Genomic DNA, 53,107 nt, shown 5'->3' on the forward strand with positions numbered 1-53,107 from the left:
TTACGAGTCAGCGTTGCCCGGCCTGCGGGCAGGTGGCGCCCGGGAACCGCGAGAGCCAAGCGGTATTCCGGTGCGCAACCTGCGGCCACACGGCCAACGCTGATGTGAACGCAGCGGTGAATATCGCGGCCGGACGGGCCGTGACTGCGCGGGAAGGCGCGGCGTTGGCCGTGCCCGTGAACCGCGAACCTCAACACTGCGCACCTCCCTTGGTGGGCGTGTAGGAGTTGGAATCCCCCGCCTTCAGGCGGGGGAGGACGTCAACCTGCCTTTGCTGGAGTCGGTCCGCCGCCGTCTGCGCGGGCTCATCCGACTGATCGACAAGAGCCGGCGCAAGGTTGTCTACACCGACTTCGAGGATGAGCTCGGCGAGATCAGCGAAGGTGGAATCGCCTGGCAGCCGCTTGGGACCGACTTCGAAAAGAAGATCCGAACCTACCTGCGTAGCCATGAGAACCAGCTTGCCGTGGTGAAGCTGCGCCGCAACCGACAGATCACCTCGGCCGACCTTGACGAGCTCACGCAGATCTTTCTCGACGCCGGGCTTGGAACCAGGGAAGACGTCGAACAGGCCGACGTGAGCCATGCGGGGCTCGGCCTGTTCCTGACGGATCGGCAGGCAGAAGACGTCCGCCTCGTGCTGGAGGGGAGATGCGGGCCTTCCGGCCCGGGAAACAGGCGTGATCCGCCACTCGATCTCATTGATCGGGTGAGGGCTGGCCTGGCGGATTCGCCAGCAAGATAATCCACGGTGTTGACAATCCGCCAGAGTTAATGATCATGGCTGGCGAACGGGACACCGCGCACCCGGGCGTGACACCTCCGGACCGCCCGATCGGGCGACCCGCGACGATGTCCGGGCGGCGGGGCCGATCGGATGACATGGTCGGGTCCGCGGGTGTGCGACCTGCCTGGACGGGGGAGTACAGGGTGACGGTCGACGGGTGGGGGAGACGGGGAGTGGCGCTCGGGGCCCGTCTGGACCGGACGCAGCGGCGCCACCGCGGCCTTGGGTTCGTCATCGCGGTGCTGTACAAGTTCGCGGACGATCAGGGTGGCTACCTGGCCGCGCTGATCACGTTCTACGCGTTTCTCTCGCTCTTCCCGCTGTTGCTGCTGCTCACGACCGGGCTGGGGTTCGTCCTGCACGGCCATCACCATCTTCAGGAACAGCTGGTCAGTTCCGCGCTCGGGCAGTTTCCGATCATCGGTGACCAGTTGCGTGACGACGTGCAGGCCCTCAAGGGCAGCGGGACGGCCGTGGCCGTCGGCGTCGTCGGCGCGATCTTCGGCAGCCTCGGCGTGGCCCGTGCGATCGGCAACGCGCTGGACACGGTCTGGGCGGTGCCGCGGCGATCCCGGCCGAACCCGTTCTTCGCCCGGCTGCGCAGCCTGAGCCTCATCGGCCTGCTCGGCCTCGGCCTGATCATGACCACGGTGCTGTCCACCGTGACCACCGGGGCGTCCGCGTTCGGCCGGCTCGCGGCCGGACTCCAGGTGCTCGCGGTAGTGATCGCGATTCTGGGCAACACGGGCCTCATCCTCGTCGCGTTCACGGTGCTGACCGCACGGTCCGTTCGGGTGATGGAGGTCCTGCCCGGGGCGGTGTTCGCCGCCGCCGGCTGGCAGGCGGTGCAGATCCTGGGCGGCTACTACATCGCCCACCAGTTGCGGGGTTCCACTCAGGTGTATGGCCTGTTCGGCCTGGTCCTGGGCCTGATGACCTGGCTGTACTTCCTCGCGGTCATGATCGTGATTGCCATGGAGATCAACGCGGTCTGGGTCGGCCGGCTGTTTCCCCGAGCGCTGCTGACCCCGTTTCTGGACCAGGTCGACCTGACCGATTCGGATCGCCGGGCCTACACCTCCTATGCGCAGGCGGAGCAGTTCAAGAGCTACCAGCGGGTGGACGTCACGTTCACCGACCAGCCGGGCGGCGGACGGCGGCCACAGGACGCCAGCACCCCCCAGGATGGGATCGTCCGCCCGGATGTGGGCCGTCCCGGGGATGCGGACGGCACCTGACAGCATGATCGTCTGTCAGGTGCCGGCGTGTTGCTCGGCGAGCCGGATGGGCGAGAGCAGCAGGACCGACGGCTCGGGCGGATCACCGATCAGAATGGGCCACAGGCCGTCGGCGGGGCCCGTTCGGGCCGTGTACGGGTCGGCTGGACAGGGCGCGCCCTCGGGCACGAATCTGCCATCGTCGAGGCCGAGGACGATGTGAGCTCCGATCAGGGCATGCCGCAGGGCCCGCTCGTGCCAGGCCCGTGCCACCACCGGATGGTCACCGGGCGGCCGGGCGCCCGACGCGGACCAGGCGGTGGGCCCGTCCAGTCGGGGGTGCCAGCCCGAGGTGTTGACCAGTTCGATGCGCAGCCGCACCAGGGGATCGGGACCGTCCGTCAACCCGGCGCTCAGCCGCAGTTCGCCCTGCTGGGACCAGGTGTCCCAGGCGACCCTGGTCGGCGGAGCACCTACCCGAAGCACCGGGCGTACGTGCCGGCCAGCCGGTGCGGTCAGCCGGACGATGTGGGCCCTTCCCGCCTGGGGCCGCCGACCGGCCACCGTGAGCGCGCCTGCTTCCCAGGGCTGTGGCCGTGGGGCGCTCGGATGCGGAAGCCAGCCGCGCGACCAGCGGTTGAGCGGCGCCCGCGGCGGGGTCGGGCGTGCGGCGAGCAGCACCCACAGCGGTACTCGTTCCTCGACGTCATGGGGAATGAACGCGTCGCGTCGATCCTGCGCCCGGCCGCGGGTACCGGCTCCACCCGCAACGTCCGCCAACCACGGCGGGTGCCCGGCGGTGCCCGGCGGCTGGTCGTCCTCCTCGGCCCTCGTGGTCAGCTGCAACCAGCGTGCCCTGACCCGCAGTACGGCGTCCGGGGCGGCGTCCAGCTGGCACTCGGTCCGGGCGAGGGCACGTACTCGCGGGTGGCCCATCGCCTGGGCCGGCGGGGCCAGGACACCCGGCGGCCCGTCGACCGGATCGGCCACGAGCTGGTCGGCCTGGCCCACCCCGGCCTGGTAGATGGCTGCGTCGGCGATCGCCACTGTGCGGTCAAACGCCAGCACAGGGTCCGACGATGGCGGTGACGTCCTCATCACCCTCCTCCTTCCGGACGGGGTCACACCGGACGTGTGCACAGCGACCGTACGACCGGCGACGCGTCCCCACCACCCGGGACACCCGGGACACCCGCCACCACCCGGGACACCCGCCACCGGGGACGTCGAGAACCGGGGGGAGCGCCGGGGATGACGAGCACCCGGCTGGTCGCCCCGTGCTGCCTCGTCCGGTGGTGAGTTACTTCGGGGTGCGCTTGGGCGGGACGGACCTGGTCCGATCGGGCAGCATGGTGGGCGTGACGGGACGGAGCGACGACGATGCGGCGTTCGACCGGCTCTGCGCCCTGGTCACCGCGGGGGGTGTGGTCGTGCTGAGCGGCGCGGGGATCTCCACCGAGTCCGGCATTCCGGACTACCGTGGCCCGAACGGGGCACTGCGCCGGCATACGCCCATGACCTACCAGGATTTCATCGCCGCGCCGGGGGCGCGGCACCGCTACTGGGCACGCAGCCACGTCGGCTGGCGACAGGTCGCCAGCGCCGAACCCAACACGGGCCATCACGCTCTCGCCCGGCTGGAGCAGGCAGGCGTCGTCACCGGGGTCATCACCCAGAACGTCGACGGCCTGCACCAGCGGGCCGACTCTCGCACCGTGATCGACCTGCACGGGAATCTGGCATGGGTGCTCTGTCCCGACTGCGGGCAGCGCAGCGCCCGCCGCGACCTCGATGCCCGGCTGCGCGCCGCGAACCCGAACCTCGAGATCGCGGGTGCCCCCACCAATCCGGACGGGGACGTCACGCTGTCCGAGCAGGACGTCGCCCGGTTCGTCATGGTCGGCTGCCCGGCCTGCGGCGGCGACCGGATCGAACCCGACGTGGTCTTCTTCGGCGCGACGGTGCCCCGGCCCCGGCTGGCCCGAGCGGTCGCCCTCGTGACGAACGCCCGGGCCCTGCTGATCCTCGGATCCTCGTTGGAGGTGATGTCGGGCTACCGGTTCGTGCTACGGGCAGCCGAGATCGGCATCCCCGTCGCGATCGTCAACCAGGGACCCACCCGGGGAGACCGCCGGGCTTCGGTACGGGTCGACGCACCGCTGGGAGAGGTGCTGCCCCGCCTGGCCATGGCGGTCACCGGCCGGCCCGACACCAGCACTGACGCGGGGGGCGGCATCGACCCACGCGGACTTCGCCGCCCAGGCCGCCCACGCCGCGCGACCGGTGCCGTTCAGTAGCCGATCGTGAAACGGCGCTGGACGAAACGTGGCAGCTCCGCCTCGTCGACCAGGGCGATGGCGGCGTCCTCCATGGAGATGCGGCTGCGTCCCTCGGCGTCAACGACGAACTGGTCGCCACCGAGGCGGAACCGTCCCGTGCGTTGCCCGGGAAAGATGTCACCGGCCGGGCTGAAGTAGGTCCACAGCCGGTTCGAGGTCCGTAGCACGTTCAGGGCGTCGCGCGCCCCCCGCACGGCGGCGGCGTACTCCCGAGGTAGCCCGAGTGCCTCCAGTCCCTCGTGCAGGCGTTCGCCGGCATCGGCGAGGGTCTGACCGGGTTCGAGCTCCAGGCTGCCGGCGCCACCGACCACGATCAGGCGGGTCTGCGGATGACTGTTCAGCGCGGTCAGCAGGGCGTGCACGGCGCTCGTGTGGACGGTGGGATCCGCGATCGAACGTCGGATGGTGTCGGCGATGTCCCGGGACGCGTTGCCCGGCTGGTAGGCGCTGATCAGGACGTCGAGCCCCGGTAGGGCGGCGGCGATGCCGGGCGCGTCGAAGACGTCGAGGCCGGCCCAGGAGATGTTCGGCCGCTCCTCGCGGATCGCGGCGGGGTCGCGGGTGAAGGCCGAGACGCGGTGTCCCCGGCCGAGGGCCTCGGTGACGACGCGACTACCGATGTTCCCTGTGGCTCCGATGATTCCGATGTGCATGGCTCTCCCGATCTCCCTTGGCCCGAGTGGCAGCGTGATGAAACTATACGGCGTATATTAACCTCATGGTGTGAGGTGATGTGGGGGTCGTAGAGTGCCTGGGGTGGGAGTGACCGGAGGGCGCCGAGAGCGGCTGCGGGCCGAGACGACGGCGGAGATCAAGCAGGTGGCGCTGGCGCTGATGGCCGCCGGCGGCCCCGACGCGATCACGCTGCGGGCCATCGCCCGCGAGATGGGGATGACCGCCAACGCCATCTACGGCTACTTCGCGACGCGCGACGACCTGGTCAGCACCCTGATCCACGACGTCAACACCGAGCTTGCCGACACGATCGAGACCGCCATGCGCGGCGCGGCGAACGGCGACGATCCGGGCGGTCCGGTCCGGGCCTGGGCGGGCGCGTTCCGGGGATGGGCGCTGGCAAACCCGCAGGGCTTCCGGCTGGTCTACGGCGATCCGGTGCCTGGCTACCGGGCGCCCGAAGGCGGTGCCGCTCCGGATGCCGCGCTTCGGCTCTGTCTCGCCCTCATGGCCGTCGCGGCCGCTGCCTGGCCGTATGCCGCGCCGCTCGACGAGGGCGACTTCGACTGGTCCGACTTCGACGCCGGGCTACGGGAGAAGATCCGGCCGGCCTTCCCCGAGCTCCCGCCGGCGGGAGTGGCCCTGGGGCTGCGGATCTGGGGGCATCTGCACGGCCTGGTGGTCTTGGAGATCTACGGGCATCTGCGTGCCCAGACGAGCAGTCCGAACAAACTCTTCCAGTCGGAGCTGGCCGGCCTGCTGCGCTCGCTTGGACTCCCGCCGGCCGGGCCCGCTGAACGACTGATCTGACCCGCCTCTGACCCGCGTCAGACTCCCGTCTGGTCCGCAGGGGTGAGTAACAGTGCTGCCCGCCGGGCGGGGCGCCGGTGGGCGAGGCTGTGAGGATGGAGGGTATGCGCCCCGTCTCTCCGCCGCCACCTGGCCATCTGACGTTTCGCGCCGCTCTGGAGACGGACGGGGAGGTCGAGGCGATCGTCGCCCTCGTGCAATCCGCCTATCGCGGGCAGTCCAGCCGGGCGGGATGGACCACCGAGGCGGACCTGCTTGGTGGGCAGCGCACCGACGAGTCAGAGGTCCGCGATGCGGTGTCGGACCGGTACGGCGTGGTCCTGCTCGCCACGGACCCGGCTGGTGGACTGGTGGGCTGCTGTCATGTCCAACGTCGGATCGAACCACCGACGTCGGCATCGGCGTCGGCCCACCCGGAGGCGGAGGTATCCGCGGGTGCGGTCGGTGCCTACTTCGGGATGTTCGCGGTGCGCCCCGACCTGCAGGGTGGAGGCGTGGGCCGCGAGCTGCTGGCTCGCGCGGAACAGCATGCGGTCGGCGCCTGGTCGGCCGGGTGGATGGAGATGCTCGTGATCGCACAGCGGTCCGAGCTGCTCGACTGGTACCGCCGGCGCGGCTACCTGCCCACGTCGCGGACCCGTCCTTTTCCCTACGACGACCGCCGTTTCGGCGAGCCGTTGCGTCCGGACCTGTACTTCGTCGTGCTGCGCCGCCAGCTTGGATGATCGCCGCCGGTTCGCCCGGTTCGCCCTGTTCGCCCGGTTCGGGGGCCGGATTGATGTCCGATTCCTGCCAGCATTCGGTCGCGCACGGGCGGAGGGTGGGGCCATGACGACGACGTGGGACACGCTGACGTCCGGGTCTGCGCATGGCCAGCGGACGCTGTACACGGCATTGCCGAGCCCGATCGGTGAGCTGCTGCTGGTGGGTGTCGCGCAGCCGGACGTTCCCGGCGGCCTGGCTCTGGCCCGGCTGTCGTTCGTGACCGACCATGCGCGGGCGGCCCGTCCCGATGCGGCCTGGTGCCGGGCCCGGGAACCGTTCACACAGGTGAGCGGCCAGCTGGAGGAGTACTTCGCCGGGCGGCGCCAGACGTTCGACCTCGTCCCGCGCGCGGCGGGATCCGAGTTCCAGGAGCGGGTATGGCAGGCGCTGGACACGATCCCCTTCGGCACGACGCTTAGCTACGGCCAGCTCGCCGCACGGATCGGTCTTGGACGGTCCGACGCCCGTGCGGTCGGCACCGCCGTCGGGGCGAACCCGCTGTTGCTGGTCAGGCCCTGCCATCGGGTGATCGGGGCCGACGGGAGGCTGCGCGGCTTCGCCGCTGGCCTGCATCGTAAGGAGTTCCTGCTCCGCCACGAGGGCGCACTTCCCAGCAGGGGTGGGGCGGGCTGACTGACCCGTCGCCGGGCGTGGCCTGACCCGGCCGGGGGATGCGGCCGGGTCAGGCTGGCGGCCGGTCAGGCACAGCGGTGCCGTCAGCCCTTGACGCACAGGACGGCTCGCAGCTCTGCGACGATCTCCACGAGATCGGTCTGGGCGGCGAGCACGCGGTCGATGTCCTTGTAGGCGGCGGGGATCTCGTCGAGGACGCCGCGGTCCTTGCGGCACTCCACGCCGCTGGTCTGGGCCTCGAGATCGGAGACGGTGAAGGTGCGCCGCGCCTGGTTGCGGCTCATCGTCCGCCCGGCGCCGTGACTGGCCGAGTGGAACGAGTCGGGGTTGCCTCGCCCACGGACCAGGTAGGAGCGAGTGCCCATCGACCCGGGGATGATGCCCATTTCCCCGGCTCGCGCCGAGATCGCGCCCTTGCGGGTGACCAGCACGTCGGCGCCGAAGTGGTGCTCGGCCGCCACGTAGTTGTGGTGGCAGTTCACCAGCGCGAACGCGGCGTCGCCCGCGTGCGGCCCGTGCTCGGGCGGGGTCGGGAGCCGAAGCGCCGGCAGCCGGGTGTGCAGTGCCCGTGCCGCGGCGGCGAGCATCGCGTCGCGATTGCGCCGGGCGTAGGCCTGCGCCCAGTCGAGGTCGTGACGGTAGGCGCGCATCTGCGGTGTGCCGGCGAGGAAGACGGCGAGGTTACGGTCGGGCAGGCCCGCGTTGTGCTCGAGGGTACGGGCCACCCCGATGTGCGCCTCGGCGACCTCCTTACCGATGTTGCGGGACCCGGAGTGCAGCATGATCCAGACAGCGTCGTCAGCGTCCAGGCACACCTCGACGAAATGGTTACCGGACCCCAGCGTGCCCAGCTGCGCCATCGCCCGGCCCAACCGGCCCTGCACCTTCGGGTGCAGATCGCCGAAGGTGGACCACAGGTCGTCCTGCGCCCGTGCGCGGGTGGTCGGCTCGGGGTGGCTGTTCATGCCGACCGGGATCGCCGCCTCCAGCGCGTGGCGCAGGGCCGCCAGGTCGTCGGGCAGATCGGCGGCGGTCAGGTTGGTCCGTGCCGCCGCCATCCCGCAGCCGATGTCCACCCCGACCGCGGCCGGGGACACCGCGTCCCGCAGCGCGATGACCGACCCCACGGCGGCGCCGTAGCCGAGGTGCACATCCGGCATCACCGCGACGTGGTGGTGGACGTAGGGCAGGGATGCGACATTGCGCAGCTGGTCGAGCGTGCCGCTTTCGATCTCCTCGGGACGCGTCCACAGCCAGATGGGGTGCGCGGCGCCGGCAAGCGTCGCGACGGGACTCATCAGAGCACTTCCTCTCGGGTGATTGTCGGGCGCCGGCCGCGGGCCGGTCGCGTCCCGCGGCCGGCGGGATGCCGTCGACACCGCCGTCGGTAACAAGCCGATTTCTCCCGGATCGCGGCACGTTATTACCGAAATTGGACGCGGGTGATTTCGGCCGGCCGGGGGATGGCTTCCGGTGGCCTGCGGTCGGTTCAGGATGCCCGAACCCGACTGGTTTCGCGAGCCATTTATGCCCGCGTCGACCGGCGCTCCACCGAGCGCGGCGTTCATGGTCGCGCTGGCGGTCCACCCCGATTGTTTCCCCCAGGTTGCGGTCCCGCGGCGGGCGACCCGGGAGCCTGCTTCAGCACCTCGAGCAGGGGGCGTATCGCGACAGGTACTGGTTCGGCGACGGTGAGCTCCGCGTGTTGCCCCGACCAGCTGATCTCCAGCAGGTAGGTGAACCGGTCGGCGCCAACCTGGCGGGAAGCCGCCGTGCTCGGGCCGTCAGGGTCGGGGGACAGCTGCTCGACGGCGAGGGCCGCCAGCTCGCGCAGCCGAGCGGCAGCGATGTCAGACAGGTCCGTGGTGTCCAGCACGCGTCGAACGGGGATGCCAAGCACCCCACCCGAGCGGGTCGCCGCCACCCGCACATGTCCCGCCGCTGCCGGGTCCGCCGCATCGAGGGCGCGCCCGCCGGGCCTGTCCGGCCCTGGGCTCGGGCCGTCATGTCCGCCGGCGTCTGGGCCGGCAGCACCCGGGACGGGGGCGGCGGGTCCGCTCGTGGCGGGCTCGCCGGTGTCGGGTCGGCTGGTCCCGGGTCCGCTGGTCCCGGGTCGGCCGGTCCTGGGTCGGCCGGTTTTGGGTCGGCTGGTGTCGCGGTCGTTCGCGGGGTCGGGGCAGGGCCTCATCCCGTCATCCTGCGCCGTGCGGGCGTCGCTGTCCGGCCGGCGTGGTCAGGTCGGTGAAGTCGGTGACGACGGCTTTGGCGGCGCCACCCGGATCGGCGTACGGACGCCCGCCGACAAACGGAATATCCGCATTCAACGTCGAGGCGCATCTGTTCCGGCATTGCGGGCGTTCACTGCCGGGAACCCGTTATCTGGTTGGTTTCCGATGGTTGGACGTCCAGGGATCCGTCCGGCGCGGACGGGTACGACTACGACGTGATTACCAGAACAGCCGGGATGCGTTCTCTTGGTTCCCTGGGCCGCGTAGTGTCCTACCCGTATACAGCGCTATTTTCGATGGTTTCCGATCGTAGGACGTCCTGCGATCCACGCGTGTAGAGGGGGTCGGCATGAATGTTGCGCAAAGGCCGGAGCTGATTGCCGGACAGCTGGCGCCGCGGTCGGATACGTCCGTTGTCGCGGCAACCATGGCGCAGGCGTCCGCACCCCCGCACGTGGTGGCGGCGCCGGTGGGAACCACGCCGGTGAGCCCCGTACCGGGGGGTCCGGTACCGAGGGGGCCGGCGCCGGGGGGTGTGCCCCCTCGGCCGGCGCCGCCCGATCACACCGGCCCGGCGTCGGCGCTGGCGGCCGCTGTGCAGGAAGCCACGCGGGCCCACCGCGCGGCGGATGCCGGCGCGGGGCCTGCCGGTGAACTCGCCGACGCGGGGATCCGGCTGCTTGCCCCCGACGGCACCCTCGTTCCTGACCCGCGCTTCGACGTGCTCGCCGACCACGACCTGCGCCAGGCGTTCTACCGTTCGATGGTCCTCGCCCGGCGGCTGGACGCCGAGGCCACGGCGCTGCAGCGCCAGGGCGAGCTGGTGCTCTGGATCCCGCTGCGCGGGCAGGAGGCCGCCCAGGTCGGGTCGGCGCAGGCCGCCGGTGCGCGGGACTTCATCTTCCCCAGCTACCGTGAGCACGCGGTCGCCTGGCACCGGGGGGTGCCGGCCGGCGAGGTGCTGCGCCTGCTGCGCGGCATCAGCCACGACGGGTGGGATCCCGCCGCGCACAACATGGCGAACTACACGATCGTGCTCGCCTCGCAGACCCTGCACGCCGTCGGCTACGGAATGGGCGTCCTGCTCGACGGGGACGTCGGCACCGGCGACCCTGAGCGGGACACCGCCGTGCTCGTCTACCTCGGTGACGGGGCGATGAGCCAGGGTGACGCGAACGAGGCGTTCGTCTGGGCGGCGAGCTTCGGCGCGCCGGTGGTGTTTCTCTGCCAGAACAACCAGTGGGCGATCTCGACGCCGGCCCGGCGGCAGTCGCCGGTGCACCTGGCCCGTCGCGCGGACGGTTTCGGGTTCCCGGGCCTGCGGGTCGACGGCAATGACGTGCTCGCCATGCACGCGGTCACCAGCTGGGCGCTGGCCCATGCGCGTGGTGGCGGGGGCCCGGTGCTCATCGAGGCGAACACCTACCGGATGGCCCCCCACACCACCTCCGACGACGCGACCCGCTACCAGCCGGCCAACGAGCTTGCCGCCTGGGCGGCCCGTGACCCGATCGAACGGCTGCGCCGGATGCTCGCCGCGGACGTCGACGCTGGCTGGTTCGACGAGATCGACGAGCTGGCCGCCCAGACGGCGGCCGAGCTGCGCCGCGACTGCCTTGCCCTCGACCCGCCGCCACCCGCGAGCATGCTCGATCACGTGTACGCCGAGGAGACCGCGCAGGAGCGCGACCAGCGCACCTGGTTCACCGCCTACCGGGACTCCTTCCTTTGACCGCCGCGGTTGCGGCGACCACTGCCGTTCCCGAGGCTGCCGCCGTTCCCGAGGCTGCCGCCGTTCCGGCGACCACCGCCGGTCCGGGGCAGGATGCTGGCTTGTGACTGATTCCGCAGCGGCGACCGCCGCCGACCATGACCGTATGGCCCCGACGGGCGGGGGTGGCCCGGGCGCGACGTTCGCCTCGCTCAACCCGGCGACCGGCGCGGTGGTCGGGCGCTTTCCCGTCCATGGCGAGACCGAGGTCGCGGCGGCGGTGGCCGCGGCCCGGGCCGCCGCGACCTGGTGGGCGGGGCTGGGCCACGCCGCGCGCCGTGAGCGACTGCTGCGCTGGGCGGCGCGGCTCGCCCGCGACGACCGGGACCTGGTCGCGCTGTTGCACACCGAGAACGGCAAGACCGCCGGGGACGCCCGGATCGAGCTGCTGCTCATGCTCGAGCACATCCGCTGGGCGGCCCGTCACGCCGGGCGGGTGCTGCGCGGACGACGGGTCCTGCCCGGGCCGTTCCTCGCCGACCACACCGCCCGGGTGGACTATCTGCCACTCGGGGTCGTCGGCGTCATCGGGCCGTGGAACTACCCGCTGTTCACCCCGACCGGGTCGATCGCCTACGCGCTGGCCGCCGGCAACACGGTGGTGTTCAAGCCCAGCGAGTACACACCGGCGCTGGGCCTGCGGCTCGCGAGCAGCTTCGCCGCCGCCAACCCGGACGCACCCACGGGCGTGCTCGGCGTCGTCACCGGCCTCGGCGCGACGGGGGCCGCCCTGTGCACCGCCGGCGTCGACAAGATCGCCTTCACCGGGTCGGCCCAGACCGGGCGGGCGGTGATGGCCGCCTGCGCCACCCGGCTGACCCCACTGGTCATGGAGTGCGGCGGCAAGGACCCCCTCCTCGTCGCCGACGACGCCAACGTCCGCGCCGCCGCGCGGGCCACCGCCTGGGGCGCCATGGCCAATGCGGGCCAGGCCTGCCTCGGGGTCGAACGGGTCTACGTCACCGCCACCGTCGCCGTGGCCTACCTGGACGCGCTGCGCCGGGAACTCGACGGTGTCCACCCGGGCGTCGCGGCGGACGCACCCTACGGGCCGATGACCATGCCCACCCAGATCGACGTGGTGCGCCGTCAGGTCGACGACGCGCTCGCCCGCGGCGCCACGGCCCTCGTCGGCGGCCCGCACGCGTTTGGGGAGCGGGCCATCGCGCCGATCGTGCTCCTCGACGTTCCCGAGGACGCCGAGGTCATGCGGGCCGAGACGTTCGGCCCGGTCGTCACCGTGCGCACCGTGGCCGACATCGACGAGGCCGTGTCGCTCGCCAACGCCACCCCCTACGGCCTCGGCGCCACCGTGTTCTCCCGCCGGCACGGCAACGAGATCGCCGCCCGGTTGGACACCGGGATGGTCTCCGTCAACGCGGTCCAGTCGTTCGCCGGCATCCCGGCGCTGCCCTTCGGCGGCCGGGGTGAGAGCGGGTTCGGCCGGGTGCATGGCGCCGACGGACTACGCGAGTTCGTCCGCCCCCGGTCGGTGGCGACCCGGCGCCTGGCCCTGCCCGGCACCACCCTGACGACCTTCCACCGCCCACCGGGGCTACTCGCCGCCGCCGCCCGCCTCGCCCGCCTGCGCCACACCCGAGTCGGGCGGGATCGAACGCCGCATTGATGTCAGAGCGATGCCGCACTGATGCCGCGGCGGCGGGCCCTCAGGCGGCGGGCCGGTCGGCGGTGACGACCGCGAGGTCGCGCCGCATCCAGACCACGTCGGGGTCCAGGCCTGCCTGGCGTAGCCAGTCGAGCTGGTCCGGCAGGGGGCTCGGCTGGTCGTGCGCGCCGTCGACGGGTGTGACCAGGTCGGCGGGATCGGTCGGAACCACCACGTCGGCGAGGACGAAGCGCCCGCCCGGCGCGAGCACCACGGCGATCCGGGCGAACAGGTCCGCCTTGCCTGCGGCGTCCAGATGATGCACGGCGAGCGCGGAGATCACCAGGTCGAACGGACCGGCGGGCAGCGGGTCCTCGAGCCGGCCGACGACAAACCGCGCTGTGGGGGCGGCATCCCGCACCAGGGCCCTGGCCAGCTCGAGCATGCCGGGATTCTCGTCCAGCGCGACGAGGCGGGCCCGCGGATGAACGGCGAGCACCCGCCGCGCGGTCTGCCCCGTGCCGGCGCCGAGGTCCAGCATGCGGTCCACCGGCCGGCCGGCGCTCGCGGCGGCGAGCTCGTCCTGCAGGCGCTCGTAGTCGGGCACCTCGGCACGCATCATCTCCAGATAGGTCTGCGGATCGAAATGGAACTGCGACATCGTTCCCGTCCTAGCAGCTACGGATTGTCACCGGCCGGCCGTCCATGGCGGACGTATCGGGCGACATTGTGCCCGTAACCCCCGCGCCGCCGGCATGCCCCGAACGGGGCATCTAGCGTGGTCGGGTCAACACGGAACCTGGGGGTTCTCATGACTCTACGTCGCAATCTTGCCGCGTCGATGCTGGTCGGCGCGCTCGGATTCACCGGTGGGCTCACCGCGGCCGCGTCTGCCGCCTCGGCCGCGCCCGCCGCCTCGGCCACCTCCGGTGCCTTCAGTCCGGCAGCCGCATCCAGCCCGGGCGGGGGCGAGCCGGGCGGTGCGAGCGCGGCGCAGACCGCCGCGCAAAACACTGCGAAGGCCGCCTCCGTCGTGCGGGCGGCCGGGTACACGCCGATCTCCCTCGCCGGGTACGACGCGGGCAACGACCTGAGCGTGATTGTCGGCCTGCTGTCGACGTCCGGGGACGGGCACCCGCAGCGGGCGTTCCTGTTCCACCACAGCACGCTCGTCGGCTACGACGCGCCGCAGCCGAGCGCGACGATCCGCTGGATCTGGTCGACCGACCGGGAGATCGCTCTGCAGTACGACCTGTACCGGCCGGGCGACCCGATGTGCTGCCCGAGCGCCGGCGGGGCCACGGTGCGCTTCGCCTGGAACGGCGCCGGGGTCAGCCGGCTCGACCCGCTGCCCAGCGCCGACACGTCGGCCGTGACCAGCCGCCGCTGAGCACGGGCAACCCGACGTCGGCCGATCGGCGGGATCCTCCCTCCCGCCGATCGGAGGGAGGGGCCGCGCCGGGGCCGCGCAACGCTCAGTGGCCGCCTGCGGCCTCGACCAGTTCGGTGAGCACGCCGCCGAGGGCCTTTGGATGGACGAACGCGATCCGGCTGCCGGCGGTGCCGTGCACGGGCGTGGTGTTGACCAGGTCGAACCCGGTGGTGGTGAGAGCGGCCAGGGCGCTGTCGATGTCGGCCACGCCGTAGGCGATGTGGTGAATGCCCGGGCCACGCTTGTCGAGGAACTTCCCGACCGGGCTGTCAGCGCGCAGCGGCTCCAGCAGCTGGACGTAGGAGCTGCCGGCCTCACCGCTGTTCACCAGCAGCATCGCCTCACGCACACCCTGGCGCTCGTTGTCCTCCTGGTGCACCACCTTGAGCCCGAACGCCACCTCATAGCGAGGAATAGCTTCCGTCAGCGATGCCACCGCGATACCCACATGGTCGATCCTGCTCAGCACAACGCCCTCCTCGCTCCACCGCCGGCACGCCCCGCCGGCCGGGCCGGGTGCACCAGGCCTTCGGCCCGGCCGGCATCGGGTCCCGGTCCGGTCCGGTCCGGTCCCCAAGCGTGCCTGGTGACCATGCTGGCGTCGACTGATACGGGCCAGTGGGGGACGTGATCGTCGTCGCGTCCGCGGGGTCCGGCATCGCGGATCGAGGTGAGGTGGATGCGGGACGTGATCGTGAGTGGGCGCTCCGTTCACGGAACGCGGTGGCAGCTGCCGGTATCGGCATGCTGTCCGGAAGGTCGTAGAGTGTTTGCTTATTCAGCCTTGCTCCGGACGTCGAGACACCAACGTTAGGGTCGCCTTGTCCACGACGCGTCGCGATTCATCCACCGTCCCCGCATCCACAGTGCTCGGCGGCCAGGCCGCCGGCGCGACGAGGTATCAGATCGGTGAGGTGGCCGAGCGGGTCGGGCTCTCGCTGCGGACGGTCCGGTACTACGAGGAGGCCGGCCTGCTCACGACGGCCGGCCGTACCCCGGGTGGTTTCCGGCTGTACGGCGATGCCGCGATCGACCGGCTGCTGGTCATCAAGAAGATGAAGTCCCTCGGATTCACCCTTGAGGAGATGCGTTCCCTGCTCTCCGTGCGCGACGAGCTGGCCGATACGGCGCTGTCCGACGCGCGCCGCGGCGAGCTCCGTGAGCTGCTGCGCACCTGGGTCGTGCTGGCGGAGGAGAAACTGGCCACCCTGCGGGCCCAGGCCGGCGTCGCCGAGGATTTCGTCATCGGACTTCACGGCGACGCGGACCGTTCCACGTGAAAGACTGACCGCGAAAGGCGCGACGCGTCGGCCGAGCCCGTCCGGAGTGATCCGCCCTACCCCGACCGGCGTCGGCGCGCGACTCGTCGGGGGCGCGGGTGATCGGTGAACGGCGAGCGACGCAGTAGGTTTCGGGTGAGCGGTAGTTTTCGGGAGTTCCGTAGTTTCCGGGAGTTCAAGGCCCCGCTCCGTGCATCCCGCCGGCAGACGGATCCAGGGCGTCGGTGCTCCGTCGGGGTCGGTACCGCGTCGGTGCCGGCCGACACCGGGGCAACACCCATGGCGGCCGCGCCCTGACCAGACGCTGCCCGGCGGGCACCATCAGAACAGGCATGAGAACCAGGCACCACCGTGGCATGACCGATGTTCGACGCATCCGCTGTCCCGCTCCCGTGAATAGGGTCGAATTGTCCACTGCCAGCAGCGCCACCCCGTCCGCCGACGCCCGCGGCAGCCGGTACGAGATCGGCGACGTCGCCACCCTGGTGACGTTGTCCCTGCGTACCGCCCGCTTCTACGAGCAGGAGGGGCTGCTGGTCGCGGTGGACCGCACCGCGAGTGGCTTCCCCCTCTACGACGAGGACGCGCTCGACCGCTTCTTTCTGATCAAGAAGATGAAGCCGCTCGGCTTCACCGTCGAGGAGATGCGTTCGCTGCTCACTCTGCGTGAGGAAATCGGCAAGCCCGGTCTGACCGTCGCCCATCGTGCGCAGGTGCGCGACCGCCTGCAGGCCTGGGTCGGTCTCGCCGAGGAGAAGCTCGCCGCACTCCAGGAGCAGGTCCGCCTCGCCGAGGATTTCATGATCGGTCTGCGCGACGACGCGGCCCGCTCGTTGTACCTGGACACCGACCATCCGGGCGCCGACACCCTGGACACCGAGGCCCTGGATGACCTGTCACGGTCCGAGTTCGACATCGGCCGGCTCGCCCTCGACGACTCTCTGCTCGACTTTCTCACCGAGCCGTTGCGGGACAGTGGGCTCCTCGGCGGGGGCGATGCATCGGGTGGCGACGTGCCCGGCGGCGGTGTGGCGGGCGGCGGAGCGTCTGGCGGCGACAGGACACAGCATGACGGCGGTGGAGGCCCCCACGGCATCGAGGGGAACTGAACTCGACCGCGCGCCGGTGGTGTCTGCCGTGGGCAGATCTGCCCGAGGCAGATCAGCGCCTGTTCGACCGCGCGCAGGACGAGGCTAGGAGCTACCGGCCCCGCCGCTTCCCGTGGCTCCCGACCAGGCCGGCGGAAGGACATCCGCCATGCTCGATCTCTCGCTGCCCCGCCCGGGCCCGCGTACGCCGTCGGCCGTGACCGCCTTCGGGGACACGGCACGGTTGGACGACCAGGTCTACGCGCGGCTGCTCGACAACCGGATCGTCTTCCTCGGCACCGTCGTCGAGGACGAGGTCGCGAACGCGATCAGCGCGAAGCTGCTGCTGCTCTCCGCCGAGAACCCGCGCGCCGACATCTGGCTCTACATCAACTCGCCGGGCGGCTCGGTCAGCGCCGGGATGGCCATCTACGACACGATGCAGTTCGTCGAGAACGACGTGGCGACCCTGACCCTCGGCCTCGCGGCCTCCATGGGCCAGTTCCTGCTGTGCGCGGGCGCCCCGGGCAAGCGCTACGCCCTGCCGCACGCGCGGGTCATGATGCACCAGCCGCACGGCGGCATCGGCGGGACCGCCGCCGACATCTCGATCCAGGCCGAGCAGATGCTCTACACCAAGCGGGTGCTGCAGGAACGCATCGCCGCGCACAGCGGGCACAATGTCGAGCAGATTGAGGCTGACTCCGACCGCGACCGCTGGTTCACCGCCGAGCAGGCCCGCGAGTACGGCCTGGTCGACCATGTCGTGCAGCGCGTCGGAGAGGTCCCGGGCTCACACGCCGGTGGCATCGGCCCGCGCCGCGCCGCCGGCCGCGCCGGCTTCGAGCCCGACGGCGGCGACCGGTGAGCGCCGCCGCCTGGCTGCCCACCCCGCCCACCCCGCCCACCCCCCCTGCCTTGGCCGTGCCGCCTGCCGGGGGCATGACGTCCGCCGGGTACCGGGTGCCGTCCGCGCGGCAGGTGTTGCCGAACATCGTCGAGCGGACCACACGCGGTGAGTACGCGATGGACCCGTACTCCAAGCTGCTCAAGGAGCGGATCGTCTTCCTCGGCGTGCAGATCGACGACGTGTCGGCGAACGACGTGATGGCGCAGCTGCTGTACCTCGAGTCCGAGGATCCCGACCGCGACATCTCGATCTACATCAACTCACCCGGTGGGTCGTTCACGTCGCTGACGGCGATCTACGACACGATGCAGTTCGTCCGGCCCGACATCGCCACGATCTGCATGGGGCAGGCGGCGTCGGCCGCGGCTGTGCTGCTCGCCGCCGGCACGCCTGGCAAGCGCCTGGCGCTCGCGCACAGCCGGATCCTCATCCACCAGCCTTCCGCGCAGGGCGAGGGCCAGTCCAGTGACCTGGAGATCCAGGCTCGCGAGATCCTGCGGGTCCGCGCCCTGCAGGAGACCCTGTTGGCTCGCCACACCGGCCGGAGCGAGACGGAGATCCGCCTCGACACCGAACGCGACAAGATCTTCAGCGCCGAGGAGGCGGCGGCCTACGGCCTGATCGACGAGGTCCTGCCCAACCGCAAGCGCTCCGCGTCCCGCCCGGGACCCGCTGCGGCCTGAGCCGGGATCATCCGTCGCGGGCCGCCAGTGCCCCCGATCTCGCCGTGTCCCGGGCGAGGTCGGGGGCGCTGGCCCGCAGGTGGGCGAGCGCGGTGTCGAGGGCGGCCTCGAGGTGTGCGGTGCTGCCGGTGGCCATCTGGATGTGCACCCCGCCCTGGATGCCGGCGAGCAGCGCCGCGGCCACGGTGTCCGGGTCGAGACCGGGGCTGATCCGCCCGGTGTCACGCAGATGGCGCACGCCCGTGGCGATCTCGGCCTGCCAGTGCCGCAGCAGCTCGGTGACGACGGCCTGGGCCCCGGGCGAGGTGCCGCCGAGCTGCGAGGTCAGGGTGTGCAGCGGGCAGCGGGTGCCCTGGCGGCGGTAGCGTTCGACGACGGCGTCGCGCCACGCCGACCAGGCGTCCCAGTCGGTCAGAGCGCCAAGGTGGGGCTGCTGATCGGTGAGCACCCGCGCGGCCTCGAAGCGGGCGACGGCGAGCAGCAGCTCGTCGCGTCCGCCGGGGAAGTAGTGGAACAGCTGGCTCTTGCTGGTCCGGGTGCGTTCCCGGATGTCGTCGAGCGTCGTCGCCGTGACGCCGAGCTCCCGGATCGTCGCCGACGCGCCCTCGATGATCCGCGCCCGCGTCGCCGCCCCCTTGGCGGTCAGTGTGGCCATCCCGACTCCCTCCGAGCGCGCGGTCGCCCCCGCCTTCCGGTGCCATCGACTGCCAACGTCACGAACTGCCGGAGCCGTGGCCCCGCCGGAGCCCGGGCTCAGACCTGGGCATGGCGTACACCTGACAGTCAGGAATGGACTTGCCAGTCCATTTTTTCTTCTCCAGTGTGGCACCTGCGCACAAGCCCGGCGTCAAGGCATGGCCCGCGCGACCGCCAGCGTCACCGCCGGGGACCCGCGCGCCAGAACGGCACGACACACCGGGAGAAGCACCGTGAACACAGATCTGCGCGGGCGCGCCGCGCTGGTGACCGGATCGACCGATGGCATCGGCGCCGCCGTCGCCCGCGCGCTCGCCGCCGAGGGCGCGGCGGTCATCGTGACCGGACGCGACGTCGCCCGTGGGGAGAAGGCGGTCGCCGAGATCGCCGAGCGGGGCGGGGTGGCGACCTTCGTCCAGGCCGACCTCGCGGATCCCGCGGCCGTCGACCACCTCGCCCACGAGGCGCTGCGCATCGTCGGCGGAGCGGTGGACATCGTGGTGAACAACGCCGCGATGCTGGTATCCCCGACGCCGACGGCCGAGGTCTCCGCGGACCTGATCGATCAGGCGCTGGCGGTCAACGTGCGGTCCACGTTCCTGCTCACCGGCCGGCTCGCCCCGTCGATGGCCGCCCGTGGCCATGGATCAATCATCAATCTGGGTTCTATCAATGGCCTGGTCGGGATGGACGGCTCGGCCCTCTACAGCGCGACCAAGGCCGCCATCCACTCACTGACCAGGTCCTGGGCCGCCGAGTACGGCCCGTTCGGCGTGCGGGTCAACACGGTCGCGCCCGGCCCCACCCTTACTGACCGGGTCGCGTCGACCCTGGCGGACCGCATCGCCCCGATCGTCGCCGCCGTCCCGTCCCGCCGCGCGAGCACCCCGGAGGAGGTCGCGCACACCGTCGTGTTCCTGGCCGGCGACAACGCGGCGAACATTCACGGCGCTCTTCTGTCCGTGGATGGCGGCCGCGCGGCTGTCTAAAAGACGCTTCCACCATTCGCCGCGCGCTCGGCACTGGTGTCCGCGTGACGGACTCGGCCTTTCGGCCGCGCTGGCGGGCACGGTAGCCTCTGTCGTCTGACATCGGGGGGATGTGTGAACGGCAGAATTGTGCCGCGCCGCACGGCGGCGGTCGTTTTCGGGGTTCTCATGCTTGTGACCGGCCTGGTCGCCGGTTGCGGCCCGGCTTCTGACGACTCGGCGGTCGGCAGTGCTGTGGACTCCGGTCAGATTCGGATTCCCGACGTGCTCGGTCTTCACCTCGACGAGGCAAAAACCCGGCTCGGAACTGACGTCGTCGTGAAGTCCGTCGACGGCACGGGACGCGGGCGCATGCAGATCGTTGACGGGAACTGGCACGTCATCCAGCAGGAACCGACCGCCGGGTCGACTGTTCCGAAGGGCACGACGGTCACGCTGAACGTGGTCAAAGAGGGAGAAGCGGCGGCGACGGCCAGCCCGGCGGCCACGGCGCCCGCGACCGCTGTCGCGTCCTTCGCTCCGCCCGCGGCCAAGGTCGCCGTCCAGGCCGCGCCCCAGACCGTGCCCGCCGCTCAGGCTCCGCCCGCCGTACACGCCCCGCCGACTACCCAGGTCCCGCTACGGACCGTGACCAGTCAGCCGGCGTCCGCACCTCTCCTGGCTGATCCGCCGCCGCCGGCGAACAGCGCGCCGCCCGCACAGGGCGGGACGTCCTCCGCCTACTACGCCAACTGCACCGCCGCGCGTGCGGCCGGCGTGGCTCCCCTGCATTCCGGCCAGCCCGGTTACCGCGCCGGCCTGGACCGGGACGGGGACGGCATCGCCTGCGAGACCTGACGGTCCGCCCGATCCCGAGGAGGGGCGAGCCCGCGAGATGTCCCGCTGGCCATCTGGCTACGTCTGGTGCCGCTTCTCGACGCCCGGTCTGGGTTCCCTCGCCGGTGGGAATGCCGGTGGAGGCGGGGCGACGAGGACGACGACGAGGGTGCGGGGGCCGTGGACGCCCTCGACGCGGTGCAGCTCGATGTCGCTGGTGGCCGACGGGCCGCTGACCAGGGTGAGCGGGCGGCCCGGGTCGAGGCGGGCGAGGAGCTCGGGGACGGTCGCGACAACCTGCTCGGCGCGCACGACACACACGTGCCGGTCGGGCACCAGGGTCAGTGCGCGCCGGCCCTGGCCGGGGGAGCCGTCCAAGGCCAGGGTTCCGGTCTCGGCGCAGGCCGCCGCGCAGCCGGTGACGACGGCGGCGAAGCCGCCGAGGACGGACGCGGCGAAGGCATCGTCGACGATGCCCTGCGGGCACCACCCGTCCGGCAGACCCGGCGGGACCAGCACAGGGTCGGCGGCGCCGACGCCTGCCAGCGTCAGCGCCGCCCGCACCGCCGCCCCCACCTCCGGCGCGGACGGGCCGGCCGTCGGCACGACCCCGGCCCGGTAGTCGCCGAGCCGTGCCGACAGCCTGCGCACCAGCTCGGGATGCCCAGCGGGATGGTCGCCGCCGATCCGGTAGTCGCGTGGAACCCGCGGCGGCGCGGGCTGCCCGGCCGCGGCGTTCGCGGCCCTGACCCGGCGGAGGATCTCCTCGCGGGCGCTCACCGGGTCTCCTGATCGTGTCGTGCCCTCCGTGCCCTCCGTGCCCTCCGGTCGTCGGGCGCCGTGGGGCCTTCGCGCCCCGTCGGGTCGTCGGGTGCCGTCGGGTTGTGCCGCGCCTGGCCGTCGCGGGGGGCGCGGGTGCGGGACCACCAGTCGCGGAAGGTCTCCTCGGGCGGGCGGGGCGCGTCCCGGCTGGCCGTCCACGCGGACAGGGGCGGGGGCAGGGTGGAGACGCGCCCACGGCGGCGGCCCAGCGCCCGGCCGAGGCGACCGGCGCGTCCGGCGGCGGCGAAGCGGCCAGCGTCGGACATCACCCACGCCCCGGCGGCCATCGCGAGAGCCTCGGCGGAGGGCACTCGGGCGCGGGACCGTTCCTCGACGTGTTCGGCGCGCAGCCGGACGAGAATCGACGGGATGTCGATGCGCACCGGGCACACCTCGGCGCACGCCCCGCACAGGCTGGAGGCATACGGCAGGGAGGCGTTGCGCTCCACCCCGGTGAGCTGCGGCGACAGGATCGCCCCGATCGGCCCGGGGTAGACCGACCCGTACGCGTGCCCGCCGACCCGCTGGTACACCGGGCAGATGTTCAGGCACGCCCCGCACTTGATGCAGTGCAGCGCGTCCCGGCCGACGGGATCGGCGAGGGTGGCGGTGCGGCCGTTGTCGAGCAGAACCAGGTGGACGTTCCGCGGACCGTCACCAGGGGTGACACCCGCCCAGGTGGACGTGTACGGGTTCATCCGCTCGCCGGTCGCCGAGCGGGGCAGCAGCTGCAGGTAGATCTCCAGGTCCCGCCAGGTGGGGACCACCTTCTCGATGCCCATCACGGTGATGAGGGTCTCCGGCAGGGTCAGGCACATCCGCCCGTTGCCCTCGGACTCGACGACGCACAGTGTCCCGGTCTCGGCGACGGCGGCGTTCGCCCCGGACACGGCGACCTTCGCCCGCAGGAACGTCTGGCGCAGATGGGCGCGGGCGGTGTCCGCGAGATCCCGTGGCTCGGCGCGCAGCCGCGGGTCGACGCCGGGGATCTCGCGCAGGAAGATCTCCCGGATCTCCCCCCGGTTGCGGTGCAGCGCCGGGGCGACGATGTGACTGGGCCGGTCGTGCCCGAGCTGGACGATGAGCTCGGCGAGGTCGGTCTCGTGCACCGTGAGCCCGGCCGCCGCCAGCGCCTCGTTGAGGCCGATCTCCTGGGTGGCCATAGACTTGACCTTGACGACCTCCCGCTGCCCGGTGGCACGCACCAGCTCGGTGACGATGCTGTTCGCCTCGGCCGCGTCCCGCGCCCAGTGCACCTGGCCACCACGGGCGGTGACCTCCTCCTCCAGCCGGACGAGATGCTCGTCGAGCCGGGCGAGCGTGGCGCGCTTGACGGCCTCGCCGGCGGTCCGCAGCTCCTCCCAGTCGTCGAGCTCGGCGACGACCCGCGCGCGCTTGGCGCGGATCGTGCCGGTGGCGTGGGCGAGGTTGCGCCGCAGCTGCGTGTCGCCGAGGGCCTCGCGGGCGGCGTCGGGAAACGGCCGGTCACCGGACAGGAACCCCGAGCCCGCCGGCGCCGGCCGTCCCGCGCGAGCCCCGCCCGGCCCGCCTCCCCCGTCCGCACCGCCACGCCCGCCGTCTCTGCCCGCGAGGCCGAGGATGCGCGGAACGCCGAGGAACGTTGCGCGGGAGCCGGCCGCCATCGGCGTCCCGGTGTCCGGGGTTCCGGTATCGCGACTCACACGCTCGCCCCTTCCGTGCTGGCCAGGATCTCGGCGAGATGCACGGTGCGGGTGCCCGCGCGCAACCGGGACAGGCCGCCGCCGATGTGCATCAGGCAGGAGCTGTCCCCGGCGGTCGCGACCTCCGCCCCCGTGGTCAGCACATCGCGCATCTTGTCGGCGAGCATCGCCGTGGACGTCTCGGTGTTCTTCAGCGCGAACGTCCCCCCGAACCCGCAGCACTCGGCGGCGTTCGGCAGCTCCAGCAGGGTGATCCCGCCGACCCGCCGCAGCAGCCGCTCCGGCCGGTCGCCCACACCCAGCATCCGCAGGGAGTGGCAGGTCGGATGGTAGGTCACCCGGTGCGGGTAGTAGGCGCCGACATCCTCGACGCCGAGCACGTCGACCAGAAGCTCGGACAGCTCGTGGGTCCGGGCCGCGACCGCCTCGGCCCGCAGGGCCAGCCTCTCGTCACCGGCCGCCCGCGCCACCATCGCCTGCTGGTGGCGCACCGACCCGACGCACGATCCGGACGGCGCGACGATGACGTCCACCCCCGCGTCCTCGAACGCCGCGACGTGGTTGCGCACCAGTGCGAGCGCCTCGCGCTGGTAGCCGGTGTTGACGTGCATCTGGCCGCAGCACGTCTGCCTCGCGGGGAAGGTCACCTCGTGTCCGAGTCGTTCGAGCAGCGTCACCGTAGCCCTGCCCACCTGGGGAAACAACGTGTCGACGAGACACGTGACGAACAGGGCGATCCGCATGGCGCCTCCGCGACCTCGAACACGCTGACCCGAACGACGACACCCCTTCGGGCGGAGCTCGGGGGTACCTGAGCCAGGTCACAGTACCGATCCCTTGAGCTCCACGTCGGCGGAGAGAAAAGATGGCCTCCGGGGCCACGCTCACACAGGATTTCCACTCCGATTCCTGGGGGCGTTCCTGGCCCCGCGTGCGGCCGGAGGAACTCTCCGGCGAAAGTCGATGAATACGCTGCTGATCTGGGTCGCGTGACGGAACGGATAAGAGGTCCGGCCGCCACGTTCGGGGGATAACGTGAGAACTGCGCAGACGCGACGGCCTGGCCGATCGCGCCGCCGCGGGCCGGTCACGGCCGTCATGCTGGTCGTGGCGCTGGGGCTGGTCGGCCTGTCCACGACTGCGGCGACCGTCGCGCCCGCGGCGCCGCCCGGCAACCGGGACCGGGCGATATCGGGCCACGGCCATCCCGCCCTGTCCGGGCGGGGGAATGTCGCCGCGCGGACAGCGCGGACGCGTGCCGCCAGCACATATGTGGCCCTCGGAGATTCCTATTCGTCGGGGGAGGGAAACCCGCCCTTCGATGAGGGCACCGATTCCAGGCAGGACGACTGCCATCGCAGCGCGGCGGCCTGGCCGCGCCTGCTCAGCGTCGACGGCCTGGGCCGGATCGCCGCCGGCGGCCATCTGGCCTGCTCCGGTGCCACGATCGATGATCTCCTTTCTCGTGGTCAGCATCCGGATGGCGAGGACTCCACCTCGCAGGTGTCGCGCCTCGCGGAGATCAACGGAAAGACGCCGGTGGGCGTGGTGACCGTGACGGTGGGCGGAAACGACCTCGGTTTCAGCTCCATTCTGGAGACTTGCTTCCTATGGCTCTGCCTACCGCAGCCGGAGAAGGAGGAAAGCAGGATCGACCAAGTGGTGCTCCGCGTACAGAAGGAAGTGATTCCCGCGATTGAGAGGGCGGCGCCGCGGGCCCGTGTCGTCGTGGTCGGCTATCCGCGGCTCTTCCCCCGGCTCATCGGGAACACCACAGGGTGCGGGTGGCTGGCGCCGATCGAGCTCACACACCTCAATCAGGTGCAGGACTATCTTGACGGGCGGCTGAGGGCCGCCGCTACCACCGGCGGGGCGACCTATGTCTCGGTGGCGGACGCCCTGGACGGCCACGAACTGTGCACCCGGGATCCCTGGGTATATGACCTCGGCCTCACCGGTGGAAATCTTCGCGGTCACCCGCTCGCGAACGGCCAGCGGGCGATCGCCGGCATCGTGGGTGCCCGTGCCGGCGCTCCGCTCGGTCCGCCGCCGGCGATTCCCGTCGTCTGACGTGGGGTGTGCCGTTCTTGGCCCTCGTGCTCGGCTGACCGCGACCTGCGTCTGGGATGGGACGCGGAAAGGTTGGCCGGCGGCAGCGTCTGGTTTCTGACAGTCCACACGTTGTCGCTCGGTGCTTAGTATTCGGGTGTCACATCACGGTGGGTGTTGTACGGGGCGCAGGGTGAATTGTTGCGGCCGCAATCGCGGAGGGCCGCCGTCCGGCGCGACGCCACACCGCGCAAGCCCGACGCTCCCGGAAGGACATTTCGGTGACCGAGACTCCTGTGCTACCCCCTCCCTCCGACGCTCCAGCGGTGATCAACAGCCGTCCCGGTCTGCCACTGTCGAAAGTGGCACAGACACTCGGCCCGTTGGAGGACCTCGCCGGTATCTGGATCGGAACCGGATTCAACCTGATCTCACTGCCGGACTTCGACTCCCGACCACCGAGCACCGGGCCGCGGCCGTTCCGGCTCAAACTGAACTCCACGGTGGAGATTCTCGAGTTCAGTCCCATCGGCGGCGCGGTACCGAACCGCGGTTCGAACGGTCAACAGGACATCGACATCTTCGGCCTGCGTTACCTGCAACGTGTCGCCGACGCGACCACGAACGAGGCGCTGCACGTCGAGCCGGGATTCTGGCTGAACGTGCCGCCCACCGTGGTCCCGCCCGGCCCCGCGACCGTGGTCCGCCAGGGCTCGATTCCGCATGGCACCTCCGTGCTGGCCCTCGGTGAACCGCTGACCGTCCCAGGCGGCCCGAGGATCAATCCGGCGGACTCGACGCCCACGAACAATCCCGACACCGGCACGCCGCTGGGCGAGGTCTACCTGAAGCCGTTCGCGCATCCGCGCCTGCCGCGCGGGTTCAAGCGGGCCTACGTCAAGGACCTGAACCTCGCACTGACCGACGCGATCTCCAAGCAGACGATCACCCAGACGGTCGTCCTGCCGGTGTCCACCGCCGCCGCGCGGGGGTCGGCGACGCAGATCGGCGGGCTGGTGAACATCCCGTTCAACATTCCCAACGCCAACGCCACCCGCCTCGACTCGATCTTCTGGATCGAGACCGTCCAGCAGCCGGACGGCGACACGTTCCTCCAGTTGCAGTACACCCAGACCGTCGTGCTGAACTTCCTCGGCATCGACTGGCCGCACCTCTCGGTGGCCACCCTCGTCAAGCAGTAGTGGGGAGCGCCGGGCGGAGCGGGGGAGGCCGGGCCGACGCGAGCACCCGGCCTGGGCGCGTCTGACTTTCCGCTTCGCCCCCAGCCCTGACCCGCTGCCAGCGGCATTCCCCGTCACGCGCGATCCCCTTCGGCAGGTTGAATCCTCCTTTCGCGGGCAGAACCGGACTCGGCGCGGATCACGGCGCCCCCGCGGGGCCTGGCCCCGCCAGAAACGTCCCGTCGCAACGCCGAGGAGCGCCTGTGTTCGGCTTCAGGAGGTTCGTCAACCGAGGCCCGGAGGCCGTCGAACCGACCACCCGGCTCATCCGGCCCGGCCTGGCTGGTGTCAACCGCGGCCGAAGATTTCAGTTGGTCAGCGCCGTGAGCTGGGCACTGAAATCTTGGGATGCGCTGGTATGGACGCCGAGACGTTGGTCGATCTTTCAGTCGGCAGACGCTGGTAGCAGGTGGGGTCTGTTGGTGCTCGGGGCGCTCTCGCGAGAGGTTTCGATGATCGTGGTGCTGTGCAGGGCGGCGCGGATGGTCCGGGCGGGGTCGCCGGCGTGGTAGCGGCGTTCGCTGGGTTCGATGTTGTCGAGGAACTCCTGGTATATGACGGCGTTGGCGAGGTGGCCCAGGGGCGCGGCGATGGCCAGTGCGCGGGCGGGGTCACAGCCGGGTTGGCAGGCTGACCAGGTGGCAGCCCAGACATCGGTCGCGTGCGCCCATTGGTGCTCGGACAGGAACTCGCGGGGTCGCAGTCCGTCCAGGACGGGATGGCCGAAGTGGCTGTCGGAGAAGTCGACCAGGACGGTGCGCTGTCCGTCGGATCGCCAGTTTCCGGGATGGAAGTCGCCGTGGACCAGTGTGTGTGGCAGGCCGCAGGCGTCCAGTTCAGCGACCAGTTCGGGCAGGCGCTGGGCCAGGTCGTGGGCGGCGGTGAGTTCGTCGGCGGTGAGCTCGTCTGCCGCGTCACCGTCGAGTAGCCAGTTGACCTGGTCGATTAGGGCGAGTGGTGTCCGGTCCCGTAGGCCGTCGGGGACCGTTCCCGGCCGCTGGGCGAGCGCGGCCTGTGCCGTGACCAGCCGGCTCACCGCGTCGCGGATGGTAGCCGCCGAGGCGTCCCAGCAGTCTGTGCCGGGCACGTGCTCAAGCAGTACCCGTCCACCCGCGGGGTCAGCCGCCAGGACGGCGGGGACAAGCCGCGGGTCGACCTGCGCGAACGCGCCGATCACGTCTGCCTCGCAGGCGGCGAACGGCGGTGTGGTCTTCAGCCAGACCGGCCCGTGCGTGGTCGGGATCCGGAACACCCCGGCGAGGTTCCAGGTCTTGACCTGCTGCACCGGTCCGCTCGCGGGCCGGCCCGCGGTGCGCAGTGCGGTGTCGGCCCAGCTCATCGCCTCCCGCAGGCCCGCTGGGGTGGCCCATTCGGCTCGTCGGGCAGCGGGCTTGATCCGCGTGTGGTGGTCGATCGGCGCCGGTGCCAGCTGCCGGTCGGATGGTGGCCGGGACGCTTGGACGTGGTAGGTCACATGTCCATCCCGGGCGCCGTCTGCGCAGTCTGCGCCCTCGACGTCGAGCAGTCGCAGCACCATCACGGGCACCCCCAGTTCCTGCCCGATGCGCATCGGCCTTTTCCTCAATGCCCTGGTCACATTTCTGATCATCGCGGCGACCGTCTACTTCATCGTCGTCCTGCCGATCGCCAAGGCGAACGAACTGCGCCGCCGCGGCCACCCGAAGCCCGAGGCCGAGCCCGCGATCAGCGACGAGACCCGGCTGCTCACCGAGATCCGGGACCTGCTGGCCGGTGATACCCGCCGGCTGCCCAGCCAGGGCACCGCCGCCGGCGCCGTCCTCACCGTCGACGGCGAGCAGCCCTCGTGATGGCCACGACGGTGAAGGCGGTCGCCACCCTCGTCACGTGATGGTGGGGGGTGCAGGGTGAGGGAGGGAGAGGCCGGGGCCCGCGGCGAGGACCCGCATGGACTCGTCACGGTCCCGTTCGATGTGCGCGTAGGCGACGCTCTCGGCCACCCGCTCGTTGCCGGACTCGATGGCGCGCAGCAGCTCGGCGTGGCCGTCGAGGGCGTCGTCGGCGTTGAGGTCACTGGTCAGGTAGAACAGCCACATCATCCGTCCGGTGACGGAGCGCATCGCCGAGCGCATGAGGGAGTTGCCGGTCAGGGCGACGACGGCCTCGTGGAACTCGGTGCTGTCCGTCGCGATGCGGTAGGCGTCGCCGGTCGAGACGCCGTCGCGGGAGCGGTCCAGGATGACGCGCAGCGGTGCCACCGAGGTGCCCAGGCCGACCTGGCGGGCGGCGAAGCGGGCGGCCCCGACCTCCATGCACAGCCGCAGGTCGAACAGTTCGTGCGCCATGTCGATCGTCCAGGTCGTGACCACGGCGCCGCGGCGCGGCAGGGTGCGCACGAAGCCGTCGACCGCCAGCAGGGGCACGGCTTCCCGCAGCGGCACACGGGAGACGTCCAGCTCTTGGGCCAGGCGCTGCTCGGCGAGACGGCTGCCCTGCGGGTAGTGGCCGCGGATGATGCCCTCGCGGATCTGGTCGTAGATCCGGTGTGACAGTGAGGCGCCACGCTCCTGCGGCTCAGATGCGGACGTGGTCGGCGTGGCCACTGGACTACTCCTGCCTTCTTCGGTGACGCGCGGGGTCGCGCGGACTGCCGGACCGCCCGCGCTGCGGCGCGTGGGCCGGATGGGCCATGCTCCCACCTGAGGCTTGCCGCCAATACGGAATACTATTTCCTTGATCCTAATCGAGCTTATATGCTCTGACCTGCGAAAGTAGCAAGTATTTAGCCCGGACGAAACAGCAGGTTGTATACCGTTTGCGGCGTGACGAGAGGGATGAGGTCGGCCAGCGCCGACGCCGCGCCGGGCGTGGTGGGGAGGGTGGCGCGGTGAGCGCGCGACCACGGACGATCATGATCGTCAATCCGAACACCACCATGTCGATGACGGACACCGTCGTGACCGGCGCGCGGCGGGCCGCCGCGGCCTCGACCCGGCTGGTCGCCTCGACGGCGTCGCGCGGGGTGGCGTCGGTGGAGAGCAACACCGACGAGGTGTGGGGCGCCCTCGCCGTCGCCGAACAGGTCCGCGCGGCGGAGGCGGGGGGCGCGGGCGGGTGGCCGGTCGACGGGTATGTGGTGGCCTGCTTCGGCGACACCGGGGTGGACGCGGCCCGGGAGATCGCCCGCGGCCCGGTCCTCGGCATGACCGAGGCGGCGCTCGTCACCGCAGCCATGCTCGCCAGCCGCTTCACGATCGTCACCCTGCCGCCACGGACCCGCGAACAGTCGCATCGGGCGCTGCGGCGCACCGGTCTCGCCCACAGGGCGAGCGTGTGGGCCATCGACGAGCCCGTCGCCTCGGTGCACGACGGCTCGCGGCACCTGCTCGACGCGGTGCGCGCACAGGCGCGAGCCGCGATCGACGGCGAGGGCGCGGAGGCGCTCGTGCTGGGCTGCGCTGGCCTCGCTGACCTGGTCGGACCGCTGGCCGCGAGCCTGGACGTCCCGGTCGTCGACGGGGTCGCCGCGGCCGTCACCATGGTCGAGGGCCTGCTCGCCCAGGGCCTGTCGACCTCCCGAGCCGGTACGTACCGCGCCCCGGAGCAGCCCTGGCCGGTGAGCGCGTGAGCACCACCCTGTTCCGCGATGTCCTCGTTTACGATGCCGGTGCGCCTGGCCGTCTCACCGGGCCCACCGACCTCCTGGTCGACGGCAACCGCATCGTGTCCATCGGTGATCGCGACGCCTCCATCGGCGACCGCGGCGACCGCGGTGCCGTCGACGACCGCGGTGCCTTTGGCGACCGCGGTGCCCGCGACCGCCACGGCCGCGATCGGGTGATCGAAGGGGGCGGCCATCACCTGGTGATCCCCGGGCTGGTCAACGCCCATTTCCACTCGCCCGCCAACCATCTCAAGGGCGATCTGCCAAGCCTGCCGCTCGAGCTGTTCATGCTGTTCGAGACCCCGGCGGACACGCCCCGGCCCAGCCCGCGCGAGGCCTATCTGCGCACGATGCTCGGCGCCCTGGAGATGCTGCGGACCGGGACGACCTCGGTCCAGGACGACGCGTTCCTGTTGCCCGCGCCCGATCCGGAGATCATCGACGCGGTGTTGTCCGCCTACGCCCACTGCGGCATCCGGGCCGCCTGCTGGTCAACGCGCTGCCGTCCTCGGCGATCCCGCGGTATGAGAACCGGGCGGCCAACTACTTCCTCCCGGTGTTCGCCGACTCCCAGATCACCACCAACCCGAACCGGCCCTTCTTCGCGACCCAGGCCGCGCGGATGGCGTACCTGCGGTCGATCAACCAGAAGCAGCTGGTCTCCCAGGTCCTCGGGGACACGTTCGCCTCCCCCGCGACCACCGTCTACGGCCGGGGCATGATCCCCGGTGGCGCGGACAAACAGCCCATCACCTACGACCCCTCGGTGATGCGTGCCTACGCGAAGACGGCGACGGTGAAGAGCCTCACCATCGGCTTCCAGACCAACCAGCCCAACGGTCAGAAGATGGCCAACATCATCGCCGCGAACCTGCGCGCCGACGGACTGGACGCCACGGTCCAGGGCTACACCACCGACCAGGTGTTCACCTGGTCGCAGGACCCCACCAAGGGCCCTGACACGTTCATCGACGCGTCCAACGGCCCCGACGGCGGCGACCCATACATGTGGGGACACGTGTTCTGGGACAACGAGGGTGGGATCGACTTCCTGCAGTGCGAGCTGCCGTCGGTGAACGCGACCCTCAACCGGGCCGTCGCCACCGGCGACACCAGCCTGTACGTCCAGGCCGCGCAGGAGTACAGCCGCAACGGCTGCTACCTGCACCTGTCGAACAACAACGACTGGATCGTCGCCCAGAAGTGGATCACGGGGATCCCGCAGGCACACAACATCGGCGCCTTCGACGTCGACTTCAGCAAGATCGGCATCTCCGGGTCCTGACGCGGCGGGCGCGGACCGGCGGCGGCATGGCACGCGTCGTCGCCACCGGTCCGCGCCCGATGAACCCCACGGCTGTTGAGCTCCATGCCCGATGAGCTCCATACCCGCTGAGCCCCGTAGCCGATGAGCACGGAGGATAGACGATGAGCCTCGAAGCGGTGCCCGGCGACGAGCCGAAGGTGGACGGGCTACCGGCGCCGTCCGCCCTGTACCTGGCCGGGCATGCGACGGGCGCGGACGCGAGTGCCGGGATGGCGACCGTGACCGTGGTCGACGTCGGCCCGGCCATCCGGCGCACGGCCGGCGCGACCCGCGGTGACGAACCGGGCGCCACCCACACTCACGCCCGCGGTACCGATGCCGCCCGCGCTGCCATGGCCGCCGACGCCGATGCCGACGCCGATGCCGATGCCGCCGCGGTCGCCGAGCGGCTTGTCGCGTCCTTTCGGAGCACCGGGTTCGCGGTCATCACGGGACATGGTGTCCCACGGGACCTGTTCGACCGGATCTGCGCGGTGTCTGCGGAGTTCTTCGCCCTGCCCCTCGCGGAGAAGATGGCGGTCGGCTTCCCGGCGCCCGAGGTGATCCGCGGGTACGAGCCGGTGCCCGACGACTCCGGGCCCGCACGGGCGCCGAACCAGATGGAGTCGCTGCTGATCAACCAGCTGGAGCCGGTCGGCGACTATCCGGCGGGCAGCGTCGAGGCCCGGCTGTGGCGCTGGCCGAACCTGTGGCCGGCGCGCCCGGCGGCGCTGCGGGCCGTGTGGGAGGAGTACTACCGGGCGATGACCGCGCTCGGTGAGGCGCTGCTGGAGCTGGTGGCCCTCGGCGTCGGCCTGCCACGCGACTGGTTCGCCGGCCACTTCGACCGACACTTCAACAACCTCGCCGTCAACCACTATCCGCCGCGTACCGACGGGCCCGCGGGCACCGAGACGCCGCGCAACCGCCCGCACACCGACCACGGCGCGTTGACCCTGCTCTACCGGCCGAGCGAGCCGGGCGGGCTCGAGGCGTTCGCCGACGGCCACTGGTGGCAGGTGCCGTTCCTGCCCGGCTCCCTGGTCATCAACGTGGGTGACATGCTGGAACGCTGGACGGGCGGCCTGCTGCCGGCCACCCCGCACCGGGTGGCGGACTCGGCCGGGTCGGCGGCCGGTGGGCGCTACTCGATCGCCTACTTCCAGCAGCCCAACCCCGACGCGCTGATCGTCCCGGCCCTGCCGCCGACCTCCGGGCGTCCCGACTACACCCCGGTGCGCGCCGGCGAGCACATCTCCCGTAAGGAGCTCGGCTACCACACCGTGGCCGCGCTCGACGCCCACGCCTGACCCGCCCGCCCAGTCCCGCCTCGCGTCCGGCGCCGGGGCGCCCGCCGGACGTCGGCCTCCGCCGACGGGCAGCCACGGCCCGTCTCGTCAGGGCGCGTCGGAACCGGCGTCGGCGAGGGTGGCCAGGCCGTCGAGGAGCCAGTCGAGGATCGCCTCGAAGCTCTGCGGGGCCTCGTCGTGGCGGGTGGGATCGGTGGCCAGGCGGGCGAAGTGCGGATGGCGGCCGGACGCCGTGACGCGGTCCAGCCAGGGGGCGGCCAACGCGGCGAGCTCCGCGTCGGTGCGCACGCCGATGCGGGCGCGCATCGTGTGCTCCTCCAGCAGGGCGAGACCCGAGCCGAAGACGTGGCCGAGAACGGTGGAGACGAATCCCATCCGGGTGGCGGCGGGCAGGCGCAGGGGGTCGAGTTCGGCGAGGACCGCCTCGTGGACGTCGAGCGCGTGCGGACCCCAGGGCGGCCGGCTGAACGCGAGCCGGGCGAACCAGGGATGCGCCTGGATGGCAGCCCAGCCCGAAAGGCCGAGGCTTCGCAGCGCCGGGCGCCACCCCTCACCGCGGGTGACCGTGATCAGTCCGTAGACGTGGTCCGCCATCAGGTCGGCGAGCCCGTCCTTGTTGCCGACGTGGCGGTACAGCGCCATGGGGCTGCGGACCTCGAGACGGGTGGCGAGTTCCCGCATGGTGATCTCGCCGGTGGCCCGCCCGTCGGCGAGGGCGACCGCGGCGGCCACCGCCGCGCTGCGGGGCGAGGCGGGCCCCGCCCTTCTCGACAGCTACGGCGCCGAGCGGCGCCCCGCCGGCTGGTTCGCCGCCGACCAGTCCACCCGCCGCGGGCGCACCTTCCTCACGCGGGGCGCACCCGACCCGACGCTCGCCCACCCGTTGGTGCTCGCGGCGGGCGGCTTCCAGTACCCCTCCGGGGCGTTCGTCCCGGACGGCAGTGTGGAGCCCACCGACCGCTTCGCCCCGACCGGACGGGTCGGCACCCGCGTCCCGCACCGCTGGCTCGACGCCGCCCGCACCCGCTCCACCCTGGATCTCGCCGGGCCGGACTGGGCTGTCCTCGACGCTCCCCAGGGCGATCACCCGATCGGGTCCGGTGCCGACTTCCTCGCCGCGGCGGAATGCCTCCTGCTGCGCCCCGACCACGTGGTCGCCTGGCGCGGTCGGGCCATGGATCAGGCCGCCCAGGTGCGTGCGCGCCTGCTCGCCGGGGTGTAGTCCGATCGGGCCCTGTGCGCCGCTCCCTCAGGCGGGTAGCCAGGTGCGGCGGTCGCGGGCCGCGGTGTAGATCCGCTCGACGCGGTCCGGGGACCAGACACCGGTGGCGTGGGCGAAGGCGTCGGCGAGCTGGGTGTGATGGTTCGCGTAGACGTCCCGCAGGCTTGGCGTGACCTTGAGTGTGTCCGCCTCGACAAAGGCGAGTACGCCGGCGACGGCCACCTCGAATCCGCAGGCCCGGGTGAGAATCCGGGAGGCCCGCTGCGCCTCGGCCCGGGATTTGCGGACATGTGGATATGGCCGGCCGTTGACGGTGGCGGCCTCGTCGCCCACCCATATCCGGCTGCCCTGGTGATATTTGGTGTTCACACTGAAAACGCCGCCGGGCCCGATCAGCAGATGATCAATGTCGGTGGTGTCGGACAGTGGAATCGAGTGCAGCACGCGCCACCCGGCGGTGGTCAGCCAGTCGAGCTCCGCGGCCACCATCCGCTCGCCGGCCAGGCCCTTTCGCCAGCTTTCGGTCTCGGGCCGGCCGCGGCGCAGCAGACGCCGGACGAGTCCCCGCCAGAAACCGGGGCGCAGCTCCGCGAGCTTGGCCGCCAGGGCCGCACCGGGTGGATTGGCCGCCAGATCGCCGCCCCCGTCGGCCGGGACCGCATCCTGAGGCGGCAGGCCTTCCGCGCTCACCCGGGGTTGCGGCACTTTCAGATCGGGCAGGTACGGCGCGAGGGCGGCCAGCACCTTTTCCCGTTCCACGTCGATGAGGAGGGCGAGTTCGCTGGTCCGCCGATCGAACCAGGCGGCACTGCGGCCATCGGGAAGATTCACATAGAGCCGGTCCTGCCCGAATCTCCGCCAGGGCGTGACCTGTAGATCATGGGTATTCGGCTTGTTCGAGCCACGTCGCACATCCATGCTGCGTCCCATCCACGAGGAGATGACGACAGGAAAAGTCAGCAGCAGGAATCGGGCCGTCTGGCTGGATCATGGCCGTCCGGCTGAACTGACATCGTGGTGACAACAATCATGGTGAGCCTATCGGTGGTGTGACGTCACTTCCACCGATATGGCTGGGTCCGCGGCAGATATTCCGGCATTCCATACCGCCTGACCGGCGGGGCCGGTGTCACGGACAGGCAGTGGCCCGGTGGTGCCGCGCGGCGCGCATCGATCCTCGCCGCGCCCGGGTCGTGCTGAGGGCCCAGGCCCGCGATCCGCGCCGACGCCGGCTCGGGACACCCGCGGCGATCACGACCCGTCCGCCGCCGAACAGGCCGCCGGACACTGTGTGATCAACCGCCTCGTGGTCGTCGGCGTCGGTGAGACGCCGGATCATCCCGATCATTCGCCCTGAGGGCCCGACCGCGGTGCCCGCCACACCGGTGAGCCCCATGCCCACGGGGACGACAACATCACCGACGGTGCCGATCTCGGCGGTGGGGCGCGAACGGGGCTGGCCGAGGAAGCCGACCGACGCGCGAGGCGCGAGAACACGCTCTCGGCCGGCCGCAGCGGCATTGGCGGCAGCGGTGATCGTCGGGCCGGTGAGCGCCACCGGGGACGAGGACGCACCGTTGGCCACGACGGACGGAGTGACCTGCGGCTCCACCCGGGCCAGCTCCTCGCGGACCTCGTCAAGCAGGTCGGCGAGCCGGATGCCCAGCGCCCGGCAGATCGCCGCGAGAACCTCCGAGGACGCCTCCTTGCGGCCCCGCTCGACCTCGGACAGGTATGGCATCGATACACGTGCGGCATCCGAGACGTCACGCAGTGTGCGCTGTTGGGCGAGTCGCCGCCGTCGCAGCGCCTGCCCGACCAGCAGCCTGAGCAGCGGCACCTCGACCTGCCGGTCGGTCATCGCCACCGGGCCCACCCTTCGACGCTCGCACCGGCCATCAGCGCCACCCGCGCCGAAGGTCAGACCGGGCCCCTGGCGGGTCCGATCCGCGCGCCAGCGTCGACGACGTCACTCGTACCCCAGAGCGTATCCGCTCACCAGACGCGAGCGAGGGCGATCCCTGTGGGCGAGCGGTTCCGCGGAACCCCCGGCTCTGGCCCCACGACCGCCGTGAGGGACTGTCGCTCCCCGCGGGGCGAGATGGCCCGGTCGGCCCAGGCCGTCCGTTGAGGCCAGATCGTCCGGTCGGGCTTAGGCCGTCTGGTCGGGCCACGCCGTCAATGTCGGCCAGGCCGTCCGGTCGGGCCATGCCGTTAACGTCGGCCAGGCCGTCCGGTCGGGCCATGCTGTCGGGACGGGTCACCGTCTGGTCCGGCCAGGTCAGCCAGGTCGGTCTGGCGGATGCAGCAGTGGACGCCGACGACCTGGTCGACGATCTGGCTGACGGCGAAGTCGCCGGCGGCGGACAGGTAGGCGAGCGCCACCTGCGGCGGAAGGCCGTACCGTTCGCCGAGAAACGCAACGGCGTTGCGCGTCGCGGCCCGCATCGCCGCGCCGAGGTCCGGGTCGAGGCCCGCGACGATGTGCAGCGCGTCCCCGCCCGCGCGGGGAGACGTGCCCATGGAGAGAGCCGTACCCCCCGATGGGGCTACACCCGTCGATGGGGCTACACCCGTCGATGGGGCTACAGCCATCGATGGGGCTGCACCCGCCGATGGGGCTATGCCCGTGGAGGGGGCCGTGTCCGCCCAGGGGGCGCTGAGTGTGCGGGCCAGCCGGCGGGCGCCCTCGTCGGCGTGCACGGTCAGGCGGACCAGGGCCCGCAGCGGTGCCTCGAAGGCGGTGAGCGCCACCTCTCCGTCGCCCTGGGCGAAGTGTGGGTCGCCGACGTAGAACAGTGCGTCGGGCACCTGGACGGGCAGGTAGAGGCGGGCGCCGAGGCCCAGGTGGCGGATGTCGAGATTGCCGCCGTGCGGTCCGGGTGGCACCGAGTGGACCGGCGTCTCGCCCGCCACGGCCACTCCCATGATCCCGAGGAACGGGCGCAGGGGGAAACGGACCGCCCGGCCGTCGCCGACGGGAAGCACCCCCCGATCGCCGTCGGTGTGCGCGACCAGGCACACCGACGGGACCGGCGCCCCGGGGGGGAGGCCCGGCGGGGCGATCGGCATCTCGCCGGGCAGCGCGCCCCGGCCGTGCCGGTTGCTGATCACACCGTAGGGCGCCCGGCGGGTCAGCTCCAGAATCTCGACCTCCAGCACGTCCCCGGGCCGCGCGCCGGTGACGGCCACCGGCCCGGTGACGACGTGTGGGCCGGCGACGTCGGGCTGGTGGCGACGTCCGGAGTCGAGCAGGGCCAGCACGTCGTCGAGGATCCGGTCGCCGGCGACGCCCGCCGTCCCGAAGAACCCCCGAGGGTCACTGCCCTGGTCGACGAGTAGCCCCTCGTGGCTGATCGTGTCGAACCGTACGGCCGCACCGGAGGGCACCCGCAGCATCGGCCGGCTCGCCGCGTTCGGCAGCAGACCCCAGCCGACCTCGTCCGCCCGCGCCGGGAGATAGGGCGCGTCGGCCGGTACGCCGACCCCGCCGTGCAGAATCGCCGCGGTGCGCAGAACATCGCTGAGCTGCAGATACACGGGCCGCGACGCTGCCACACCCGCATGTCAGCGGTGTAACCACGTCGTCCCCAGCGCCCCGCCGCCGGATCGTGAGGAACGAACCGCGGGACGGCGGCGCCATCGTGACGCAACGGTGCGGCAATCCGGGGGTAAACCGCTGGTCGCAGCATGTTCGTGTGGCCGACATCCGCCTTGGTGCTACCCGGAACTCGTGGGGGGTGTCGGCCGGGCACGTCGACCTGCGTCGCAGCCTCGTCACGTCACACCCGGTAACGGTCGACGCGCGTCCGCAGCGGCTCACCCTCGACCTCGCGCGCAGCGCGGTCGTCGTCGTCGACATGCAGAACGACTTCTGCCACCCCGAGGGCTGGCTCGCGTCCCTCGGGGTGGACATCAGTCCGGCCCGACGGCCCATCGAGCCGCTGTGCCGGATCCTGCCCGCGTTGCGCGCGGCCGGGGTGCCGGTCGTCTGGCTGAACTGGGGGAACCGGCCGGACCTGGCCAACGTGCCCCCCGGCGTTCGGCATGTGTACGACCCTGATGGGCGCGGTGGTGGCCTCGGCGCGCCGGCGCGCCCTGGTGGCAGTCCCACCCTGCAGGCGGGCAGCTGGTCAGCGGCGATCGTCGGCGAGCTGGCGCCGCCCGCGGACGACCTGCGAATCGACAAGTACCGGATGAGCGGCTTCTTCGACACCCCGCTGGATGCGGTGCTACGCAACCTCGCGGTGACCACCCTGCTGTTCGCCGGGGTGAACTCCGACCAGTGCGTCCTCGCGACCCTGTCGGATGCGGCCTGCCTCGGCTACGACGTCGTGCTGCTCGAGGACTGCGCGGCGACGACCTCCCCGGCGTTCTGCCATGACGCGACCGTCTACAACGTCGCCCAGTGCTTCGGCTTCGTCGCCCGGTCAGGCTCCCTCGTCGACGCGCTCGCAACCGATACCGAAACGGGGTCAGCCACCGCCGCCCCCGCATGCGCCGCCCCCGCATGCGCCGCCCCCGCATGCGCCGCCCCCGCATGCGCCGTCACCGGTGTCGACGCTCCTACCGGCGGGAGGTGAGAGATGGCCATCGCACCGATCCTGATCCCGCCGGACGCGCTGGAGATGCGTCACATCAGCGCCGGTGACACCGTCCGTCTCGCGGTGCTCGCCGGTCCGGAGATCTCGCCGGTCACGGTGCTGCTCGAGGCCTGGGACGCCGGCGGCGCGCAGCCGTCCAACAGCCATCCGGTCTCCACCGAACTGTTCGTGTTCCTGCGGGGGACGGGCGTGGCCGTCTGCGACGGCGCGGAGGTTCCCGTCGCCGCCGGGGCGACGCTCGTGCTGCCACCGACCTCGCTGCACCGCATCCGCAACACCGGCCGCGGCCGGATGTACGCCCTCACCCTCATGTGCCCAGACGACGGGTTCGCCGCACTCGTGCGCCGCGGCCCGCTCGCCATCACCGACAGCGAGGACCGCGCCGTACTCGCCGATCTCCCGCCCGGACTTCCCCCACCGCCGCCTGCGTCATCGTCGTCCGAGAGCGCACCGTGACGGCCGCTGTCCGGCCGCCGCTGGCGGCTGCGGACTGGTTCGCGCTGCATCCACTTGCCGCCCGCACCTGGCTCGTCGCCGAGCCGGGGCACGTCAACTGTTTCCTGGTCGAAGGTGACGAGCGCGCGGTGCTCGTCGACACGGGGCTGGGCCTCGCCGACATCCACGCCGCCGCGCGCACCCTGACCGACCGGCCGATCCTCGCGGTCAACTCGCACGGTCACGACGATCACCGTGGGGGAAACTGGCTGTTCGACGACGTCGCCGCGCATCCCGACGCCGCCCGGGCGCTGACCGAGGCGGTGCCAGCCGAGCGCCTGGCCGCCTATCTGCGTGTGGCCCGCGAGCAGTACGCCGCCTATGTTCGGCTCCGCGACGACGACGGACGGTTCTTTCACCAGTTCACCGCCGAGACGACTCCGCGCCCGGTGCCACCGGCTGCCGACGCCTGGACGGTGCCCGCGGGGCCGGCGCCCGGCCCGCTGCGCGACGGACAGCGCCTCGACCTCGGCGGCCGTGAGCTGACGGTGCTGCACACCCCCGGCCACTCCCCGGACTCGCTGTGCCTGCTGGACGAACGCGCCGGGCTGTTGTTCGCTGGCGACACCCTCATCACCGGCGACTTCTGGGTCCATCAGCCGGATGCCGCGATCGAGATGTACGCCGCCACCCTGCGCGCACTGCACCACCGTGTGGACGGCGCGGTGCGTGAGATCTACCCGGCGCACACCCTGCGCTACCGGGTAGGGCCGGACTTCCTGCGCCGCGCCGCCGACGCCTTCGAGCAGGTCGTCGCGGGACGCGTCCGTGGGCGGCCCGGCACCGATCTGCTGCGTCGCCCCGTCCAGCGCCACGACTTCGCCGACTTCAGCATCCTGCGCCCGCCCGTCCCCGCCGCGGCATCCGCCGTCGCCCATCCCGTTGGCTCTGCCTCCATTGCGACCCCTCCCGATCCCGCCACCCCCGATCCCGCCCCTCCCGCTCCCGCCGCTCCCGCCATCGCCGCTCCCGCCGCTGCGGTCCCGGCCGTCGCCGTCGGCCTTGATCGCGCCCCCGACCCCGACGTGCCGGCGGAGCTCCGTGGCCAGGATTCGGGGCTGGGGGAGGCGTTCGTCCGGTACGAACGTGCGCTCATGGCCGGCGACGTCGACATCCAGCGAGAGATGTTCACGGCCACCGACGACGTGGTCCGGGTCGACCCGGCCGGAGCCGTCATCGGCCCGGCGGCACTCGCGGCCTACCGGGCGTCCCGGCCGACGCCCGGTCCGCGCCGGCTGCGGGCCCTGCACACGGTCCGAAGCCCCGGGGAGACCGTCGTCACCGTGTCGACGAACGAACGGCTCGACCCGCGTGGCCTGGTGACCGGCCAGAGCGTCCAGACCCAGGTGTGGGCCCGCACCGGCGACGGCTGGCGGGTGATCGCCGCGAGTGTGACACCGCTGGATCATCCTGCGCCGTCGGATCACGGCGGGCGGTCGGATCGCACGGCGCCGGAGGACTCTCGCGGCGCGGGAGAACGGTGAGCGGGGACCGTCCGTCCCTAGCGCGGCGGGAATCCACGGCGCGGCGGGAATCCTCGGTGTGGCGGGATCATGGTGACCCGCTGCTGCCACCGGTGGCCAGCGGCGCACTCGACGGCCTGCGCGTGGCGGTGAAGGATCTGTTCGCCGTCGGTGGTTACCGCATCGGCGCCGGGAACCCCCGTTATCTCGCCGAGGCATCGGTGGAGCTGACGGACGCCTCGGCGGTGGCGATGCTGCGTGCGGCCGGCGCGTCGATCGTCGGCATCGCCCAGACCGACGAGCTCGCCTTCGGCCTGACGGGCGCGAACGCGCACTATGGCACACCTCCCAATCCGGCGGCGCCCGACCGGGTCAGCGGTGGGTCGAGCAGCGGGCCGGCATCGGCGGTCGCCCGCGGCGAGGTCGACATCGGCCTGGGTACGGACACCGCGGGCTCCATTCGGGTCCCCGCGTCGGTGTGCGGGTTGTACGGGCTGCGCCCGACGCACGGCGCCGTGCCCGTCGCGGGCATGCTCGGCCTCGCCCCGTCGTTCGACACGGTCGGCTGGCTCACGGCCGACCCCGACGTGCTGCGCAGCGTCGGCGACGTCCTGTTGACACCGATGCCGCCGCCGACGAAACCGACGCGGCTGCTCGTCGTCGGCCCACCCGTCGACCCACCCGTCGGCACCAGACTCTCCGCGGCCGGACCGGCGATCCTGCCGGGGCCAGTCGGGCCAGTCGGGCCAGTCGGGCCAGTCGGGCACGCGGGCCCATCTGGTCCATCCGGGCCAGTCGGTCAGGCGGAGTCCGAGGGGATGGGCGGGCTGGCGGGGCTTCGCGCCGTCGCGTCCAGGCTGGCGGATGTCCTCGGCGCGGATCTGGTGGTCGGACCGGTGCGGGAGGATGACGACCTCGACGGGCTGCTCACCGCCTTCCGCGCGGTGCAGGCCGCGCAGGCCTGGCAGCTGCACGGCGCGTGGGTCGACGCGCATCCCGGGGCGCTGGGGGAGGCGGTCGAAGCGAGATTTCGGTTCGGCGCGAGCGTGGACGCGGACCTTGAACGGGCCGCGCGCCGACGCATCGCGCAGGGCCGGGAGCGCCTGCTCGACCGGCTCGGTGACACGACCTGGGTGGTGCGTCCCGCCACGGCCGGACCGGGGCATCCGCGCGCCGCCGGGTCCCGCGTGACCGAGTCATGGCGGCAGGCGACGTTAGGCTGCACCGTCGTGGCGAGTGCCTACGGACTGCCCAGCTGTGTCGTTCCCATGGTGGCAGCCGGCCCACCGGTCGGTGTCGCCGTCGTCGGCCCGCCCGGAGCGGACCGGGCCCTGCTCGACGCCGCGGTGGCCCTCGGCCGCCCGATCGTCCCGTGACAGCCTTCCCCGAGGAGGTCGGGGTCCGTCTGGGCGGGGCCGTGCGGGCCCAGCGGCGTGCGCTCGGCCTCACCCTCGTCGAGGTCGCCGGCCGAGCGGGCCTGAGTCATCCCTTCCTGAGCCAGCTCGAACGAGGCCTGGCCCGCCCGAGCATGCGGTCGCTGACCGCGATCGCCTCCGCACTGAGCACCAGCGCGCAGGCGTTGATGGCCGCGGCGGAGGAGATCCCGCTACCTGACGTGGCGCCGGCCACGGGGTCGGTGAGTGTCGTGCGTCACGACACCACCGCCGTCTCCTCTCCCGGCGGGTCGGTGCGCACGCTCGTCCGGGGCGAACGGGCGATGCTGCCGTCCGAGTATCTCGGTGCCCCGCCCACGTTCCGCGAGTACTTCCGCCATGACGGCGAGGAGTTCGTCTACGTCGTCGCCGGTCGCATCGAGGTCGACCTCGACGGCTCGCGCCACCAGCTCGCCGCCGGCGAGAGCGTCTACTACGCCGGGGGCGTCCGGCACCGCTGGCGGGCGCTGGACGACGGCGAACCCGTACGCCTCGTCGTTGTCCAGCAGAACCTCACAGGCCCCGCCGCCCCGCACGGCGAGTCTCGGCGGTCCAGGGTGTAGAAACCCAGGGCCGAGCCGGCCAGGAGCCGAGCCGTCCAGGAGTCGTGGCGGCCGGGAGTCGAGCTGGCCAGGTGTACCCCCCTGATCGGGCCATGTCTGTGATGGGGCACACGTTCGGGTCATCGCCGAGGCTTATTCTGAGCTCGCGCCGCAGCTCCGGCGCGTCCCCCGGTCCGGGCGGCCGCCGGCATGGTCCGGGCGCCGACTGATGGAGGGCCCCATGCTGAACCTGGCCGTCGTTCTGGAGGAGTCGGCGCGTACCTGGCCGGACCGCGACGCGGTGGTGCTGGGTGAGTACCGCCTGACCTACGCGCGTCTCGACGCGGCCGCGCGGCAGGTCGCCGCGGCGCTCGCGGCCCGCGGCATCGGCCCCGGTGACCGGGTGGCGCTGACCTGCCCGAACCTGCCCGCCTTTCCCGTCGTCTATTTCGGGATCCTCAAGGCCGGGGCGACGGTCGTGCCACTGAGCGTCCTGCTCACCGAACGGGAGGTCGCCTTCGCGCTCGTGGACGCGGGGGTCAAAGCCTACTTCTGCTTCGAGGGAACGGCGGAGCTCCCCATGGGCCGGGCCGGGCAGGCCGCGTTCCGGACCGCCCAGGCCTGTGAGTCGTTCGTGCTGATCACCCTTGATCCGTCGGGCCGGCCGTCACCGGATCTGTTCGGGCCGCCCACCACGCCGCCCACCACGCCGCCCGGCGAGGGCGGTACCGGGCTGGGTGACGACGACGTGGAGACCTTGGCGCAGATCACCGAGGGGCTGCCCGAGGACTTCGACACGGTCCCGACCAGCGAGAGCGACCCCGCTGTCGTGCTCTACACCAGTGGGACGACCGGGTCACCGAAGGGCGCGGAGCTGACCCACTCCAACATGGTCCTCAACGCGACCGTGTCGGCCGAGGTCTTCGGCGCGGCCGAACGCGATGTCCATCTCGTCGCGCTGCCCCTGTTCCACGCCTTCGGGCAGACCACCAACCTCAACGCCGGGCTGTTCAGCGGCGCGACGCTGGTGCTGTTGCCCCGCTTCGAGCCCGAGGCCGCGCTCGCCACCCTGCTGCGCGAGTCGGTCACGTTCTTCGCCGGTGTTCCCACGATGTACTGGGCGCTGTTGCACTCGCCCGCGGCGGCCGGGTTCGATCTCGACCGCATCGCGGACAACCTGAGGCTCTGCGTCTCCGGCGGGTCGGCGATGCCCGTCGAGTTGCTGCGCACCTTCGAAGGCCGCTTCGGCGTCGCCATCCTGGAGGGCTACGGACTGTCGGAGACGAGCCCGGTGGCCACCTTCAACCGGGCCGACCGGCCGCGGCGGGCCGGGTCGATCGGCCTGCCCATCTGGGGGGTGGAGGTACGGGTCGTCCGCGAGGACGGCAGCACCGCGGCGGTCGACGAGACGGGCGAGCTCCGCGTGCGCGGGCACAACGTGATGCGCGGCTACCTGGGCCAGCCCGAGGCGACCGCGGCGGCGATCGACGCGGCCGGCTGGTTTCGCACGGGGGACCTTGTCCGCCGCGACGCCGACGGCTACCTCTACCTCGTCGACCGACTCAAGGAGATGATCATCCGGGGCGGGTTCAACGTGTACCCGCGGGAGATCGAGGAGGTACTTCTCACTCATCCGGAGATCAGCCTCGTCGCCGTGGTCGGGGTGCCCCACGAGCGCCACGGCCAGGAGATCAAGGCGTTCGTCATCCGTGAGCCCGGCGCGACCCTCACCGCGGACGAACTGATCGCCTGGTCCCGTGGGGTCCTGGCCGCCTACAAGTATCCGCGGCTGATCGAGTTTCGCGACACGCTGCCGATGACTGCGGCGGGCAAGATCCTCAAGCGCGCCCTCGTCGGCCCGGCCGAACCCGTGGTCAAGCCCGGCTGAGCGCTACCGGCGGCCACTCTCGGCCTGGGCCCCCCGCTCGGGCCCGAGCCCATGCGGTGCTCGCGCCGGCCAACCCCGGGACGCGGCCGGCCGCGAGAGCCGGTGTGACGTTGCTGGTCAGCAGGTTTTGCGTCGGTGAAATGCGGGGCTGACGGGCGCGTCATGGCAACGCGCGAGCATGTTGATCCCATCAACATGCGGAGGTGGTGGCGTTGCGGATCGGCGTGTTCCTGTTCGGTGGGGTGGAGATGACCGACGCTGGCCCCGGCGGCACCGAGCCCACCGAGCGCCGCTACGACCAGGCCGCGTTCGACCATGCCCACCACGAGCTGCTGGCCTGCGGCGAGTTCGCCGAGACCCTGGGGTACGACAGCTTCTGGCTGACCGAGCATCACTTCCAGCACGAGGGCTATGAGGTCGTCCCGAACGGGCTGCTCTTCTCCGCGTTCCTCGCCGCGCGGACCAGCCGGATCCGGATCGGCACCATGTTCAACGTGGTCGGCCAGTGGCATCCACTGCGACTGGCCGAGGACTTCGCGCTGCTCCACAACCTGTCCGGCGGGCGGGGGATCCTCGGCGTCGGCCGCGGCACTGTACCTCGGGAGATGCTGCCACTGACCGCGGGCATGGTCTCGGTCGGCTCGTACGACAACCCGACCGCCGCGGCCGCCGACGCGCGCAACCGCGAGATCACCGAGGAAGGCCTCGACATTCTGCACCTCGCGCTCACGAACGAGCGGTTCCGCTACGACGGGCGGCATTTCCAGCTGCCGCCGCCCGGCATTCCCGACCGTGGTGGCGAGGTCCGCGAGCTCACCCTCGTCCCCCGACCGCGCCATCCGTACGAGACCTGGCAGGCCGTCACCAGTCCGCCGACGCTGCGCGCCGTGCCGACCCGCGGGCTTGGCGGTGTGTTCTGGTTGAAGGAGCGGCACCGGCTCGCCGCCGACTGGCATGCCTTCGCCGACACCTTCGCCGCGGCCCACGGCCGGCCGCTGGTCCGCGGCGAACGCCGGATGCTCGTCCTCAACGTCGCCGTCGACGACACCCGTGCCCGCGCCATGGCGGCCGTGCGCGCCGGCCACGACGAGTTCTGGCGCTTCCTCGCCCCCTATGGCTGGGGACGCGGCTACGTCGGACCCGATGGCCACCCGGCCGGCGGCGGGTTCGTGCCTACCCTTGAGGACTCCATGGCCCAGGGCCCGTGGGCCGTCGGCACCCCCGCTGACGTCGCCACGCACCTCGCCGAGCTCGACGAGCTGCTCGGTCTCACCGACCTGGTGATCTTTCCCGGCATGCCCGGTGACCCCTACCCCCGCGTTCGCGAGCAGATGGAACGCTTCGCCCGCGAGGTCGTGCCGATGCTCCCCACCCGCGTCCCGGTCGCGTCGTGACCACCGCACCCCCCGCGCATGCGGGCCATCCCGCCAGTCCGGGCCGTGCTGCTGGTTCTGGCTGTGCTGGCGATTCGGGCTGTGCTGCCAGTCCGGGCTATGGCGCGGGTTCGGGCCATGCCGCGCACCTCGTATCTCGCCTGTTCGGACCAGGAACGACGGAGGGGGTCCGATGAACCGTCGGTTCGCGGAACTGCGCGGTCCCGAGGCCGCGGAGCTGTCCCCGCAGGCGGTGGCCGTGCTGCCCATCGGGTCGATCGAGCAGCACGGGCCCCACCTGCCGGTCAACACCGATCTCGTCGTCGCCGAGGCCCTTGCCCGCGACGCGGTGGCCGTGTTCGGGGATGCCTGTGACCTGTGGCTGCTACCGACGCTCGCCTACTCGAAATCCAACGAGCACGCCTGGTCGCCCGGAACGATGTGGCTGTCCGCCACGACGCTGCTCGCCGTCCTCGACGACCTTGCGCGCTGTCTTGCGACCACGGCGGTGCGCCGGCTCGTGTTCCTCAACGGCCACGGCGGCAACAGCGCACTGCTGCAGGTCGCCGCCCGCGATGTGCGCCTGGCCCACGGGCTGCGCACGTTCGTCATGCACCCGTCGCTACCCGCTGACCACGGCGGTACCTCGCCCGCGACGGAACTCGGCATGGGCATTCACGCCGGCATCGACGAGACGTCGCTGCTGCTGCACCTGCAACCGGACCTCGTGCGTCTGGACCTGGCGGTACGCAGCGTCCCCGAGCAGATCGCCGACTACCACCGGGTCCGTTTCGGTGGCCCGGTCTCGTTCGGCTGGCTGTCAGACGACTTCGGCACTAACGGGACGATCGGCGACCCCACCGGCGCCACCGCCGAGCGCGGCCGGCAGCTCTACGCGGCGATGCTGGCCACCGCGGGGGAGTCCCTCGCCGAGATCGCCCGCTTCGACCCACGCTCCCCCCGATGAGGAACGCTCTGCCCGACTCCGACTCCGACTCCGACCCGACGCGCGTCGCCTCCGCCGCCGCCTTCTCCGCCTGCTCTGCCTCGGGCCTCTCCGCCTCCGCCGCCTCTGCCCCCTCCGCCGCGGCAACCGGCTTTCGGCTGGCCAGTGCAGGGCCGGGGCGTGCGGACGGTGCGGGAATGGCCAGCTCGTGCCAGGCTGACGAGCTGCCGGCCAGCGTCGATGTCGTGGTGGTCGGAGGTGGCCACAACGGGCTGACCTGCGCGGCCTATCTGGCCCGCGCGGGCCGGTCGGTCGTGGTTCTCGAGGCCCGCGACGACGTCGGCGGCTGCGCGTCGACCGTCGACGCGATCGGCGCCCGGGTCAACATCTGCAGTTGCGATCACACGATGGTGCTGGCCAGCGGCATCGTCGAGGAGCTGGAGCTTGGTGCCTACGGACTGCGCTACCTGGACGTCGACCCGATGGGAATCGCCATCGGGTGGGGCGATGAGCCGGTGTTCGTCCAGTGGCGATCGGTCGAACGCACCCTGGACGGCCTGGCCAGCGCGCATCCCGCGGCCGCGGACGCCTACCGGCGCTACCTGACGGTCGCCCTGCCCGCGGCCCGTCTGGTCCAGGCGGTCCAGCAGGCCCGGCCGGCGGCCCCCGCGATCGCGGGCAGCGTGGCGCGGTGCCGGCTGCGCGGGGCGGCGACAGTGCTTGCCTGGGCTCGTGCGAGCCTGCAGGGCGTGCTCGGCTCATTCGGCCTGCCACCATGGTTGATCGCCGCCGCGCACACGGGCGGCCCGGCGGTGTGGGGACTTGCCCCGGACGTGCCGGGCAGCGGCATCGGCGCACTCGGATTCGCCCTGCGTCACCTCATCGGCGTCGCCCGGCCGGCGACGGGAGCTCAGCCGCTACCGCACTCCCGTCGCCGGCCTGTACCTCACCGGCGCCGGCACCTTTCCTGGCGCGGGCGTCTGGGGGGCAAGCGGTCGCAACGCCGCCCGGGTCGTCCTTGGCCACCGAGCGATGTAGCCGCGGCCCACGGCCGCAGCGGCGTTCCGGGTCCATGCCGGCGTCTCGGCATCTCGGCGCGATAGCGAGGATGGAGATAGAACTTTTCAGAGGCAGACGACGATCCGTGGAGGAATCGGCATGATCTCCAACGACGCGCCCGGACGCATCACCGAGCAGGTGCTGGCGGGCCCGGACGGCGCGGACCTCACCGAGGGGGAGCCGGGTCGCGTGCTTGGCCTCACCGGGGCGATCAACCTGCGGGATGTCGGCGGCTACCGGACCGTGGATGGCCGCAGGGTGCGCTGGCGGGCGCTGCTGCGCTGCGGGGCGATGCACGCACTGGACGATGACGCCCGCTCCACCTTCGCCGACATCGGCCTGCGTACCGTCGTCGATCTGCGGGAGATCTCCGAGGTCACCCGCGAACCCGACGCGCTCGGCACCCTGCCGGTCACCTCCCGGCATATTCCCATCTACACCCGCGCGGCGTCCGGGCAGGGATCGGCCGCGAAGCCCGCGTCCGGGCAGGTCGTGCCGCCTGCGTCCAGGCTGGGCGGGCTGGGCGGGCAGCCCGCGGCGGAAGCAGGTCCGCGGGCGGACGCGCAGCAGCCGGCCGGGCAGCATCGTCAGGACAGCGCGGGCGAGGCGGTCGCGGTGGGTGCCGCCACCGCCGTACGGACGCTTGGGTCCGACGGCGCACCCATCACCCTTGAGTCGGTCTACAACCTCGCCGTTGACGAGCGCGGGGACCGACTGACTGCCGCGGTGCTCGCCCTCGCCGCGCCCGGCGCGCTGCCCGCCCTTGTGCACTGCAGCGCCGGCAAGGACCGCACCGGCATGGTGATCGCCCTGGTTCTGGCGCTGCTCGGAGTGCCAGACGACACGATCGCCGCCGACTACGCGCTGACCGCCCGCTACCTGATCGGGGAGATCGCCGAGGCAGTGTCGGTCGCCCCAAACGGCAAGCGGGTGCCTGAGCAGCTCATGGGCTGCCCTCCCGAGCTGATCGTCGCGACCCTTGCCCGTATCCGCGCCCGTCACGGTGACATCCCTGCCTTCCTACTGGCCCACGGCGCCACCCCCGCCGCCCTCGACACGCTCCGCGAGGCCCTGCTTGACGACGGTTCGGCGCGGTGACGGCGGTCGGCGAGGTTCTGACCCAATGGCCATGACTTAAGTGATCGGGGTGACGGTAGGTTCGTGGCGTGGGCCACGATGCGCCTACAGGCAACTCCCGCCGGCACTCGCACCGGTGGTGGTCAGTCCGGCACCACCTGACCGGGCCAGGACGGACACGGTGCTGCCTCGACCGTTGGCGACCGCCAGATCCGTGGTTCCGCGGCCGGTCAGATCACCCTCGGCCAGCGAGGCCGGGCCGGGCCCGGCCAGGTAGACCTGTTGCGGGCCGAATGTGCCATCCCCGCGGCCGGGCAGGATCGAGACGGTGGCGTTTCCGGCGTTGGCAACGGCGATGTCGTCCACGCCGTCGTCGGTGACATCTCCAAGGGTGACCGAGGATGGTCCTGGGCCGGCCAGATAGGACCATCCTGCCCCGAACGAGCCATCACCTGCGGCGGGCAGGACGGTCACGGTGGCGTTCCCGTTGTTGGGGATGATCAGGTCCGCGCGGCCGTCCCCGGTGACGTCCCCGGTGGTCATCGAGGTGGGCCCCGGACCGGTGAGGTGCGGCTGCGGCGGGCCGAAGCGGCCATGCCCGGCGCCGAGGAGCACGGCGACGGTGCTGTCGCCGGCGTTCGTCACGGCGAGGTCGGGCACGTCGTCGCCGTTGAGACGGTCCACTGCCACCGATGACGGACTGGGTCCCGCCGGAAAGATCCGTGGGAGCCCGAACGTGCCGTCCCCGTTGCCGAGCAGCACCGACACCGTGCCGTCGTACTGGTCCGACACGGCAAGGTCGGCCGAGCCCTGACCGGTGAGATCGCCGATGGCCACCGCTGACGGGCCCGATCCGGTGGGATAGACCACCGGCCCGCCGAACGTCCCGTCGCCCCGCCCGGGCAGCACCGACACGGTGGCGTCGAACTGGTTGGACACGGCCAGATCCGGCGCGTCGTCGCCATTGAGGTCACCGATCGCCAGTCCGGACGGGCCAGGTCCGGCCGGATAGATCTGTGGTGGCCCGAACGTGCCATCTCCGTTGCTGAGGAGCACCGACACGGTGCCGTCGCCGAGGTTCGCGGTGACGAGGTCGGTGCGACCGTCACCCCGCAGGTCCCCGGCGCTCACCGAGCCCGGTCCATGCCCGGACAGGTAGTCGATCGGCGGTGAGAACAGCCCCGCCGCGGATGTGCCCGCCGTCCCGTCCGCAGCGGCGTGCGCAGATGCCGGCAGCCCGATGACGGCGAACGCCGCCGCCGAGAGCACGGCGAGGAGCCCCGCGCCGGCGCGTCCACCACCCCCGAGTGTCGATCGCGGTCCGCGGGTTCGGCTGATCCCGCAGGTCCCGGACCTCCGGCGGGTCCCGTGCGTTCCGCCTGCGACCATCGGTTCGCTCCTGTTCCCACCCGAACGGATCCGGCCTGTAGCCGAAGCGCCGAGAATCGCCTGCGGTCTGCGTCACCCGTACCCGAACCCGAGCCCATGCCCATGCCCGAGCCCGAGCCCGCGGGGGCAGGACGGCAGCCGGGCTGGGGCCGGGCGGGAGGGCTTCGGCGGGAGCCGCGTGACGGGGTTGAGGTCGGCCTGATGGTGACCCAGTGTCCAGCCAGGCAGACGTAGCGACACTCCAGGTGACGCCGTCACTCGGCCTGGCGGCCGGACCATTCGGGCCGACGGCGGTTGGATCAGCTGAGGTGGAAGCCGTCCCAGCCGGCGGCGACGATGTCCTTCGGCTTGTCGGAGGCCGGATCCCGCAGCTGTGCCGGTGGGCCGGTGATCGCGTCGAGCTGCCAGTCGGCGCCGGACCACACGAGTCGGTTGGTGGTGCGGGTGTAGACGGTGCTGGTGGGCCCCTGGCCGACCCCGGCGACCATCGAGTCCAGCAGGGCGACGGTCACCTGGTTCTGATCGGCCGAGATGACCTTCACCCCGAGCGGCGTCGTCTTCGCCCAGGCGCCGGCGGGAAGAGGATCGGCGCGGTAGCCGGCCTGGACCTGGGGCACATCCTGGGCGACGAACCGCGCCGTCCCGACGGCTCGCAGCCCGGCGACCTGGCGGGCCTCGTCCGCGGGAGCGAGGAAGGGATCCCAGCGGACCAGGGCGGAGACTGCGCCCGCGGTGCTGCGGGGAAAGCCGAGGGGCAGGCCGCCCGGCCCCGTGCGGGCGGGACGGGGAAGGGTCGGCGCAGCGGCCGGAGCGGGGGACACGGCCGGCTGGGAGGCACTGACTGGCGGCGGGGACGGCTGGGCGGACGGGGACGCGATCGCTGATGGTCCGGCGGCACCCTGGGAAGCCTGGAGGGCCGAGGGCGCCGGCGCCGGTGCGACCGCATCGGCATTCTGGTCGTCTCCGCCGGAAGTGGCGACCACAGCGACCACGATCGCGATGATCAGAACGACCGTGCCGCCGACCGTGCCCAGCAGCACACCCCGGCGCCGGGCTGGTGCCTGGACCTGCTTGTCGGGACCGGGCGAGGTGCCCGAATCGGGATCGGGATCGGGGCCGGGCGGAGAACGTCGCGTGGACGGTGAGGACATCCCGCCGCACCCCCGTGGCCGATGCCAGCCGCCTGCCGGCAACCCATCGTGGCCGGATCGGATGTCACGGTAGCGCTGGCAATGCGCATGTTCAACCGACTTGCCCGCCAGCGCCGGACCTAGCACCGAGGATGCCCGCCAGTGCTGGACCGGGCACCGAGGATGCCGGCCAGCCAGGTCAGGCCGGGATCAGGTCAGGCTGGGTGGTTCGATCAGGTTGGGACGTCGGCGGGTGGCAGCTTGCCGGGGTTGAGCAGGCCGTCGGGGTCGAAGCGGGCGGCGGCGGCGCGCACGGCGTCCAGGCGGCCGTGGTGCAGTTCCCAGGTGTGCGGGTCGTCGACGTGGACCTCGACGTCGGCGAGGCGTTCCATCCGGGCATAGAGATCATCGTTTCCGTCGTAGCGCAGGAACAGCATGCTGACCCAGTCGCGCCCGTGCGCGGTGAGAAAGCCCTCCAGGTGCAGGAGTGACTCGGGGGCGATCGCGGCCACCTCGTCCCGCCGGCGGGTGAGGCCAGGGCCCATGCACTGCAGGTGGGTCAGCTCGGGGCGCAGCTTGCGGACCCGGTAGGTGGTGTGGTTGTAGGACAGCGAGGTGATGTGCGCGGGGCCCCTGGGCCGGACCGCGTCGACCCGTCCGCCATGGCGGCGGACCACCTCGGCGGCGGCGTCGACGCTGTCCTCGGTGACGATGCCGCGCAGGCTCACCCTGTCCGGGGGCAGCGCGGTGGCGTCCAGCGGGCGGTAGGTGGCGACGATCCCGGCCTCGTCCAGGGACAGCAGGCGCGGGGTGGGCTCGAGGTCGAACAGCTCCTCGCCGGCGGCGACCGCGCCGGACAGTGCCGGGAAGGAGGTGAACAGGCCGGTCCAGCGCCTCGCCGGGCGCAGCGCCACGGTGGCGGTGGCCAGGACGCCGCACACGCCGAACGCGTGCGCGTGCGCGGAGTTCTCCGGGTAGGGCACGGCGACCGGCGTCGCGTCGTCGGTGCAGGGCACGACGAGCAGGCTGCGCAGGTAGCCGTCCCAGATGGCGCCGTTCGCGATGCTGCCCGTACCGCCCGAACCGCCTGCGATGAAGCCCCCGATCGTGCTACCGACAGTGGACGGCAGGATGGCGAGCTCCTGGCCGGCGGCCGCCGCGGCCTTCTCCATCAGGACAAACGACGCGCCGGCCTCGGCGGTCAGCCAGCCGTCCTCGACCGACAGAATCCGGGCGGCGGCCGAGGTGTCGATCACAAGCCCGCCGTACAGGGGGATACCCTGACCGTAGTTGCCGGTGCCCTGGCCACGCACGGTCACCGGCACCCGGTGGCGGTGCGCGGCGCCGACAGCCGAGGCGATCCCGGCGGCGTCCGGCGGGCGCACGACGACGTCGGCGACACCGCCGGGCAGCAGCGGCTCGAGCACCGGACTCATGTGCGCCCAGTCGGTGGACGCGGAGAGCCGGGATGCCTGGTCGCGGCGCACCGCCTGCGCGCCGACGAGCGTGGCGAGCTCGCCGGCCAGGGCGTCCAGTGTCGCCGGCTCCAGGGCAGGGACATCGACGGGCAGGCGGGCGCGGCCGAAGCCGGGGGGGGGGGGGGGGCCGGGCCCCCCCCCCCCCCCCCCCCCCGGACCGGGCTCCGGCCGGGCTCCGAGGATGCTCGGCGTCATGGCAGCGCTGGTGTTGATCGTGGGCGAGTGCCGCC

General features: G+C 72.1%; 52 protein-coding genes and 1 pseudogene. 34 read left to right on the plus strand and 19 right to left on the minus strand.

Annotated features, from left to right (window positions below):
• The 3 genes from MXD95_RS19420 to MXD95_RS19430 form a co-directional block, all read left to right on the plus strand.
• Positions 1 to 224, plus strand: a 224-nt coding sequence (locus tag MXD95_RS19420) for a zinc ribbon domain-containing protein (protein ID WP_250642091.1), incomplete at its 5' end; no start/stop codon positions are given.
• A 47-nt stretch (positions 225 to 271) separates the two neighbouring features.
• Complete coding sequence (locus MXD95_RS19425) at positions 272 to 745, plus strand: hypothetical protein (protein ID WP_250642092.1); 474 nt, start codon at positions 272 to 274, stop codon at positions 743 to 745.
• A gap of 185 nt (positions 746 to 930) precedes the next feature.
• A complete protein-coding gene (locus MXD95_RS19430; RefSeq protein ID WP_250642093.1) occupies positions 931 to 2,025 on the plus strand; it encodes a YihY/virulence factor BrkB family protein in 1,095 nt (364 codons plus the stop codon).
• Positions 2,026 to 2,040: 15 nt separating this feature from the next.
• On the opposite strand, the gene MXD95_RS19435 is transcribed toward MXD95_RS19430, so the two are convergent.
• Positions 2,041 to 3,102: a hypothetical protein gene (locus MXD95_RS19435; RefSeq protein ID WP_250642094.1), complete on the minus strand. Its 1,062-nt coding sequence runs from the start codon at positions 3,100 to 3,102 to the stop codon at positions 2,041 to 2,043.
• Positions 3,103 to 3,353: 251 nt separating this feature from the next.
• On the opposite strand from MXD95_RS19435, the gene MXD95_RS19440 reads away from it, so the two are divergent.
• Positions 3,354 to 4,301 (plus strand): NAD-dependent protein deacetylase, encoded by a 948-nt coding sequence (locus MXD95_RS19440; RefSeq protein WP_250642136.1) that lies wholly within the window; start codon positions 3,354 to 3,356, stop codon positions 4,299 to 4,301.
• Here the strand turns inward: MXD95_RS19440 and MXD95_RS19445 are convergent.
• On the minus strand, positions 4,295 to 4,996 hold the full coding sequence (locus MXD95_RS19445; RefSeq protein ID WP_250642095.1) for an NAD(P)-dependent oxidoreductase: 702 nt from the start codon (positions 4,994 to 4,996) through the stop codon (positions 4,295 to 4,297). The two genes, MXD95_RS19440 and MXD95_RS19445, sit on opposite strands and share 7 nt — an antisense overlap.
• Before the next feature lie 103 nt (positions 4,997 to 5,099).
• Between MXD95_RS19445 and MXD95_RS19450 the strand changes: the two genes are divergently transcribed.
• The 3 genes from MXD95_RS19450 (at position 5,100) to MXD95_RS19460 (ending at position 7,226) form a co-directional block, all read left to right on the plus strand.
• Positions 5,100 to 5,828, plus strand: a complete 729-nt coding sequence (locus MXD95_RS19450; protein WP_250642096.1) for a TetR/AcrR family transcriptional regulator — start codon at positions 5,100 to 5,102, stop codon at positions 5,826 to 5,828.
• Positions 5,829 to 5,932: 104 nt separating this feature from the next.
• A complete protein-coding gene (locus MXD95_RS19455; protein ID WP_250642097.1) occupies positions 5,933 to 6,553 on the plus strand; it encodes a GNAT family N-acetyltransferase in 621 nt (206 codons plus the stop codon).
• A gap of 103 nt (positions 6,554 to 6,656) precedes the next feature.
• On the plus strand, positions 6,657 to 7,226 hold the full coding sequence (locus tag MXD95_RS19460) for a methylated-DNA--[protein]-cysteine S-methyltransferase (protein ID WP_250642098.1): 570 nt from the start codon (positions 6,657 to 6,659) through the stop codon (positions 7,224 to 7,226).
• Positions 7,227 to 7,309: 83 nt separating this feature from the next.
• On the opposite strand, the gene MXD95_RS19465 is transcribed toward MXD95_RS19460, so the two are convergent.
• Both MXD95_RS19465 and MXD95_RS29000 read right to left on the minus strand, forming a co-directional pair.
• Positions 7,310 to 8,524, minus strand: a complete 1,215-nt coding sequence (locus tag MXD95_RS19465) for an RtcB family protein (protein ID WP_250642099.1) — start codon at positions 8,522 to 8,524, stop codon at positions 7,310 to 7,312.
• Positions 8,525 to 8,790: 266 nt separating this feature from the next.
• On the minus strand, positions 8,791 to 9,414 hold the full coding sequence (locus MXD95_RS29000) for a protealysin inhibitor emfourin (protein ID WP_308301529.1): 624 nt from the start codon (positions 9,412 to 9,414) through the stop codon (positions 8,791 to 8,793).
• Between the two features lie 635 nt (positions 9,415 to 10,049).
• On the opposite strand from MXD95_RS29000, the gene MXD95_RS19475 reads away from it, so the two are divergent.
• Together MXD95_RS19475 and MXD95_RS19480 are read left to right on the plus strand one after the other, a co-directional pair.
• Positions 10,050 to 11,186 (plus strand): thiamine pyrophosphate-dependent enzyme, encoded by a 1,137-nt coding sequence (locus MXD95_RS19475; protein ID WP_250642101.1) that lies wholly within the window; start codon positions 10,050 to 10,052, stop codon positions 11,184 to 11,186.
• A gap of 103 nt (positions 11,187 to 11,289) precedes the next feature.
• On the plus strand, positions 11,290 to 12,852 hold the full coding sequence (locus MXD95_RS19480; RefSeq protein WP_374122080.1) for an aldehyde dehydrogenase family protein: 1,563 nt from the start codon (positions 11,290 to 11,292) through the stop codon (positions 12,850 to 12,852).
• A 40-nt stretch (positions 12,853 to 12,892) separates the two neighbouring features.
• Here MXD95_RS19480 and MXD95_RS19485 read toward each other — a convergent pair whose 3' ends face one another.
• On the minus strand, positions 12,893 to 13,492 hold the full coding sequence (locus MXD95_RS19485) for a class I SAM-dependent methyltransferase (protein WP_250642102.1): 600 nt from the start codon (positions 13,490 to 13,492) through the stop codon (positions 12,893 to 12,895).
• A gap of 150 nt (positions 13,493 to 13,642) precedes the next feature.
• Here MXD95_RS19485 and MXD95_RS19490 point away from each other — a divergent pair, with 150 nt between their 5' ends.
• Complete coding sequence (locus MXD95_RS19490) at positions 13,643 to 14,221, plus strand: LppP/LprE family lipoprotein (RefSeq protein ID WP_250642103.1); 579 nt, start codon at positions 13,643 to 13,645, stop codon at positions 14,219 to 14,221.
• A gap of 85 nt (positions 14,222 to 14,306) precedes the next feature.
• Here MXD95_RS19490 and mce read toward each other — a convergent pair whose 3' ends face one another.
• Positions 14,307 to 14,732 (minus strand): methylmalonyl-CoA epimerase, encoded by a 426-nt coding sequence (gene mce, locus MXD95_RS19495; RefSeq protein WP_250642104.1) that lies wholly within the window; start codon positions 14,730 to 14,732, stop codon positions 14,307 to 14,309.
• 352 nt (positions 14,733 to 15,084) lie between these two features.
• Here mce and MXD95_RS19500 point away from each other — a divergent pair, with 352 nt between their 5' ends.
• The 4 genes from MXD95_RS19500 (at position 15,085) to MXD95_RS19515 (ending at position 18,224) form a co-directional block, all read left to right on the plus strand.
• Positions 15,085 to 15,543, plus strand: coding sequence for a MerR family transcriptional regulator (locus MXD95_RS19500; protein ID WP_251078670.1), 459 nt, complete (start codon positions 15,085 to 15,087; stop codon positions 15,541 to 15,543).
• Between the two features lie 407 nt (positions 15,544 to 15,950).
• Positions 15,951 to 16,652 (plus strand): MerR family transcriptional regulator, encoded by a 702-nt coding sequence (locus MXD95_RS19505; RefSeq protein WP_250642105.1) that lies wholly within the window; start codon positions 15,951 to 15,953, stop codon positions 16,650 to 16,652.
• A 148-nt stretch (positions 16,653 to 16,800) separates the two neighbouring features.
• Positions 16,801 to 17,499 (plus strand): ATP-dependent Clp protease proteolytic subunit, encoded by a 699-nt coding sequence (locus MXD95_RS19510; protein ID WP_250642106.1) that lies wholly within the window; start codon positions 16,801 to 16,803, stop codon positions 17,497 to 17,499.
• A gap of 74 nt (positions 17,500 to 17,573) precedes the next feature.
• On the plus strand, positions 17,574 to 18,224 hold the full coding sequence (locus tag MXD95_RS19515; RefSeq protein WP_250642139.1) for an ATP-dependent Clp protease proteolytic subunit: 651 nt from the start codon (positions 17,574 to 17,576) through the stop codon (positions 18,222 to 18,224).
• A gap of 7 nt (positions 18,225 to 18,231) precedes the next feature.
• Here MXD95_RS19515 and MXD95_RS19520 read toward each other — a convergent pair whose 3' ends face one another.
• Positions 18,232 to 18,879, minus strand: coding sequence for a TetR/AcrR family transcriptional regulator (locus MXD95_RS19520; protein WP_250642107.1), 648 nt, complete (start codon positions 18,877 to 18,879; stop codon positions 18,232 to 18,234).
• Between the two features lie 274 nt (positions 18,880 to 19,153).
• Here MXD95_RS19520 and MXD95_RS19525 point away from each other — a divergent pair, with 274 nt between their 5' ends.
• Positions 19,154 to 19,909 carry an SDR family NAD(P)-dependent oxidoreductase gene (locus tag MXD95_RS19525; RefSeq protein WP_250642108.1) on the plus strand — a complete coding sequence of 252 codons (756 nt, stop codon included), beginning with the start codon at positions 19,154 to 19,156 and terminating at the stop codon, positions 19,907 to 19,909.
• Between the two features lie 114 nt (positions 19,910 to 20,023).
• A complete protein-coding gene (locus MXD95_RS19530) occupies positions 20,024 to 20,746 on the plus strand; it encodes an excalibur calcium-binding domain-containing protein (RefSeq protein WP_250642109.1) in 723 nt (240 codons plus the stop codon).
• A 57-nt stretch (positions 20,747 to 20,803) separates the two neighbouring features.
• Here the strand turns inward: MXD95_RS19530 and MXD95_RS29005 are convergent, their stop codons facing one another.
• From MXD95_RS29005 to MXD95_RS19545, 3 genes are read right to left on the minus strand one after another with little or no spacing between them, the layout of a single operon-like run.
• Positions 20,804 to 21,505 (minus strand): LutC/YkgG family protein, encoded by a 702-nt coding sequence (locus MXD95_RS29005; RefSeq protein WP_250642110.1) that lies wholly within the window; start codon positions 21,503 to 21,505, stop codon positions 20,804 to 20,806.
• Complete coding sequence (locus MXD95_RS19540) at positions 21,502 to 23,229, minus strand: LutB/LldF family L-lactate oxidation iron-sulfur protein (RefSeq protein ID WP_250642111.1); 1,728 nt, start codon at positions 23,227 to 23,229, stop codon at positions 21,502 to 21,504. Before MXD95_RS19540 ends, MXD95_RS29005 begins: the two co-directional genes overlap by 4 nt.
• Entirely contained in the window at positions 23,226 to 23,972 is a 747-nt protein-coding gene (locus MXD95_RS19545; protein ID WP_250642112.1) for a (Fe-S)-binding protein, read from the minus strand. Before MXD95_RS19545 ends, MXD95_RS19540 begins: the two co-directional genes overlap by 4 nt.
• A gap of 292 nt (positions 23,973 to 24,264) precedes the next feature.
• Here MXD95_RS19545 and MXD95_RS19550 point away from each other — a divergent pair, with 292 nt between their 5' ends.
• Positions 24,265 to 25,299: an SGNH/GDSL hydrolase family protein gene (locus MXD95_RS19550; protein WP_250642113.1), complete on the plus strand. Its 1,035-nt coding sequence runs from the start codon at positions 24,265 to 24,267 to the stop codon at positions 25,297 to 25,299.
• A gap of 260 nt (positions 25,300 to 25,559) precedes the next feature.
• A complete protein-coding gene (locus MXD95_RS19555; RefSeq protein WP_250642114.1) occupies positions 25,560 to 26,480 on the plus strand; it encodes a heme-binding protein in 921 nt (306 codons plus the stop codon).
• A gap of 424 nt (positions 26,481 to 26,904) precedes the next feature.
• On the opposite strand, the gene MXD95_RS19560 is transcribed toward MXD95_RS19555, so the two are convergent.
• Positions 26,905 to 28,089, minus strand: coding sequence for a phosphotransferase family protein (locus tag MXD95_RS19560; protein WP_250642115.1), 1,185 nt, complete (start codon positions 28,087 to 28,089; stop codon positions 26,905 to 26,907).
• On the opposite strand from MXD95_RS19560, the gene MXD95_RS19565 reads away from it, so the two are divergent.
• The gene (locus MXD95_RS19565; RefSeq protein ID WP_250642116.1) at positions 28,082 to 28,348 is read left to right on the plus strand and encodes a large conductance mechanosensitive channel protein MscL; all 267 of its coding nucleotides are present in this window, start codon (positions 28,082 to 28,084) and stop codon (positions 28,346 to 28,348) included. The genes MXD95_RS19560 and MXD95_RS19565 overlap by 8 nt on opposite strands.
• 33 nt (positions 28,349 to 28,381) lie before the next feature.
• Here the strand turns inward: MXD95_RS19565 and MXD95_RS19570 are convergent, their stop codons facing one another.
• Positions 28,382 to 29,101, minus strand: coding sequence for a GntR family transcriptional regulator (locus tag MXD95_RS19570; RefSeq protein WP_250642117.1), 720 nt, complete (start codon positions 29,099 to 29,101; stop codon positions 28,382 to 28,384).
• 284 nt (positions 29,102 to 29,385) lie between these two features.
• On the opposite strand from MXD95_RS19570, the gene MXD95_RS19575 reads away from it, so the two are divergent.
• From MXD95_RS19575 to MXD95_RS19590, 4 genes and pseudogenes are all read left to right on the plus strand, one after another.
• The gene (locus MXD95_RS19575) at positions 29,386 to 30,126 is read left to right on the plus strand and encodes an aspartate/glutamate racemase family protein (protein WP_250642118.1); all 741 of its coding nucleotides are present in this window, start codon (positions 29,386 to 29,388) and stop codon (positions 30,124 to 30,126) included.
• Positions 30,127 to 30,221: 95 nt separating this feature from the next.
• A pseudogene (locus tag MXD95_RS29730) lies at positions 30,222 to 30,599 on the plus strand (amidohydrolase family protein); the annotation flags it as partial.
• 119 nt (positions 30,600 to 30,718) lie between these two features.
• Positions 30,719 to 31,447 (plus strand): ABC transporter substrate-binding protein, encoded by a 729-nt coding sequence (locus tag MXD95_RS19585; protein ID WP_250642119.1) that lies wholly within the window; start codon positions 30,719 to 30,721, stop codon positions 31,445 to 31,447.
• Positions 31,448 to 31,590: 143 nt separating this feature from the next.
• Positions 31,591 to 32,778: an isopenicillin N synthase family dioxygenase gene (locus tag MXD95_RS19590; RefSeq protein WP_250642120.1), complete on the plus strand. Its 1,188-nt coding sequence runs from the start codon at positions 31,591 to 31,593 to the stop codon at positions 32,776 to 32,778.
• 87 nt (positions 32,779 to 32,865) lie between these two features.
• Here MXD95_RS19590 and MXD95_RS19595 read toward each other — a convergent pair whose 3' ends face one another.
• The gene (locus tag MXD95_RS19595; protein ID WP_250642121.1) at positions 32,866 to 33,459 is read right to left on the minus strand and encodes a TetR/AcrR family transcriptional regulator C-terminal domain-containing protein; all 594 of its coding nucleotides are present in this window, start codon (positions 33,457 to 33,459) and stop codon (positions 32,866 to 32,868) included.
• On the opposite strand from MXD95_RS19595, the gene MXD95_RS19600 reads away from it, so the two are divergent.
• The gene (locus tag MXD95_RS19600) at positions 33,458 to 34,000 is read left to right on the plus strand and encodes an FAD-dependent monooxygenase (protein WP_250642122.1); all 543 of its coding nucleotides are present in this window, start codon (positions 33,458 to 33,460) and stop codon (positions 33,998 to 34,000) included. The genes MXD95_RS19595 and MXD95_RS19600 overlap by 2 nt on opposite strands.
• Before the next feature lie 27 nt (positions 34,001 to 34,027).
• On the opposite strand, the gene MXD95_RS19605 is transcribed toward MXD95_RS19600, so the two are convergent.
• The 3 genes from MXD95_RS19605 to MXD95_RS19615 form a co-directional block, all read right to left on the minus strand.
• Entirely contained in the window at positions 34,028 to 34,918 is an 891-nt protein-coding gene (locus tag MXD95_RS19605; RefSeq protein ID WP_250642123.1) for a nuclease-related domain-containing protein, read from the minus strand.
• Between the two features lie 211 nt (positions 34,919 to 35,129).
• Positions 35,130 to 35,861, minus strand: coding sequence for a helix-turn-helix domain-containing protein (locus MXD95_RS29375; protein ID WP_250642140.1), 732 nt, complete (start codon positions 35,859 to 35,861; stop codon positions 35,130 to 35,132).
• A 353-nt stretch (positions 35,862 to 36,214) separates the two neighbouring features.
• Entirely contained in the window at positions 36,215 to 37,540 is a 1,326-nt protein-coding gene (locus tag MXD95_RS19615; RefSeq protein ID WP_250642124.1) for an acetamidase/formamidase family protein, read from the minus strand.
• Between the two features lie 158 nt (positions 37,541 to 37,698).
• Between MXD95_RS19615 and MXD95_RS19620 the strand changes: the two genes are divergently transcribed.
• The 10 genes from MXD95_RS19620 to MXD95_RS19665 all read left to right on the plus strand — a co-directional run bounded on the left by MXD95_RS19620 (position 37,699) and on the right by MXD95_RS19665 (position 48,901).
• Positions 37,699 to 38,583: a cysteine hydrolase family protein gene (locus MXD95_RS19620; RefSeq protein WP_250642125.1), complete on the plus strand. Its 885-nt coding sequence runs from the start codon at positions 37,699 to 37,701 to the stop codon at positions 38,581 to 38,583.
• A 3-nt stretch (positions 38,584 to 38,586) separates the two neighbouring features.
• Positions 38,587 to 39,060, plus strand: a complete 474-nt coding sequence (locus tag MXD95_RS19625; RefSeq protein WP_250642126.1) for a cupin domain-containing protein — start codon at positions 38,587 to 38,589, stop codon at positions 39,058 to 39,060.
• On the plus strand, positions 39,057 to 40,583 hold the full coding sequence (locus MXD95_RS19630) for an AtzH-like domain-containing protein (RefSeq protein ID WP_250642127.1): 1,527 nt from the start codon (positions 39,057 to 39,059) through the stop codon (positions 40,581 to 40,583). The genes MXD95_RS19625 and MXD95_RS19630 overlap by 4 nt, the downstream gene beginning before the upstream one ends.
• A 56-nt stretch (positions 40,584 to 40,639) precedes the next feature.
• Positions 40,640 to 41,938: an amidase family protein gene (locus tag MXD95_RS28625; RefSeq protein ID WP_308301530.1), complete on the plus strand. Its 1,299-nt coding sequence runs from the start codon at positions 40,640 to 40,642 to the stop codon at positions 41,936 to 41,938.
• On the plus strand, positions 41,935 to 42,558 hold the full coding sequence (locus MXD95_RS19640; protein WP_250642128.1) for a helix-turn-helix domain-containing protein: 624 nt from the start codon (positions 41,935 to 41,937) through the stop codon (positions 42,556 to 42,558). Before MXD95_RS28625 ends, MXD95_RS19640 begins: the two co-directional genes overlap by 4 nt.
• A 220-nt stretch (positions 42,559 to 42,778) precedes the next feature.
• Positions 42,779 to 44,425, plus strand: coding sequence for a long-chain-fatty-acid--CoA ligase (locus MXD95_RS19645; protein WP_250642129.1), 1,647 nt, complete (start codon positions 42,779 to 42,781; stop codon positions 44,423 to 44,425).
• Positions 44,426 to 44,637: 212 nt separating this feature from the next.
• A complete protein-coding gene (locus MXD95_RS19650) occupies positions 44,638 to 45,819 on the plus strand; it encodes an LLM class flavin-dependent oxidoreductase (protein WP_250642130.1) in 1,182 nt (393 codons plus the stop codon).
• Positions 45,820 to 45,991: 172 nt separating this feature from the next.
• The gene (locus tag MXD95_RS19655) at positions 45,992 to 46,765 is read left to right on the plus strand and encodes a creatininase family protein (RefSeq protein WP_250642131.1); all 774 of its coding nucleotides are present in this window, start codon (positions 45,992 to 45,994) and stop codon (positions 46,763 to 46,765) included.
• Positions 46,762 to 47,847, plus strand: a complete 1,086-nt coding sequence (locus MXD95_RS19660) for an FAD-dependent oxidoreductase (protein WP_250642132.1) — start codon at positions 46,762 to 46,764, stop codon at positions 47,845 to 47,847. Before MXD95_RS19655 ends, MXD95_RS19660 begins: the two co-directional genes overlap by 4 nt.
• A 55-nt stretch (positions 47,848 to 47,902) precedes the next feature.
• A complete protein-coding gene (locus tag MXD95_RS19665; protein WP_250642133.1) occupies positions 47,903 to 48,901 on the plus strand; it encodes a tyrosine-protein phosphatase in 999 nt (332 codons plus the stop codon).
• A gap of 84 nt (positions 48,902 to 48,985) precedes the next feature.
• Here the strand turns inward: MXD95_RS19665 and MXD95_RS19670 are convergent, their stop codons facing one another.
• From MXD95_RS19670 to MXD95_RS19680, 3 genes are all read right to left on the minus strand, one after another.
• On the minus strand, positions 48,986 to 50,149 hold the full coding sequence (locus MXD95_RS19670) for an FG-GAP repeat domain-containing protein (protein ID WP_250642134.1): 1,164 nt from the start codon (positions 50,147 to 50,149) through the stop codon (positions 48,986 to 48,988).
• Between the two features lie 419 nt (positions 50,150 to 50,568).
• Positions 50,569 to 51,420, minus strand: a complete 852-nt coding sequence (locus MXD95_RS19675) for a hypothetical protein (RefSeq protein ID WP_250642135.1) — start codon at positions 51,418 to 51,420, stop codon at positions 50,569 to 50,571.
• A 212-nt stretch (positions 51,421 to 51,632) separates the two neighbouring features.
• Entirely contained in the window at positions 51,633 to 53,072 is a 1,440-nt protein-coding gene (locus tag MXD95_RS19680; protein ID WP_250642141.1) for an FAD-binding oxidoreductase, read from the minus strand.
• Positions 53,073 to 53,107 lie beyond the last annotated feature (35 nt).

It is taken from the genome of Frankia sp. AiPa1, assembly GCF_023243075.1.
Lineage (GTDB): Bacteria > Actinomycetota > Actinomycetes > Frankiales > Frankiaceae > Frankia.

Bases quoted from the DNA above. Each gene is read 5' to 3' on its own strand.
- MXD95_RS19435 (WP_250642094.1), bottom strand. From the start codon at position 3,102: ATGAGGACGTCACCGCCATCGTCGGACCCTGTGCTGGCGTTTGACCGC.
- MXD95_RS19440 (WP_250642136.1), top strand. From the start codon at position 3,354: ATGGTGGGCGTGACGGGACGGAGCGACGACGATGCGGCGTTCGACCGG.
- MXD95_RS19445 (WP_250642095.1), bottom strand. From the start codon at position 4,996: ATGCACATCGGAATCATCGGAGCCACAGGGAACATCGGTAGTCGCGTC.
- MXD95_RS19455 (WP_250642097.1), top strand. From the start codon at position 5,933: ATGCGCCCCGTCTCTCCGCCGCCACCTGGCCATCTGACGTTTCGCGCC.
- MXD95_RS19460 (WP_250642098.1), top strand. From the start codon at position 6,657: ATGACGACGACGTGGGACACGCTGACGTCCGGGTCTGCGCATGGCCAG.
- MXD95_RS19465 (WP_250642099.1), bottom strand. From the start codon at position 8,524: ATGAGTCCCGTCGCGACGCTTGCCGGCGCCGCGCACCCCATCTGGCTG.
- MXD95_RS29000 (WP_308301529.1), bottom strand. From the start codon at position 9,414: ATGAGGCCCTGCCCCGACCCCGCGAACGACCGCGACACCAGCCGACCC.
- MXD95_RS19485 (WP_250642102.1), bottom strand. From the start codon at position 13,492: ATGTCGCAGTTCCATTTCGATCCGCAGACCTATCTGGAGATGATGCGT.
- MXD95_RS19490 (WP_250642103.1), top strand. From the start codon at position 13,643: ATGACTCTACGTCGCAATCTTGCCGCGTCGATGCTGGTCGGCGCGCTC.
- MXD95_RS19510 (WP_250642106.1), top strand. From the start codon at position 16,801: ATGCTCGATCTCTCGCTGCCCCGCCCGGGCCCGCGTACGCCGTCGGCC.
- MXD95_RS19515 (WP_250642139.1), top strand. From the start codon at position 17,574: ATGACGTCCGCCGGGTACCGGGTGCCGTCCGCGCGGCAGGTGTTGCCG.
- MXD95_RS19520 (WP_250642107.1), bottom strand. From the start codon at position 18,879: ATGGCCACACTGACCGCCAAGGGGGCGGCGACGCGGGCGCGGATCATC.
- MXD95_RS19545 (WP_250642112.1), bottom strand. From the start codon at position 23,972: ATGCGGATCGCCCTGTTCGTCACGTGTCTCGTCGACACGTTGTTTCCC.
- MXD95_RS19565 (WP_250642116.1), top strand. From the start codon at position 28,082: ATGCGCATCGGCCTTTTCCTCAATGCCCTGGTCACATTTCTGATCATC.
- MXD95_RS19560 (WP_250642115.1), bottom strand. From the start codon at position 28,089: ATGCGCATCGGGCAGGAACTGGGGGTGCCCGTGATGGTGCTGCGACTG.
- MXD95_RS19590 (WP_250642120.1), top strand. From the start codon at position 31,591: ATGAGCCTCGAAGCGGTGCCCGGCGACGAGCCGAAGGTGGACGGGCTA.
- MXD95_RS19600 (WP_250642122.1), top strand. From the start codon at position 33,458: ATGGTGATCTCGCCGGTGGCCCGCCCGTCGGCGAGGGCGACCGCGGCG.
- MXD95_RS19595 (WP_250642121.1), bottom strand. From the start codon at position 33,459: ATGCGGGAACTCGCCACCCGTCTCGAGGTCCGCAGCCCCATGGCGCTG.
- MXD95_RS19605 (WP_250642123.1), bottom strand. From the start codon at position 34,918: ATGGATGTGCGACGTGGCTCGAACAAGCCGAATACCCATGATCTACAG.
- MXD95_RS29375 (WP_250642140.1), bottom strand. From the start codon at position 35,861: ATGACCGACCGGCAGGTCGAGGTGCCGCTGCTCAGGCTGCTGGTCGGG.
- MXD95_RS19625 (WP_250642126.1), top strand. From the start codon at position 38,587: ATGGCCATCGCACCGATCCTGATCCCGCCGGACGCGCTGGAGATGCGT.
- MXD95_RS19645 (WP_250642129.1), top strand. From the start codon at position 42,779: ATGCTGAACCTGGCCGTCGTTCTGGAGGAGTCGGCGCGTACCTGGCCG.
- MXD95_RS19655 (WP_250642131.1), top strand. From the start codon at position 45,992: ATGAACCGTCGGTTCGCGGAACTGCGCGGTCCCGAGGCCGCGGAGCTG.
- MXD95_RS19660 (WP_250642132.1), top strand. From the start codon at position 46,762: ATGAGGAACGCTCTGCCCGACTCCGACTCCGACTCCGACCCGACGCGC.
- MXD95_RS19665 (WP_250642133.1), top strand. From the start codon at position 47,903: ATGATCTCCAACGACGCGCCCGGACGCATCACCGAGCAGGTGCTGGCG.
- MXD95_RS19675 (WP_250642135.1), bottom strand. From the start codon at position 51,420: ATGTCCTCACCGTCCACGCGACGTTCTCCGCCCGGCCCCGATCCCGAT.
- MXD95_RS19680 (WP_250642141.1), bottom strand. From the start codon at position 53,072: ATGACGCCGAGCATCCTCGGAGCCCGGCCGGAGCCCGGTCCGGGGGGG.